The organism is Enterococcus sp. AMC1251 (assembly GCF_058216535.1).
This window is the reverse complement of record NZ_CM177098.1, coordinates 2,824,488-2,882,158: the sequence shown is the minus strand read 5'-3', so window position 1 is coordinate 2,882,158 and position 57,671 is coordinate 2,824,488. Positions and strand designations below refer to the sequence as shown.

Below are 57,671 nucleotides of genomic sequence, written 5' to 3'. Positions count from 1 at the left end.
AAAGAAATGTCGATGTTTCGAAAAAAAGAGCTGACGGCTGTATCGAGTGAGCCAAGTTCAATGAAAAAAGAGTTAAAAACAATGGATCTGATTATGCTTGGAATCGGTGCAATTGTTGGAACAGGAATTTTTGTAGTGACAGGGGTTGCGGCTGAACAATATGCAGGGCCTGCGTTGTCATTGTCATTTTTAGTTGCTGCAGGAGCAATTATTTTAGCTGGTTTATGTTATGCAGAGTTTGCATCAAGAATTCCGGCAATTGGCGGACCATACGCCTATATGTATGTTGTATTTGGCGAACTTGTTGCTTGGATGACTGGGTGGTTAGTGATTTGTGAATTCTTTCTAGCGGTATCTTCTGTGGCTTCTGGCTGGTCTGGTTATGTTCATGGATTTTTAAACAGCCTTGGGATTGATTTGCCTAGAGCTTTAAGCGGTGCGTATAATCCAGAGAAGGGTACATATGTTGATTTGATTGCTATGTTGGTTCTCTTAGCTGTTACATTTTGGGTATCATTAGAAACGAAAACTGCTTTGCGTTTGAATAATGTGATGGTTTTTGTTAAATTTGGCATTATTGCACTGTTTTTAGTGGTCGGTATTTTTTATGTGAAACCTACGAACTGGGAACCGTTTATGCCTTTTGGCTTTTCAGGTGTAGTAAGTGGAGCTGCTGTGGTTTTCTTTGCTTTTTTAGGCTTTGATGCAGTGAGTATGACAGCGGAAGAAGTGAAGAATCCGCAAAAGGATATCCCGAAAGGAATTATTGGATCGATTATCATAGCCACTGTTTTGTATGTGATCGTAACGCTGATTTTAACAGGGATTGTGCCGTTTGATGTGCTTGGCGTGAAAGATCCTGTGGCTTTTGCTATGCGTTTTGTTCATCGCGATGGTGTAGCGGCGGTGATTTCAGTTGGAGCGATTTTAACGTTATTGACTGTAACTATTTCAATGATGTACAGTTTAGCTAGAATTATCTATGCGATTAGTAAAGATGGCTTGCTGCCAAAATTTATGAGTAAAATCGATGAAAAAAATCGAACGCCGAAAAACGCAACGTATGTAGCGGGTATTTGTACAATGATTTTTGCTGGATTAGTACCGATGGAGCTTTTAGCTGAGCTGACGAATATTGTGACCTTGATGTATTTAATCGTGATGGCGATTGGCATTATCCGATTGAGAAAAGTAGCAGGGGATCCTAAACCAGGAGAATTTAAAATTCCATTTGTCCCGTTTGTTCCAATTTTACTCGTCATCGTTAGTATTGGTTTGATGCTACAATTACAGTCGGCAACTTGGAAAGCGTTCGCCATAGCATTAGTATTAGGATTTGTTATTTATTTTGCTTACGGTTATAAACATAGTAATGAAGGTAAAATTGAAAATTAAAGGGAAAAATCAGTGATCGTAAGGATTGCTGTTTTTTTATGAAAAAATTTGATTGTAAATTTTGATTGGTTTAAAGTATAGTGATAGTAAATGAAGAAAAAGTGAGGATCAAAAGAATGTCATATCGTATCGAACAAGATTCTATGGGAGAGGTTCAAGTCCCTAAAAAAGCACTTTGGGGAGCACAGACTGAACGCAGCCGAAAAAATTTCAATATCGGTATAGAAAAAATGCCTATGGCTCTGATTCAAGCACTGGCACTTGTGAAAAAGAGTGCTGCAAAAGCTAATGAAGCAACTGGGAAATTAGAAGCAACGATTAGCCAAGCGATTCAAAATGCAGCAGATAAAATCATTATGGGAGAGGTCAATGATCATTTTCCGTTGTCATTATGGCAAACAGGTAGCGGAACACAAACGAATATGAATGTTAACGAAGTCATTGCTCATTTGGCAGTTGAAATGGGTGTGATGGTTCACCCAAACGATCATGTTAATAGGTCACAAAGCTCAAATGATGTTTTCCCGACTGCCATTCATCTGGCAGCAGTACAGTTGATTGAACAGCAGTTATTTCCTGTGATAAAACAAATGATTCAAACTTTTCAAAGGCTTGAAAAAGAGAATGAGAAGATTGTGAAAGTTGGTAGAACTCATTTACAAGATGCAACACCAGTGACGTTTGCGCAAGAAATCAGCGGTTGGCGTTTTGGGTTGGAACATAATTATGAAATGTTGGAGTCGACCGTAAAAGGGTTGAAAAAATTGGCACTCGGCGGTACAGCTGTGGGAACTGGACTGAATGCTTCGAAAGAATATGTCGACTTTTTCTTTGAGTATTTGAATGAAGACTGTAATAATCAATTTTCAGAAGATCCAAATAAATTCCATGCATTAGCAAATAAAGATGCGATTGTTTTTACTTCTGGAGCGTTAAAAGCGTTAGCGGCAAATGGAATGAAAATAGCAAACGATATTCGTTGGATGGCAAGTGGTCCGCGGAGTGGTTTAGGGGAGATCACGATTCCTGCTAATGAACCGGGCAGTTCTATTATGCCAGGGAAAATAAACCCGACACAATGTGAAGCTATGACTATGATTGCTATACAGGTCATGGGAAATGATACAACAATCGGAATTGGCGCATCACAAGGAAATTTTGAATTAAATGTGTATATGCCGGTGATTGCCTATAATTTGATCCAAAGCATTGAGTTGCTGACGGATGGACTGCGTTCTTTTGATAAAAATTGTTTGAGCGGAATTAAAGCAAATCAGGAAAAAATGAAGCAATATGTTGATCAGTCATTGATGCTTGTAACAGCATTAAATCCTTATATTGGCTATGACAATGGTGCGAAGATTGCTAAAAAAGCGTTCGAAGAAAATACAACGCTAAAGCAGGCGGCTTTAACTTCAGGCTTAGTGACAGAAGAAGAATATGAGCGGTGGGTCAAACCAGAGCAAATGTTAGGGAAATAAATAAGATTAACTTGGATTGGAAAGGAATGGGAATAATATGGCAGATATTTATGAAGAAGCATTAAAAGCACACGCGCAATGGCGAGGGAAAATTGCTATTCATTCAAAAGTTGAGGTAAATACAAAAGAAGATTTGTCTTTAGCTTATACACCAGGCGTTGCGGCACCTTGTAGAAAAATCCATGAAAATCCGAATTCAGTTTACGATTATACTTGGAAGGGAAATACCGTTGCCGTTGTGACAGATGGCACAGCAGTTCTTGGTCTAGGTGATATTGGTCCAAAAGCAGCATTACCCGTTATGGAAGGTAAGGCATTATTGTTTAAAGAATTTGCTGGAATCGATGCAATACCAATTTGTTTAGATACGAAAGATCCAAAAGAAATCATTAATATCATCAAAGCGATGGCTCCCACATTTGGTGGAATCAATTTAGAAGATATTTCTGCGCCTCGCTGTGTCGAAATTGAGCGTACGTTGATTGAAGAGCTGGACATACCAGTGTTTCATGATGACCAACATGGAACAGCCATCGTCACGATTGCCGCATTGATCAATGCATTGAAAATCGTCCATAAAAAAGTCGATGAGATCAAAGTTGTTGTCTCAGGAACCGGTGCAGCAGGGAGTGCGATCTTAAAAATGCTGCATCATTTTGGTGTGAAGAACGTCATCGCATTTAACATCGATGGCGCATTATCTAAAACAATGGACAGACCAATGAATTTTTTGGAAAAAGAAATTGTAGAAATTACTAATCAAGAAAACTTCAATGGTTCTTTAGAAGAAGCAATGGTTGGGGCAGACGTTTTTATCGGTGTTTCAGCACCTAAAATCGTTTCAAAAGAAATGGTTTCATCAATGAATTCTGGAGCTATCGTGTTTCCAATGGCAAATCCTGAATCAGAAATCGACTATCAAGATGCAATCGATGCAGGTGCAGCAGTCGTTGGAACGGGTCGTTCAGATCATCCAAATCAAATCAATAATGTTTTAGCTTTTCCTGGTTTGTTTAAAGGGGCTTTTGTCGCTAGTGCAACGAAAATTACTGAGAATATGAAATTGGCTGCAGCAAAAGCAATTGCCGAAATCATTCCAGATTCTGAGCTTACAAGTGAGTATATTATTCCATCATCTTTCAACAAAAAGTTAGTGGATGTTATCATTCGAGAAGTCGCTGAAGCGGCTACACAAGATGGTGTTATCAGAGCTTAAACGAAAGGTTAATTCGAAGTTTCTACCAGTTTTTTCTAAGATGAAGCTGGTGGAATTTTGTTATATAGAGAAAATACAAGGAATTCTAGTTCAATAAAGCCAAGTATGGTATACTATTTAGGAGTAAATTCAAGAGAATGCTAGAAGGAGGATGTTTCTACATGTCAGAAAAAGAAACATTTTATATCACCACCCCGATTTATTATCCAAGCGGACAACTACATATCGGCAATTCATATACGACAATTGCCTGCGATGCGATGGCCCGTTACAAACGCTTGATGGGCTATGACGTATTTTACTTAACAGGTGTGGATGAGCATGGACAAAAAATAGAAAATAAAGCCTCAGAATTAGGCGTTACACCAAAAGAATATGTTGATAAAATGGCGGCAGATGTTCAAAAATTATGGAAAACGCTTGATATCAGCTATGATAAATTCATCCGTACAACAGATGATTACCATAAAAAAGCTGTTCAGCAAATCTTTGATCATTTGTTAGAGCAAGGCGATATCTACCTTGGTGAATACGAAGGCTGGTATTCAGTTTCAGATGAAGAGTACTTTACCGAAACGCAATTAGCAGAAGTCTACCGTGATGAAGAGGGTAAAGTAATTGGTGGTAAAGCACCAAGCGGTCATGAAGTTGAATTGGTCAAAGAAGAATCTTATTTCTTCCGCATGAGTAAATATGCAGATCGTTTATTGGATTACTACAATGAACATCCAGAATTCATTCAACCTGAATCACGTAAAAATGAAATGATCAATAATTTCATCAAACCAGGTTTGGAAGACTTAGCTGTATCACGTACGACATTTTCATGGGGCATTCCATTGTCTAATGATCCAAAACATGTGGTTTACGTTTGGATCGATGCGTTGTCAAACTATATCACAGCTCTGGGCTATGGATCAGAAGATGACAGCCTATTCCAAAAATATTGGCCAGCTGATGTTCATATGGTTGGAAAAGAAATTGTCCGTTTCCATACGATTTATTGGCCAATTATGTTGATGGCATTAGAGTTACCTTTACCGAAGAAAATTTTCGGTCATGGTTGGCTATTGATGAAAGACGGCAAAATGTCTAAATCTAAAGGAAATGTCGTTTATCCAGAAATATTAGTTGATCGCTATGGCTTAGATGCTTTGCGTTATTATTTATTGCGCGCGATTCCTTTTGGCAGTGACGGTGTCTTTACACCAGAAGATTTTGTTTCCCGTTTAAACTATGATTTGGCAAATGATTTAGGTAACTTGTTGAACCGTACAATTGCTATGATCAATAAATATTGTGAAGGTCATGTTCCGACATACGCGTCAAAAGTTACCCCCTTTGACAGCGAATTATCAACAACTGCTGCAAATGTAATTGGTAAATATCATGAAGCAATGGAAAAAATGGAATTCAACATGGCAATTGCTGAAGTTTGGACCTTGATTTCACGTGCCAATAAATATATCGATGAAACACAACCATGGGTTTTAGCCAAAGATGAAGAGAAGAAAAATGAATTAGACAGTGTGATGGTCCACTTAGCTGAAAGTTTGCGTATCGTAGCGATACTTTTACAACCTGTGATGACTGAGACACCCAAAAAAATCTTCGAACAATTAGGTTTAGATCCTGAAACAATGAATATGGAAGCTATCCATTTTGGTGAGTTTCCAACAGAAATCAAAGTTGTCGCGAAAGGAACCCCAATCTTCCCGCGTTTGGAGATTGATACAGAAGTTCTGTATATTCAAAAGAAAATGGCCCAAAATACTCAAACAACAACAGAAGAAATCAAATGGAACCCTGAAGAAACAGAACTTATTTCGACAAAAGAAAAAGAAATCAAGTATGAAGATTTTGATAAAGTAGAATTAAAAGTAGCGGAAGTCATTGATTGTAAAAAAGTCAAAGGGGCAGATAAATTACTACAATTCCGCTTAGCTGCCGGAGACGAACAAGATCGTCAAATTCTTTCAGGTGTGGCAGAATTTTATCCAGATCCAAGTGCTTTGATAGGTAAAAAAGTCGTGATCGTAGCGAATTTGAAACCAAGAAAAATGCGTGGACAGATCAGTCAAGGAATGATTCTTTCCGCTGAATCGCCAGAAGGCAAATTGCAAATCATCGATGCACCAAAAGACATGCCAAATGGAGCAGTCATTGCGTAATTGAAGCAACAAAAAAATAAGAAGTCGCCAAAGTGTTTGTCTAAGTTTGTACTAGATAAACACTTTGGTTGTTTTAAAGAAAATATGAAGATTTATGTGAAGAATATATTTTTATGTATTATTAATATTAGAACTAAAAAATGGGTTAATACCAAGGAGAATATTGTATGAAAATGAGAAAGTATCTATTGGGGATAATTACAGGAGTCGTAATTTTTTTATTAGCAGCTTGTGGGGCGGATCCAAGAAAAGATTTTACAAAGGAGTTATTTAGTTCAAAAGGCGAAGAATACAAAGCCGCAAGTTTTAAGGTGAAGATCAAAGATTTGATGTACACTGGTTATGAAGACGGTGTTTATTTAAATATGCTTGCAAGTCAATTAAAAGATATGAGCCTTGACGGAAAATATGTGATCGATGACAAAAAAGATAGAATAGAGATGGACATTACAGCGAATCTACTTGGTCAAAAATTACCATTCCAATTTGTTGGGAATAAAGATAATTATTATATGTCTACTAGCTTTGTTTCAGGGATGCTGGATTTAGCGAATGCATTTAACTATCCAGTTGAACTTAGCGAAAACGATTTGAACAGGTTAAAAGGAAAATATATTGATATTGCAGAAGCAGGTGATACGCTTACTTCTGGAGAACTTGACAAGAAGACACCTTCATTGAAGAATAAAACATTTATAAATGCCGAAAATTCTAAAATGGCTAGAGAGATAAAAAAATTAATCGAAAGCTTTAACAAAAAAACGTTTACAAAAAACAAAAATATCGTGACACACACATTTACTAAAAAAGAAATCATCCAAATGATGAAAAAAATCGATGAAGTTTCTAAAGAAGACAAAGACTATAAAAAATCAGGCAATCAAAAAGAAATGAAAGAAGCTATCAAGTCCTTAAAAAATGATCTAGATAAAATGGACATTAAAGTTAGCATCAATCAGAAAACAAAGGACTTTGACATAGAAATGTCCTTAGCTGCGACGGATGATGAAGAGGCTAAAATGAGTATTGCTATGGTAATCTCTGTTAGTCCACAAAAAGATAACGGAAAAATCAAAATGCCAAATAAAAAAGAAATCATCCCTCAAGAAGAGTTAAATGATATTTTATCGACGATTAAAGGAGATGAATCAGGAGATTCAGTTTCAGACTTAACGGATGATTCAATCGATTACAGTGACTTGAAAGGTGATCCAGAGATTCAAAAGTTGGTGAATGAGCAATTAGATGAAATGATCCAACAAATCGAAGCAAACCCAAGCGCTATAACAGAAGAGAATGTAAAAGAACTGCGTGAAGGTGCAAAAGAGGTTTTTAATGAAGAGCAAATGAAAAAATTAAATGATGCTTTAGATAAAGCGTTAAATGCTGGAATAATTTAGAAAAATAATAAGAAAGACGATTTTCTCTGTATTAGCTGAACCTTAAGTTTAACTAGTGCAAAGATCGTCGTCTTCTTTAGAGATTGGATTAAGTTAAGATCAAAAATAGATTGCCTCTTATGGAAAACGGGGGCAATCTATTTTTATTAATCAATCGACTAAAATTTAAATTTTTTATTCGCATTAAATCTGCGGAAACGAGTGGGTAAAAGCATAAGGATTATCGTATAAGGCACGCTAATGATCGACCAAGTCAAGGTTCGACTCAAACTGTTATTTTTATACAACCAATTAAGTAAAAAATGCAAGCCTAATATACTAAAAGCAACAAAAATCAAAATGACATAATTAGGCTCATCTTTAACAACAGTTCGAAGGATTCCACCGATTAAAGGCACTAGATAAAAATAAGCGCTGGTTAATGAGATACGCCAACTTTTAGCCATGGTTCCAAGGTTTATCAAGAAAAATAAAATAGATAAAACAATTCCTAATGGTGGGAAAAACGCGATTAGAACCGAGTAAATAGCTCCCCATAAAAGCATCAATGGTCCTTTCACAATCGCTGCGATAATTATAAAGATCGCTATTAGAAGAAACTGCTGTGTCATAGTACCATAAGCTAATAAACCAAAGAGGATGAGCAGCAGCCAATGCCAAATTGTATTAACCTGTGGTTTTCTTTGAATTGATACGTTTTTTTGGATCGTTGATTTTAGAAAGTCAGCTTCTTCGAAGAAATTTTTCAAAAAGCACTCACTCCTCTCAAATTGAAAATCAGACTGGAGTTAAGTTTACTGCTGAATAGGTAAAAAAACATCGGGCTAAAGTCGGTTTTTTTAGCCTAATGTTTTAAGAATTGGTTAAGATAGAGTAGATAAATTTTGCTACTCTAAGGTTTTGCGTACGTATTTATTACTTAGTCCTTGAACAAGTCAGAAAGCTCTCCAACATAAGGCAGAAACACCTGTTTCATCCCCCGAGAAATCGCTGTATAGAGAATTTTCTTCTCTCTTTCAGTTCCCCCATAACGCGCTGTAGAAGGATCGTGGATGATCACATGATCAAATTCAAGCCCTTTCGCCATATCGATCGAAAGAATTTGAGAATCAATAGCGCTATTTTTTGGTAGGAGCTGCTGTTTCAATAATTCCGCTTCTATTGCAGTTTTTGTAATCACTACAGTATCATCCCCAGGTGCTAGTGAATCCAACAGTGAAGTTAACGTATCTAAATAGACCTCTTCATCTTCGCAATAAATAAAGGCAGGCTTCTCGCCATCCTTTCGAATCGAAACAATCTTGAGTTTCTCATGATTTGTCACTAACGTTTGAAAGAGCTGAGTGATTTCTTTACTTGAGCGATAACTATTCAATAATTGATAGGAAGTAACCGAACGGCTGGAAACAGATAATAACTCTTTGAGATCAATAAAACTAATCGAGGTATTAAAGATCGCCTGATTTTCATCGCCAGCTAAAGTGAAATTCGCTTGCGGGAATAATTTAAGCAGCAAAAGAATTTGCGCTTCCGTGTAATCTTGCACTTCATCCACTAAAATAAACGCCATTTGCCGATTCGATAAATCTTCAATAAATTTATCTTTGAGCAATAACAAAATCACTACTTCATCTGCAGTGTAATCTGTGGGTATTCTTTCATACGAATCTTCTTGATAAAGCTGATATAATGCTTTGAAAAGCAACCATTGATCAAACCAAGCAAAATCAGCGATCGCATCCACTACTTTACGGTATTTTTGTTGCAATCGTTGTAGGGCAAACTCTGCTAATTGTTCCTCATCTTCTTCTGCAAATGTTATGTCAAAATAGCGCAATTGTTCGGCCTCTGTCAAGTCTTGCATTTGATCGATCATTTGTTTAGATTTTGACTGTTTGATCAAGTACCGATTCCACAAACTTGAAAGTTTTTCTTTTGTTGCTGAAATTCTGTCTCTGATCGATAAAGTCATAGGTGTTTCTTGATATAAATTAAAGATTAGTTCAGCAGAAAAAATCGGTTTCCGTTTGAATAAAATCGGTTGAAATAGACATTCTTGAATGAGAGAGGAATCTTGGAACGCTTGAATGAACGCAACAAATTCTTGTGATTGAATCACTTTTTGTTGAGCATTTACTTGTTCAGCAGTGATCCGTTTGAAATAAGCTGACTCACTTTCGATTGGCGCTTTTTCTCTAAAGGTGAATTTAAGAAATTGTAACAAGGTTAAATTCAACGGATTGCGCTCACCTAAATTTGGTAACACTTGAGAAATATAATCAATAAAGGTCGAATTAGGAGACAGCAGTAAAATATCATCAGCCGTAATCTGTGTCCGATGATTATAAAGCAAATAAGCAATTCGCTGCATGATCGCAGACGTTTTTCCGCTACCAGCAATTCCATTAACTAAAAGCAAGGGATGACGTTCGTCACGAATGATCTCATTTTGTTCTTGTTGGATCGTGGTTGTTATATCTTTCATGTACTGAGAAGAATCGGCTTCTAGTGAATGAAGTAAAATATCATCTTGAATGGCCAGACTTGTGTCAAAAAAGTTAATCAAGCGATCCTCTTCAATAATCAGTTGTCTTTTTAGGTTTAAGGTAACAGGAATCTCATTGTTATTGACCTGATAATTACTGTCGCCTAAAACATTATTGTAAAAAAGTGAGGCAATCGGTGAACGCCAGTCATAGATGCGTGATTCGCCATCTAGATTAGTAAAGTCATTCATGCCGATATAAAAAACGTCACGATCAGAGTCATCCTCTAAAAACGTCACATCAATTTTTCCAAAATACGGAACGTTAAGTAGTCGCTCGACTTTTTCTAGTTGCTTAGCCGCCGTTGCATTTTGAATGTTTAACTGATCGATTTCTCGATTTTTCATTTCCATTATGGCAAACGTTTCTAAGTTATCTGAGTAACTATCAAAATTTAGTTTAGTGTCGCCGCCAAATTGTTCAAGCACCGATTTTCCTGTAGTGTTGACGTCATCAATAGCGGTTTGATACGTGTCTTTTGCTTGGCTTAATTCTTTATAAACCTGTTGCAAATGTTGGGTTTCTTTTGTGCGGTCATTTGACATAATAGTTCCTCCTGACATAAATTGCCGTGACCGATTAGTATAAGTTATTTTTTTGAATAAAGCAACGATAAGAAGCTGATAATTTATCTGTGCTGTCCATTCAGCTTTTGGTCAAAATGTGATAAAGTATAGAAGACAAGGAAGACCTAATTGTCTGAGAGAAGTCCATTAGGAGTAGTAGCTAACGTAAATATCTATCTAGCTTCATGGGCTAGCTCTTCGGAAAAAAGATAAAAATGGAGTGAGATAAAAAGCGTCTCAATCAATTTTTCCTGTTTTTCAGTCAGAGCTAAACGAGCCCATTCAGCTTTTAATTTAAGGAGTGAATGAATATGATTTTTGATTCCCATACCCATTTAAACGCAGAACAATTTAATGATGATATTCCTGAAACAATTGAACATGCGAAAGAATTAGGTGTAACAGAGATGGCAGTGGTCGGTTTTGATATGCTGACGATCGAAAAGTCTCTAGAACTTAGCCAACAATATAAAGAAATCCAAAGTATTATCGGGTGGCATCCAACAGAAGCGGGCAGCTACACACCCGATATCGAGAAAAATCTGCAGCAATTATTAACCACACCAAAAGTCGTGGCACTTGGTGAAATCGGGTTAGATTATTATTGGATGGAAGACCCAAAAGAGGTTCAAGATCGTGTGTTTAGACGCCAAATCGCCATTGCCAAAGAAATGAATTTGCCAATCAGCATTCATACCCGAGATGCGATGGAAGATACGTATAAGATTCTAAAGGAAGAAGATATTCGTGATATTGGCGGAATCATGCACAGTTTTAGTGGAGATTCTGAGTGGATGGTGAAATTTTTAGATATGGGCATGCATATTTCTCTAAGCGGTGTGGTGACGTTCAAAAAAGCACTGGAAGTACAAGACGTAGCAAAAGCCGTTCCATTAGATCGTCTACTAGTTGAGACAGATGCACCGTATTTAGCGCCAGTACCGTATCGAGGAAAACGTAATGAACCAGGTTATACTCGCTATGTCGTAGAAAAAATCGCAGAACTACGAGAAGTTCCATTTGAAGAAATAGCAAGACAAACAACAACTAATGCACATCGCTTATTCAGGTTAGCCGAATGACAGATAAATTGAGAATTGAAGAGATTATTGTCGTTGAAGGAAAAGACGATACTAGACGAATTCAAGAAGTGGTTGATGCAGATACGATCGAGACGATTGGCTCCGCGATTAATGATGATATTTTAGAACAAATTGAGCATGCCCAAGAAACGCGTGGTGTCATCATTTTTACTGATCCAGATTTCTCAGGTGAAAAAATTCGCAAAACGATCATGCAGGTGGTTCCTGATGCCAAACATGCATTTCTTTCACGTCAGCTTGCTGCACCTAAAAAAAGAGGGAATAGTTTAGGCGTGGAACATGCCAGTGATGAAGCGATTTTAGAAGCGCTAGAAAAAATTGTGACACCTGTCAATGAATCAGATGATTACCAAGAAATCCCTAGACAAACGTTGATCGAATATGGTTTAATAGCGGGAGCTCATGCAAAAGAACGCCGTGAAAAACTAGGCGATGAATTACGTATTGGCTATACAAATAGTAAACAACTGACCAAACGCTTGAAAATGTTCCGCATTACAGAAAATGAACTGATAGAAGTTATGAATAAATTAAACGTGTTAGCTAATGAAAAATCGGAGGAATCAATTTGACAGAATATAAAGAAATAGCCACCCCCTCAAGAACCAAAGAAATTTTGAAGAAACATGGCTTTTCATTCAAAAAAAGTTTAGGCCAAAATTTTTTAACAGAACCGAATATCTTACGGAAAATCGTTGAGACTGCAGGAATCGACACTCAAACCAATGTAGTAGAAGTAGGACCAGGGATTGGTGCTTTAACAGAACAATTGGCTAAAAATGCTGCACAAGTGTTAGCATTTGAAATCGATGACCGCCTAATTCCAGTTTTGGAAGATACAATGAGTCCCTATAAAAATGTTACGGTTGTTCATAATGATGTGCTAAAAGCAAATTTAGTTGGTACAACGAATGAGATTTTCAAACAAGAGCTGCCAATCAAAGTGGTAGCAAATCTACCTTATTACATTACAACACCGATTATGATGCACTTTTTAGAATCTGATTTAGATGTACAAGAAATGATCGTCATGATGCAAAAAGAAGTCGCAGATCGCATTTCAGCCAAACCAGGAACAAAAGCTTACGGCTCTTTATCAATCGCTGTTCAATACTTTATGGAAGCAAGTATCGCGTTTATTGTACCGAAAACAGTGTTTATTCCGCAGCCAAACGTTGATTCTGCCATCATTAAACTAATCAAACGAGAGAAACCAGCAGTTGAAGTGACAAATGAAAAAGAATTTTTCAAATTAACAAAAGCTTCATTCCAATTACGCCGAAAAACTTTGTGGAACAATTTGATTCATTTTTATGGAAAAGATGACCAAACAAAAGCTTGGTTGACAGAAAGTTTAACTGAAGCTGAAATTGATCCATCGCGTCGTGGGGAGACGCTGTCTTTATTAGAGTTTGGTCGTTTAAGCAATACGCTGGAAAAAAACCGTTAAAAGTCCAAAGTAAAAAGTAAGTTGAGAAAATACAACAAATTTTCTTGACCTATTTTTTTAGGGAAACAAAAGAATAGAAGTGAAATCCATAATGAACATTTTCAAAATAAGAAAAAAATCAATTTATTTTGACCATATGTTAAATAATTGAATTAAGTTATTGACTTTTATACAAATATTAAGGATAATCAGAGTTGGAAAGCGCTTTCTTTTATTGGGGGAACAGTATGGAAAATAAGAAAACAAGAAATGTTACATGGATGCTGGTAGCCATTTTTTTAGGCTATACCTGTATTTATGTAGATAAAACAACAATTGGTATGTCACTGGTAACTATTGCAAAAGATTTAGACTTTGATCCGCAACAAAAAGGATTAGTGCTGAGTGCTTTTTTTCTAGGGTATACGATTTTTCAAATCCCGTTTGGGTATTTAACTGGTAAAATTGGAACTAGAAAAGTAATGATTGCATCCGTTTTTTTGGTAGGTATTTTTCTTTTTTTATTCGGCTTCGGTTTTTCTTTATTGTATTTGATTTTGATTCGATTTATGACAGGAGCTGTTGCTCATTCTGGTTATCCGTCTTCTGTAAGTACATTTATTTCTCAAGAATTACCTATGGAAAAACGAGGTCCTGCTCAATCTACAATGATTGCCTCTTCTGGTTTTGCTGGAATTGTAGGTCCGTTATTGATTGCACCACTTTTACTACAAGTCGGTTGGCATAAAACCTATTATTTTTTAGGAGCGGTAGTTGTATTAATCGCAGTTTTAATGTATTTTGTGATTCCAAAAGAATTTGGTGGAGTGAAGGAACAGTTAAGTAATAAACAGGCCATTTCTTTTCGAGATGTATTAAGGGATCGAAATGTCTGGATTTTGATTTTTGCTGCATTTTTTATTAATGCTGCGCTTTATGGATTGAATGGCTGGATGGCAACTTATCTGGTTGAAGCACATGGCTTGGCTCTGACTCAAACAGCTTATGTAACAGCTGTTATTGGATTTTTTACAATGATTGCGGCAGTGCTAGGTGGTGTCATGGTAAATAAATATTTTCTTGGTAAAGAAAAAAATGTGGTTTTTCTCGCAACAATCGGCGGTGGTATTTTTGCCGTTTTGGTTTCAGTTGTCGGAACATTTTTGATGAGTATGGTGGCATTAACATTTGCGGTGGCATTTGCTAGTCTAGCTTTCGCAACGTTGATGAGTATTCCAGTGAAACTATTTCCTTCCGAAGAGGTTTCTGCAAAATATGCTACCATCAATGCAATTGGTGTCTCAGGTGGTTTTGTAGCCCCAACGATTATAGGCGTTTTGATTAAATTCTCTAATGGTGCCTTCTTTAGTTCATTTTTATTTATAGGAATTTCTTTTATGGTTGCAGGAGGCATTACGTTACTGGTTCAAAAAAGTAAGTAATCATAATTCAGAGTTTTGAAAAAAATAAAAGTCTATGAGAAAATTTATACATGAATTACAGTGAGAATGGGTAGATCTATACCTCACTATTATAAATGAAAAACGAACAACAATGATATTCAATAAATATAGGCACAAAATAAATTAGATGGAAGAGAATTACGGGAGAGACTAGTGATAGCACCGAAGGAATAAATAACCAATGGCGCAAAGCATTGGTTATGAAGATCTCAGGTAAAAGGACCGTAATTGGACATCACTCTGGAAAGCGAAAGCACCGAAGGAGCAACTCTTCGAGATAAAGAAGACGAATCTCTCAGGTTTTGTACAGAGGAGCAGGCATTTTTTTAAGATGTCTGCTCCTCTGTTTTTATATCGTTATTTTAGTTTGGAGGTGTCGTAGTAAAGTAATAAAAAGACAAAGAGGCAAAGGAGTGGAAACGATGGATTTAAAAACACCTTTATACGAGGCACATCTTGAAGCTGGTGGAAAAATGGTTTCATTTGCTGGCTACACATTACCTGTTCAATATAAAAATACAGGTGTGATCAAAGAACATTTAGCTGTTCGAAATAAAGTGGGAGTATTTGATGTTTCCCATATGGGTGAAGTTGTTTACGAAGGAAAAGATGCTTTAGCAAATTTGCAGTATGTATTAACAAATGATTTTGGCAATTTAGAAGTAGGACGTGTGAGATATACATTAATGTGTAATGAAAATGGTGGTGTGATTGATGACTTATTAGTATATAAATGTAACGAGGAAAAATACTTATTAGTGGTCAATGCAGCAAATAGAGTAAAAGATATTGCATGGCTGAAACAGCATTTATTCGGTGAAGTTAAGTTTACAGATCAGTCCGATCAATATGTTCAAATTGCACTGCAAGGAGCATTTGCTAAAGAAATTATTAAACAATTAACAAAAGAAGAAGATATTCCTAAAAAATATTATAGTTTTAGAGAAAATGCCAATGTTGGCGGTGTGACCTGCATTTTATCTCGAACAGGTTATACTGGAGAATTTGGATATGAATTATATTGTCAGCCTGAAGAAGGGGTCAAATTATGGAACTTGCTACTGGAAACAGGGAAAGAGTATGGTATTATTCCATGCGGATTAGGCGCTCGTGATACATTACGTCTAGAGGCTGGAATGCCTCTTTACGGCCATGAAATGACTGAGAAAATCACTCCGTTTGAAACAGATCTAAGCTTTGCGGTCAAGTTGAAAAAAGAAGATTTTATTGGTAAAAAAGCACTTCTAGATAAAGGTGAGCCAACCATCACTCGAATTGGTTTACAATTGACAGATCGTGGAATCGTTCGTGAAGAGGCAGATATTTATTTTAATGGAAAGAAGATTGGACAAACAACCTCAGGTACAATGTGCCCGTTTATTAATAAAGCGTGTGCAATGGCCTTAGTTGAAAAAGGAATTGTAATACTGGGTTCTAATATCGAAGTTGAAGTCAGAGGGAAAAAAATCGCAGCAGAAGTTGTAACAATACCGTTTCTAAAAAAATAATAAAAAAGAAGGAGTCGTTTATTATGACAAAAAACACAGAAATGAAGTTCTCAAAATCACATGAGTGGGTACTATTTGATGGGGATAAGGTAAGGGTCGGTCTTTCTGATTTTGCACAAGAACAGTTAGGAGATATCGTTTTTATTGATTTACCAGACGTAGGTTCTGAGATAACCAAAGGTGAATCATTCGCTGATATTGAGTCTGTCAAAGCGGTGTCAGAAGCGTATTCTCCAATCACGGCTAAAGTTTCAGCTATCAATGAAGAGTTGATGGACAGTCCAGAATTAATTAATTCAGCACCATTAGAATCATGGTTAATCGAGGTGGAAGGAGTAAAAGAAAACGAAGATTTATTAAGCGTGGATGAATATAAGAAATTTTGCGAAGAATCCGAGGAGGCGTAATAGATGGGGAACTATCTTGGATCAACAGAACAACAACAACAAGAAATGTTACAAACAATCGGGTTAAAAAATATGAGCGATCTTTATCGAGAGCTTCCAGAAGAAATGATTGTAGAAAAACTTGATATTCCAGCAGGGAAGTCTGAGTTTGAAGTGCGGCGGATTTTGGAAAAAATGGGACAGAAAAATAAGGTCTTCTCAAGTATTTTTCGCGGTGCGGGTGCGTATAATCATTATATCCCAGCGATTGTTAAACAGATCTCAGCGAAAGAAGAATTTATGACATCGTACACACCTTATCAACCTGAAATCAGTCAAGGGCTACTGCAATCCATTTTTGAATACCAAACGATGATTTGTGAAATCACAGGGATGGATGCCACGAATGCGTCTGTTTATGATGGAGCAACGGCTGCTGCGGAAGCAATTAATATGTGTTTAGAGAAAAAACGCTTAAAAGTTTTAATTTCAGAAACGACTAATCCTATGACAATCCAAACTGCATGGACTTATTTTAGTTCCAGAGAAATCGAATTTGTTATGATTCCTGAAAAAGACGGATTGACTGATTTAGCTGTTTTACAGGAAAAACTAGATGATACAAGTGCTTGTTTCATCGTTCAGCAACCAAATTATTATGGCGGAATCGAGTCTGTCGAAGCTATAGCTGAAATGGTTCATGAGGCAAAAGCTAAATTTATTATGAGTGTGAATCCTGTGGCGAGTACGATCCTTAAAACCGCTGGTGAAGTGAATGCAGATATTGCAGTAGGCGATTCACAACCGTTTGGATTACCGTTAGCTTTTGGCGGACCATATATTGGTTTTATTGCGACAAAAGATAAACTAATCCGTAAATTGCCAGGTCGTATCGCAGGAGAGACAGTTGATGAAACAGGGGAGCGAGCCTTTGTGTTAACTTTACAAGCGCGTGAACAGCATATTCGTAGAGAAAAAGCTGCGTCTAATATCTGTTCGAATCAAGCACTTTGCGCTTTAACGAATGCGGTGTATATGAGTACGATGGGCGCGCGTGGTATTCAAGAAGTAGCAGAACAATGCTATAGTAAAGCACATTATTTAGCTGACCAGTTAAGTAAAATCAAAGGTGTAAATCGAAAGAGTGACAGTCCGTTTTTCCATGAGTTTGTCACGAGTTTTCCCGTTACAAATGAAATTGTGTTAGCAAAATTGGAAGAATATGATATCTTAGGCGGTTATCCTACAGAGCACGGGTTATTATGGTGTGTCACAGAAATGAACACCAAAGAACAAATAGATCAAGTCGTTAAATTGGTGAAGGAGGTATGTAGTTAATGAAATTAATTTTTGAACGTAGCGTAGAAGGATATTATAATGAAATGATTTCGCCGTGTGACGTACCGACTACGACTCTCCCAGAAGAAATGAAACGGCAAAAAGAATTACAGCTACCGTCACTCCCTCAACCAGAAATCAGCCGTCATTATACTGAATTAGCTAATGCAACCTTCGGGATCAACAATGGTTTTTACCCACTAGGTTCATGTACAATGAAATACAATCCTAAAATTAACGATGAAATGGCGGCTTATCCGACTTTTGCAAACATTCATCCGTTGCAACCAGAACATACAGTTCAAGGATCATTAGAAGTTTTCACCCTGACTGAAATGTTACTGAAAGAAATTACAGGAATGAATGCGATTACCTTTCAACCTGCAGCTGGAGCGCATGGCGAGTTTACAAGTTTATTGATGATCAAAGCTTATCATGAAAAAAATGGTCAGGGGAAAAGAAATAAAATCATCGTGCCTGATTCAGCTCACGGGACAAATCCTGCAAGTGTGGCGATGACTGGCATGACTACGGTTAATGTACCTTCTGATAAATATGGATGTGTTGATATTGAGGCCTTACAAGCCGTAGTTGGAGAAGATACGGCGGGCTTGATGTTGACAAATCCTAACACAGCAGGGATTTTTGATAAAAATATTTTAGAAATCACAAAAATCGTTCATGATGCTGGTGGATTAAATTATTATGATGGTGCGAATTTAAATGCCATTATGGGGGTTGCTCGTCCAGGAGATATGGGCTTTGATATTATTCATTTGAATTTGCACAAAACATTCTCTACGCCTCACGGGGGTGGCGGGCCAGGATCTGGCGCTGTTGGTTGTAAAATTATATTAGAACCATTTTTACCTAATTACTATCCAATCAAAGAAGGTACACAAATAACATTTACTAAGCCGGAACATTCGATTGGGATGGTTAAAGGATTTTATGGTCAATTTTCGGTATTCTTGCGAGCGTTGACGTATATTTTATATTTAGGATCAGAAGGGATTTCGTCTGCCTCTAAAAGTGCCGTGTTGAATGCTAATTATATGCTCCATGAATTAAAAGATATCTTTGAAGTGCCTTACGGCGAATCTTGTATGCATGAATTTGTTATCAGTTTAGATAAATTAAAAAAAGAAACGGGTGTTACCGCTTTAGATGTAGCGAAAGGAATTTTGGATCATAACATGTATCCGCCGACTATGTATTTCCCGCTGACTGTACCAGAAGCACTAATGGTAGAACCTCCTGAAACAGAGTCGAAAGAACGAATGGATGAAGCGATTTCGGTTTATCGTAAACTTTACGAAGTAGCTCATAAAAATCCAGAAGCCTTTCAGGAGTATCCATTGCATGCTCAAATTCATCGAGTAGACGAAGTAAGAGCAGCCAGATATCCAATCGTTCGTTATGAGTTTGAAAATAAGAGTACTTAGCAATAGGAGTAACGAGGCAAGAAAATGAGGAAAAAAGTACTTAAAAAATTAACAGAAATATGGCAAATAATCTGAAATGTTTGGTACTATAATAAGAGAAGCGTTTGATCCGTTAGTTTTGGTTATATAATTTTGGAAAAGGAGAAAAAATAATGCTGACAGAAGAACAAAAAAGAGTTGCCGATAGTTTAGAAAAAGAACTGATTCAAATTAGACGACATCTTCACCAAAATCCAGAAATTGGAATGGCGTTGCCAAATACAGTTGCGTTTGTAAAAGAAAAACTCACAGAATATGGTTATGATCCAAAATCTTGTGGAGAATCTGGTGTTACAGTAATCGCTGGTAAAAAGAGTGGAAAAACATTCCTATTGCGTGGCGATATGGATGCACTACCGATTAAAGAATTGACCAATCTACCGTTTAAATCTGAAAATGGTTATATGCATGCTTGCGGTCATGATATGCATACAACGATGTTGCTTGGAGCCGCTAAACTTTTAAAAGAATTCGAAGATGAATTAGATGGCCAAGTAAAACTATTATTTCAACCAGGGGAAGAAATTCTTTCAGGGTCAAAAGAATGTATCAAAAATCATGTATTGGAAAATCCTAAAGTCGATGCAGGTATGATGATTCATGTATTCCCTTTTGAAGGAGTTAAAGCAGGACAAATCATACCAACACCAGAAGGAACTTTTATGGCTAGCGCTGATTGGTTCGAGATCACAGTCAAAGGTCGAGGCGGGCACGGATCTCAACCAGAAACATCGATTGATCCAATCAACGCAGCGGTTCATATTTACACAGCGTTACAAGAACTTTCGGCGAGAGAAATTGGTTCAGAAGAACGCTTTGTTCTAACGATCGGGGAATTTACTGGTGGAACTCCTGGTGCTTCAAATATTATTCCTGAAACAGCAGTCATGAAAGGCACGTTACGAACATTGAAAGAAGATGTCCGTACACAGCTTAAAGAACGAATGATAGCGATAGCTGAAAACATTGCTAAAGCGTTTCGTGCGGAAGCACAAGTGATTTTTACTAACGGGTGTACAACGAATGTGAATGATCCAGAGTTGACGGCATTTACCAAAGATTCATTAACAGAAACATTTGGAGCTGATCGAATTGTTGCTATCCCTACATCAACACCATTAATGGGCAGTGAGGATTTTGGTGAAATCAGTCAACTGATTCCAACAACTACTGTTCTATTGGTTGCTACAGAAGAAAATATTAATCTTCATAACCCAGCGATTGTTTTTGATGAATCAGTATTAGTCGAAGGTGCGAAAGTCTATGCTGATACTGCAATGTCTTGGGTGAAAAAAAGGTAGATATGTTTTGTTTTTCAGTAAAAAAGATTTCATCAAATGGAGGGGAAAAAGTGGTCAAATCGGATATTGAAATCGCTCAAGAGACAGCTATGTTGCCCATCAGCACAATAGCAGAAAAAATTGGCTTAGGTGAAGACCAGTTTGAAAGATATGGAAAGTACAAAGCAAAAATCGACGTTGAAAAGATAAAAGGGAATAAAGATGGTAAAGTTATTCTAGTCACGGCAATCACGCCAACACCTGCAGGCGAAGGGAAAACAACAACAGTCGTTGGATTAGGCGATGCTTTAAATCAAATTGGAAAAGATGCGATTATTGCTTTAAGAGAACCTTCTTTAGGTCCTGTTTTCGGGATAAAAGGAGGTGCTGCTGGCGGTGGCTATGCACAAGTTGTGCCCATGGAAGATATCAATTTACACTTTACAGGTGATTTTCATGCAATAGGGGCGGCGAATAATCTATTAGCGGCAATTATTGATAATCATATTTTTCAAGGAAATGAACTAAGAATCGATAATCGTCGAATTACTTGGAAAAGAGCGGTAGATATGAACGATCGTCAATTGAGGCATATTGTAGATGGTATAGGCGCCCGAGTTAATGGAGTACCGAGGGAAGACGGTTTTGAAATCACGGTTGCATCGGAAATTATGGCTGTTTTATGTTTATCTAATGATATTGAAGACTTAAAAGAAAATTTAGCGAATATCATTATAGGCTATACGTATGACAATCAGCCAGTTACAGCTAGAGAATTGAATGCCCACGGCGCAATGACTGCTTTATTGAAGGAGGCAATCAAACCTAATTTAGTTCAAACGTTAGAAAATAATCCTGCCCTGATTCATGGTGGACCATTTGCCAATATTGCCCACGGTTGTAATAGTGTGATTGCGACAAATACTGCCAAAAAGTTAGCTGATTATGTGGTGACTGAAGGTGGTTTTGGTGCTGATTTAGGTGCCGAAAAATTTATCGATATCAAATGTCGTAAATCAGGCATTCGTCCCTCTGCTGTTGTCGTAGTAGCAACTGTTCGTGCACTGAAAATGCATGGCGGTGTGTCGAAAGATCAGCTAGATGTTGAAAATATGGCAGCTTTAACAGAAGGGTTACCGAATCTTTTAAAACATATCGAAAATACAACGACTGTTTTTGGTTTACCAACGGTTGTTGCCATCAATAAGTTTCCAACAGATACAGATGCAGAATTGAATCTTATAAAAGAAGAATGTCAAAAACGCAATGTGAATGTTGTTCTTTCAGATGTATGGGCGCATGGTGGAACGGGTGGAGAAGAATTAGCAAAAGAAGTTGTTCGCCTGGCAGAACAAGAAAATCATTTCTCTTTTGCTTATCCAGATGAGCTGCCGATCAAAGAAAAAATTCGTGCAATTGTAGAAAAGGTTTATGGTGGAAATGCTGTTCGCTATGAACCAATTGCTGAAAGAGAAATCACTAAATTTGAAACACTTGGTTTCGGACATTTGCCGATTTGTATGGCAAAGACACAGTATTCACTTTCTGACGATCAAACGAAACTGGGAAGACCAAAAGATTTTACGATAACTATTAGTAATATTAAGATTTCTGCAGGTGCAGGATTCATTGTTGTCTATACAGGAACAGTGATGACGATGCCTGGACTACCTAAAAAAGCAGCTTATGAAAAAATTGATGTTGATTCTGATGGTAAAATTATTGGCTTATTTTAAATAAAAATCAATCATTTTAACGTAAAAAAACTCAACAATTCGATTCTGTTGTTCGAATTGTTGAGTTTTTTAGGCTATTGAACTAAGAGTAGGTGGAATCTATTTTTACTAAAATAAATCCAGATGTGTCTTGACACATCGGTGTGTCTCCCTTAAAATAAATAGTGCCATATATGTCAAGACACATCGGAGGAGAGCATGAAAAAAAATTCAGTCAGACATTTAACAATTTCAGCTTTACTAGTTGCAATGGGTATCATCATTCCTATGATTATGCCGCGGATTACGATAGGGCCAGCTTCTTTTACTTTAGCTAGCCATGTTCCAGTATTTTTAGCAATGTTTTTTTCACCAGGAGTAGCAATTTCGGTAAGTTTAGGAACAGGTTTTGGTTTTTTTCTATCGGCGACACCCATTATAGCTTTAAGAGCACTTTCTCATTTACTTTTTGCAGTAATAGGGGCATTTTATTTACAGAAATACCCAACAATCGTTTTATCTAAGAATAAATTTGTCTTATTTAATGGTCGTTTTCAATTATTTAATTTTGTGATTGGCATAATACATTCCGCTGCAGAATTGGTTGTAGTTAGTGTTTTTTACACGATGGGGAATATGCCGGAAACATATTATGCTCAAGGATACATGTACTCAATCTTTTTGTTGATGGGTATTGGCGGATTAATCCATAGCCTAATCGATTATAATATTGCTTATTTTGTGGCAAATTCGTTAAGTAAACAATTTGATATTCCAGTATTTAGTCAGGCGAAAAAAATGGATCGAGTAAAAGTAGACAACCTTCCCCGAGAGACCGAACCAGTCGCATAAAAAAAGATGAGGATGGACATAATTTTTCGAGTCATATTCCTGACTCGAAAAATATTTTCTTTTTTTTGCTACCCAATGGGGGTTAAGGTAATGTAATAACTTGTTCTGTTTCAGGATCGAAGAAGTGAGCTTTATTGATATTGAATGCTAAATCAACCATTTCTTCTGGTCTATGAAAATCACGAGCATCCACTTTTGAAATAAACTCTGTGTCGCCTAATTTTGTATAAAGCATTGTTTCAGCACCTAATAATTCGGATACCACAACTTCAGAGCGTACAACAGCATTATTCATGGTATCTAAAGCAACTTGCTCACTGTGAATATCTTCTGGTCTGATACCGAAAATAATTGATTTTCCTTCATACCCTTTTTCAACCAATAATTTATTTTTTCCTTCTGGAATGATAAGCTCTAATCCATGTCCATCACGAATGACTCCGTTTTTTAATGTAACATCAAAGAAGTTCATGGCAGGCGATCCGATAAAGCCTGCGACGAAGATGTTATTTGGAGTATTGTATACTTCTTTGGGAGAACCAATTTGTTGGATAAAACCGTCTTTCATGATGACGATCCGATCAGCCATAGTCATGGCTTCTGTTTGGTCATGGGTAACGTAGACGGTTGTTGTTTCTAGACGACGATGTAACTTAGCAATTTCGGCACGCATCGCTACACGTAATTTTGCATCTAAGTTTGATAAAGGTTCGTCCATCAAGAATACTTTTGCATCACGCACGATTGCTCGACCTAAGGCGACACGTTGACGTTGTCCACCAGATAAGGCAGCTGGTTTACGGTCTAAATAGTCAGTTAGCCCTAAAATTTCACCTGCGTTTTCTACTCGTTTTTTAATTTCAGCTTTGTCATATTTACGTAATTTTAAACCAAAGGCCATATTGTCAAAGACTGTCATGTGAGGATATAAGGCATAATTCTGAAAAACCATTGCGATATCACGATCTTTTGGCGCAACATCATTCATTACTTTGTCACCAATGGAAAGTTCACCTTCCGTGATATCTTCAAGTCCTGCAATCATTCTTAGTGTAGTTGATTTACCACAACCCGAAGGTCCTACAAAAACGATAAATTCTCGGTCTGCAATTTCTAAGTTAAAATCTGTTACAGAATAATTTTCTGCATTATCATATTTTTTATAAACATGTTTTAACGCCATTTCTACCATTCTCGTCACTCTTTTCTTTTTTATTGTATCTTTAGTATAAATGAAAGCGCTATACAACCTCAACGGAAGATTGCACAAGAAAGAATCTATTTTTTCGTCAAAGTGACAAAGAAGCAAACATTCCTTTAACTCTATGATGGAAGACTTTGCTATAATGAGAAAAAGAACTGAATTGAGGGGTTATGGATGAAAATTGCAATGATAGCACATGATCGAAAAAAAGAATTAATGGTCAAATTAACCTTGGCGTATCAACCAATATTAAAAGAACACGAACTATTTGCTACGGGAACAACTGGTTTGAGAATCTCAGAAGCTACTGGCTTGGCTGTTCATCGGTTTAAGTCTGGACCATTAGGTGGTGATCAGCAGATTGGAGCAATGATTTCAGAAGATAAGTTGGATATGGTGATATTTTTACGGGATCCATTAGCTGCTCAACCTCATGAGCCAGATGTTACAGCTTTGATCCGTTTATGTGATGTTTACGAGATTCCTTTGGCAACCAATATAGGTACGGCTGAAATTTTATTAAGGGGCTTGCAAGCGGGGTTTGCCGACTTTAGAAATGTTGTTCACGAAGCCGATAATAAGCCATTATCGTTTTCACCATTTTAGTCAAAGTTTGTTGCAGCAATGTAGGGAATATGCTATATTTCACTTAGGCTTAGGCCTAAATAAATCAGAGTAGGAAACAAAGCGTTAAGTGCTGAAAGGATGGGATGTTGCCTTTCGGACGAAGAATACATGAGAACAGTAATCTGGCTGTACGAACTAGCTCTTCGGAAAAAAGATGAATAATGTTAGTGGCGAAAAGCGCCACAATCAGTATTCCCTATTTTTCTGTCAGAGCTGGACGAGTTCGTTCCACTTTCTATGATCTAGTTGCACGAACTAGCTCTTCGGAAAAAAGATGAATAATGCTAGTGGCAAAAAGCGCCAAAATCAGTATTCCCTATTTTTCTGTCAGAGCTGGACGAGTTCGTTCCACTTTTCTATGATCTAGTTGCACGAACTAGCTCTTCGGAAAAAAGATGAATAATGCTAGTGGCAAAAAGCGCCAAAATCAGTATTCCCTATTTTTCTGTCAGAGCTGGACGAGTTCGTTCCACTTTTCTATGATCTAGTTGCACGAACTAGCTCTTCGGAAAAAAGATGAATAATGCTAGTGGCAAAAAGCGCCAAAATCAGTATTCCCTATTTTTCTGTCAGAGCTGGACGAGTTCGTTCCACTTTTCTATATTCGCGGTTTTGTTTTCGCATTCGCTGCATATTTTGTGTAGCAGCTCTTAGAGGAGATGCTAGAAATGAAAAAAAGAAAGATTGATACGCGAACCATTACGCTGATGAGTTTATTGATTGCGTTAATGGTGGTTTTCACACGGTTTATTTCGTTTGAGACCCAGTTTTTACGAGTTAGTTTGACCTTTATACCAGAGTCATTGATGGGTATTCTTTTTGGTCCATTCTTGACAGGAATTGGCAGTGCTGTGGCTGATACAGTGGGCATGTTGTTATTTCCTAAAGGTCCTTATTTTCCTGGTTTTACATTGAATGCTTTTATCGCAGGTGCAATTTATGGATTCTTCTATTATAGAAAGGAATTAACCTGGAAACGAGTAATCATGGCGACATTATCTGTTACGTTGATTATTCATATGTTCCTAACACCATTGTGGTTGGGATTGATGTATGGTGTGAATATTTCCAACCTCGCTTGGTGGGCGCCTAGAATCGTGAAGAACATTATCTTTTTCCCAATACAAGTAGTTGCTACTTACTATTTGGGAAATAAAGTACCTTATCAGCAATTTTTGAGTAAATCATTAACGAATTTAAAATAAAAAAGAACCCTCAACTTTCCAACATCCCAAGGAAGTTTGAGGGCTTTTTCGTATTCTTTGATTAATTATAATTGATTTTTAAATTGAGCTTCATACAATGCATGGTAATAACCATCTTTTTTATTAATCAGTTCATCATGACTGCCGATTTCAACCACAGAACCTTGGTCCATCACTAAGATTTTATCCGCATTTTTGATTGTAGAAAGTCGATGAGCGATTACGAAACTAGTGCGACCATCCATCATTTGCAAGAATGCATCTTGAATATTTTTCTCAGTCAACGTATCAACAGAGCTAGTTGCTTCATCTAAAATTAGCATAGGCGGATCACTGATCATTGTTCTGGCGATCGTCATCAGTTGCCGTTGACCTTCGGAAATTTTAATCCCGCTGGCGCCGATCAATGTATCTAAACCTTCAGGCAAGCGAGTAACAAAATCAAAAATATAGGCCTTTTTCATCGCAGCTTCAATCTGTTCCTCTGTTGCCTCGGTATTTCCGTAAGTCAAATTATCCCGGATCGTGCTATCAAATAACCATGTATCTTGCAAAACCATCCCAAAACTTTTTCGTAAGCTGTCTCTTGTGACCTGCGTGATGTTATGATCGTCGATAGAAATTTGTCCGCTATCTACCTCATAAAAGCGCATTAATAAATTGACTAAAGTAGATTTACCCGCACCAGTTTTTCCGACAATGGCGATTGTTTCACCGGGAAAGGCAATTAAATTAAAGTCTTGAATCAATGGTTTTGATGGAGTATAAGCAAAATCTACATGTTCAAATAGAACTTTTCCGGTAACGTCATTTAGAGCAAAAGCATGTTCACCATCTGGTTTTTCTTCAGTTTGACCGATGATTTCAAATGTACGATCTAATCCAGCTAGAGCAGTTTGAATTTGAGTGGTGATTCCTGACAACTCAATAAAAGGCTTAGAAAATTGACTGGAATAAATAGTAAAACTCGAGATCACTCCAATCGTGATTGCTTGATTACCGCTTAACAACAGCAATCCACCTACAAGACCAATCGATAAATAAGCTAAATGATCGATAAAACGAGAGAGCGGATTTGTGAGTGAAGAAGAAAACTGTGCTTTTTGTCCACGTACATATAAGTCTTGATTTAATGATTCAAAATGTTGCTGAGAAACATTTTCTTGTTGAAAGGCTTTGACGATTTTTTGATTGCCAACCATTTCAGAAACATAGCCGGAAATTTCACCGACGAGTTTTTGCTGAGCAGAAAAATTTTTCTGAGACGATTTTGCAACGATCCAATTGACTAGAAAAATAATCGGTGTAGTGATCAAAACAACTGCTGTAAGGAGAGGACTTAATTTAAACATAAAGAAAAAGGCAATAATTACTACGGACAGTCCAGAAAATAGTTGATTAAAAACTGCAGAGCAAGCCACAGAAATGTTATCCATATCATTTGTAAAACGACTGACGATATTTCCGTGAGATGTCTGATCATAGTAATTTAAAGATAGCCGATTTAAATGAGCGAAAGCATTTTTTCTAAGTTCTGCCACAGAGAGATATGAAACACGATTACCTAGACGCTGAATCAGCCATTGACTGATCACAGTAATGATCAAAATACCAGTTAAAGTGGTAATAAATCGCAAGAGAATCGTAAAATCAACATCGCCTTTTCCAATCATCGTATCTACAGATTTCCCTATATAGTAGGTCATCAAAACGGTGGTTAATCCGCTGAGAATACCCAGAATAACCGCCGCAGTTATTTCCTTTGGATAGCGAAGCAAATAGGGCATGAAACGATTAAATGAATTGGCTGCTGTTTTTTTCGTTGCCATGGGTTATTTTACCTCCTCTTGTGAAGCGACGATTTCTTGGTACTCTTTAGAAAGATGTAATAATTCTTCGTGAGTTCCTAAACCCACTTGTTTTCCACTAGCTAAAACTAAAATTTGGTCAGCTTGTTGAATTGAACTAATCCGTTGAGAAATAATGATGAGTGTCGTTCCTTTTAAATCTTGTTTTAAAGCTGTTCGCAAATTCAGATCCGTTTGATAGTCTAAGGCACTTAACGAGTCATCTAAAATCAAAACGTCAGGTTGATGAATCAAGGCACGTGCAATCGTCAATCGCTGTTTTTGACCACCAGAAAAGTTTTTTCCACCTTCGTATACTTGTGTGTCTAAACCATTACTAAGATTTTTAACAAAATCTTTGCATTGAGCAGTTTCTAAAGCTTGCCAACAATCTTGGTCGGTTGCATTTTCTTTACCCCATTGAAGATTTTCCCGAATCGTACCTGTAAATAAAACAGCAGTTTGAGGTGCAATTGCGATTCTTTTGCGTAGTTTATCTATAGACCAGTCACGAACATTGATACCATCAAAGAATATATTGCCTTCGCTGGTATCATAAAACCGTGGAATCAATTGCGTCAACGTACTTTTTCCACCACCAGTTGGTCCTGTAATGCCCAAAATTGAGTGTTTAGGAATTTTTAAGGAAATATCTTTCAGAGCTAATCCAGCAGTTGGTTGGTAACGGAAAGATACACGATCAAAGACAATTTCTTTTGTTTGACCATCAGAAGTGACACTATTTTCTTTTGATTGAATGCTAGGTTCTACAGACAGCACCTCCTGAACTCTTGTGGCTGATGCTGCAGCGCGTGTAAAAATGATCACTAGATTTGAAACAACGATCAATGCAAGCAGCATTTGATTCATATAATTGATCAAAGCCAACACTTCACCTTGTTGTAATCCGCCAATCTCGACTTTGATTCCTCCAAGATAAAGCAAGGCTAAAATGCCAAGGTTCATCACTAACGTGGTAGCAGGAGTCAATAAAGCTGAAATATTCGAAACACGAATATAGATAGAAGAAAGATCATCCGTTACTTCATTGACTTGTTTTTCTTCTGTCTGTTTTCTAGCAAAGGCCCGAATAACCCTTACGCCACTCAAATTTTGACTAATTTGCCGATTTAACAGGTCCAGCTTTTCTTGAACTTTTTTATATAAAGGAACTGTCGTTTTTATTATGAAATAAAGAATAAGACAAAAAATCGGTAGCATCAGCAGAAAAATCAGGCCCATCTGTACATTGATATAAAAAGCCATAATAACGGAACCGATGCTTAAAAAAGGGGCACGAATCACGAGGCGGATCAGCATCGCCAAAGCTAACTGTAACTGGTTGATATCGTTCGTCATACGTGTGATCAATGTGTCTGTCCCAAAACTATTTAATTCAGCATGAGACAGTTGGTTGATTTTTTTCATCAATTGATTTCTTAATTCAGTTCCAAAACCTTGGGAAGCAATGGAAGAATAATATTGACAGATCATCACACAGATCAGTCCAATAAATGACATCAAAAGCATCCAACCTGCCATTTGAATCACATAGGACCGATCATTATTTCTAATTCCCTGATCAACTAAACGAGCCATAAATAACGGTAAAACTAGCTCAAAACAAGCTTCTAAAAACTTAAAAAAAGGTCCAAGAATAATTTGCTTGCGGTATTTCTTAGCATATGTTAATAAATTGAACATGGGGTTCCTCCTAAAATTTAAAAGCGCAGCGGGTTTGTCTAGGGTCGTAGAAAAATAAGGCAATTGCTTGAGACGTTTTCTGCCTCACTCCATTTTCCCCTTTTTTCTACGAGATTAGCCCACATAGCTAGATATAATGAAAAACTGAACGAGTTGGTTCAGCTTTGACAGGAAATAAGGGGAAATTAACGAAGGCCTTTTTTCCTCGTTCATAATTTATCTTTTTTCGAGAACCTAGCCCGCGTAGTCAGATACAGTATGGGCTCATCTAGCTTTGAGAGCTGATAAAGACAGAATGTTTGTACAAAAAACTTCATGTCTATTGTATATCAATTTTTAATGAGAATAAAGTTGCTCGCTTAAAAGTATAGTTATTTGTTACAATAACTAGTAAAAGCTATTTTGAAGGAGAAAATATATGAATGAATTTATTAAAATCGTATTATTATTTTTTATCTACTCATTTATCGGTTGGCTGTGGGAGACAATTTATTGCTCCGTGAAAGCCAAAAAATTTGTGTATCGAGGATTTCTAATAGGACCCTATTGTCCAATCTATGGTTTTGGTATTTTAGGGGTTCTGTATTTTTTAGAGCCACTTAAACAAAATATCATTGTTTTGTATTTTTTATCAACAATTCTAGTCACTATTTTAGAGTATGTAACGAGTTATGGTTTAGAAAAGTTGTTTCACGCTTCTTGGTGGGATTATAAAGACGTACCGCTGAATATCAATGGTCGGGTTGCATTACCTGTATCTCTATTTTGGGGGATTGGTTGTGTGTTGATCGTACGTGTTATTCATCCAAAAGTCTTGCATTTTGAGGGGATGCTATCTGAAAATTTTGGTCTAATTCTACCAATTATTTTACTGCTTCTCATTATTACTGATATAATTTACACACTCATTAATATGCAATCATTCAAAAAAGTTACAGCGCAACTCAATACGGCTGTAGAAGAACATAAACAAAATCTGACTACTGCATTGACTGAAAAACGGGATGAATTCTCAGTGAATTTCTTAGAATTAAAAGCAACTGTAACAGAAGAAATCAATGAACGGAAACAAGAGAAAGCGATAGAACGAAATTCTTGGTTGGAAGAGTTTAAAGAAACCTCAGCAATAAAAAAATTATTAACCCATATGAATTTCAACCAAAAACGTTGGGTAAGAAATTATCCTAATTTGAAGTTGAAAAACATGAAAAATCCTTCCGAAGTACAACAAATCATTAATAAAAGCAAAAAAAAAGTCTAAGTAATTTCTATTGAGTATAACAGTATAATTTTGTGTCTTATACTAGTGAAAAACGTTGATAAATATAGAAATTCAAAACTAACTTAAGAAGAATAAAAGTAAGGAATGTTACAGAAAAAAGGCTGTTTTCGTTGAAACGTAATAAATTGTAACGCTATTGAAATAAAAAAAGCTCTATAGATTAGTATAATGGATAGAGTTGGATTTAGTTAGGAAAGGTGTTGGATTCAGTGAAAGTAAAAAAATTGATACCATTTTTAGCTGCTATCATGCTAGTAAATGTCGCTCTTCCAATCAGTGCAGCAGCAGAGTCATTAGATGAGCTGAGGAATAAAGAAGCGCAAGCTACTCAAACGGGAGCGTCACTTAGTGAAGATATCAATACAACTTTGAATGATGTTAATGAAAAATATGCTGAAATTGAAAAACTCAAAGTAGATATTTCAAAAGCTGAAGAAACAATTAAGAACTCTGAAGCTGAAATTACTGTAACAGAGCAAAGTATTGCACGTCGTAAAAAAGTTGTTGGAAATCGTATGAAAGATGTCCAACTAAGTGGGGAACAGCGTACTTGGCAAGTATTATTAGATGCTGAAAATGTATCAGATTTCTTTAATAAAGCGTATGCGATGACTATTTTACAAAATGCAGAAAAAGAAAAAATTGATCGTCTATCTGAAGATAAAGAAAAATTGTCTGAACTTCAAGAAACTGTAAAAACGAAACAAGAAGAATTACAAACCAACGAAACAAAATTACAGGATGAAGCTTCAGCAATGGATGAACAAGTAGTAACGTTAAAACAACAATTATCCGATAATCAAGCTGCGTTACAACAAATTGCCAACCAAAAACAGACAGAAGAGAAACGCATCACAGATGAGAAAAAAGCTGCGGAAGCTCGTAAAAAGCAAGCCGTATTAGAAGAAGCTCAAAGAAAAGCTGATGCTAGTGCACAATCAAGCTCAAGCACTAGTTCGTCATCATCAAGCAGTGATTCAGGTAGCAGTAGTTCAAGCTCAAGTAGCGAAGAACAACCAGTGATTGCGCCACCATCAAAACCAGAAGAAACACCAAACACTGGTGGTGAAACTGGTAGCAGTGGAGCAAATGGGCGTATACTTTACATGCAATCAACAGCTTATTCATGGAGAGAAGCTGGTTCAGGCTACATCACTGCAACTGGGATTGATCTTCGTTCACAAAGTAATGTGATTGCTGTTGACCCAAGTGTAATCCCTCTAGGATCATTTGTTGAAGTAGAAGGGTACGGATTTGCTGTGGCTGGAGATACAGGTGGTGCAATTAATGGAAACATCATTGATGTGCATTTTCCTTCTGTTGACCAATGTCTAACTTGGGGTCGCAGAAATAATGTTAAAGTTACAATTCAATAGAAAAAATGAAGGCACTCATTGAGTGTCTTTTTTATGCAACTATTTACATTCCTCCAGCATCATGATCTAGAAAGGTAACTTAAACAAATGACCTCCTTTTTAAACATTAAAATGAATAAAAAACAAGTGAATATAATGCATGGATAGGCAATAAATGTTACACTTCAATAAAGAAAGTGAGGAATAATAATGATTCGTTTTGCAACAAAAGAAGACGGTGAGGCTATTGCTCCGCTGATATTAGTTATTTTAAAAGATATGGAATTGCCTTTGCTAGAAATTATCCCAGAAGAAACAATTTTAGCCGTTTTAGCTGAAGCCGTATCAGATCCCACTTACCGCTATGGCTATGAGCGAGGGTTGGTTTATGAAGAAGATGGGCGTGTGGCAGGAATTGCTTTTGGTTATCCAAATGAAGATGAGCCGATAATTGATGAACCATTAAAAAAAGTATTACGCAAATACAATTTGGATGAAGAAATAAGAATATTTATTGATCCAGAGACATTACCAGATGAATGGTATTTGGATTCGATTTCTGTTGATGAAAAGTATCGTGGGCTAGGAATTGGTTCAAAACTATTAGATGCTTTGCCTCAAATGGCTAAAAGAGATGGTAAAGATATTATTGGATTAAGTGTGGATAAAGGAAATCCTGAGGCTAAAAAATTATATAGACGCAAAGGATTTAAAGATGTAGCTGAGATGATGATCAGTGGGCATTTGTACGATCATATGCAGAAAAAAATAAGCGAATAAACGATGGTAAAAAAACAGCTCCGTTAGAAATAAGCTGAAACTCACCAAAAATGTGAAGAATAATTTTTGGGAATACCTTCTTATTTCTCGGAGCTGAATGTTTTTGATCCAACCTTTTTCTAACAAGCTCCCCAACCAATAATTGGCTTATTATTTGAATTCTTTTTTTTATTATACAGCCAATAATCTAACACTGCAGCAACGCATATACATAACGGAGCATCTTCATCGTTTGTAACATCCAAACTAAAATAATCGCCTGAAAAAAGTGTCGCTTTATTCATCTCCATAATTTTATGATTGACTTGGTAAATGGAATAACGGTGATTTTTAATGTCGCCTAAAACGTTCCAATGTAAATGGTGGATATAGTAAAAATCAGCATTTAAATTTAAGATTTTTCGTAACACGCCGACTTTTTCAAATCCTTTATATAGTTCAAATCGTGATCCAAAAGCAAACGATGTTTGTCTGATGCTAGCAACTAATTCGCCGCTCATTGCATATAAAGAAAGCGCATCGCCACGTGTTCCCCAACGTCCAACAAGTAGGAAGAGAGACTTGCCATCTTCATTTTTGACAATGGTTCTTGTGACATTGCTTAATTGTTGTTCTTGAATAAAAAACTCTGACACCATATCTCACCTCTTTTCTACATTGTTTAGCCGTTTAAGTCCTTATAAATTTTCTCGAATAGCTCGTAAAATAGCTTCGCCCACACCATTTTCTAAGTTGGAAGATGTGATATATTCAGCATGGCTCTTGACCTCTAATTCAGCATTTTCCATTGCAAAACTAACATCAGCCCATTGCAACATGCTAACATCATTGAAATTATCACCGATTGTCATAACCTCTTTTTTTGAAAGTCCTCGTTCTTTTGCAACGTGGGCTACAGCAATGCCTTTTTGCGCATTTTTATGATTGACTTCAATGTTGTTTTGAGCAGATGAAGTGACTGCTAAATCGTTTAATTGTCTAATTTGAGCACTTGCAGGACCTAATACTTTTGGGCCATCCATACTGAAACCAATGATTTTTAGCACTTCGATATCCTTTTGCTCAATCAATGCCCGCATATCGTCTACGTAAGTGATATCGAGTAAAGATAAGTGAGCAGCAGCCATTGCAATTGCTACTTTATAAGTTAGGTGCGGCATTGTTGTTGCAATATGAGCAGCAAAGTTTTCAATTCTTTTTTCTTGTTGCTCAGAATAAATTCCTTTATTTGTAGAGACTTCAAAATATACATTATGCGTATCCAAAATATCTAGGATTTCACTTGTTGTTTTTTTGTCAATTCCCGCAGTGAAAAGAGAGTTACCAGCTTTATCAAATACTTTGGCACCATTTAAAGTAATCATCGCACATTTGATTCCAGCTTCGTCTAAAGCAGGTTTGGCTTCTGTATATGCTCGTCCCGTAGCAACCATAAACTCAATACCTAGACGTTCCGCTTCTCTAATAGCAGATGCATTGTCCTTTGAAATGCTCATTTTTGAATCAAGTAGAGTTCCATCCATGTCTGAAGCAATCAATTTAATCATAAAGTTTCTACACCTCGTTTATTTATCGTATCTATAGTTTACCATGTTTTTTCAATTTCAGTGCAGAAAAATTCTCTTGTCACTTTTAAAAAAATCAGATATGCTAAATGTGTAAAAGAAAATAGTCAGAATAGAAGTTTTAATTATTAAAATTTCAAAATAGTTAAACTAATAAAATTATAGGGAGGATACTAATGAAAGAAATCATTCATAATAGTTGGCAAGAAATTTTAGAGGAAGAATTTACAAAGGAATATTATCTACATTTACGAGATTTTTTAAAGGAAGAGTATAGCCAGCAAACCATTTACCCTGATATGTATCATATTTATTCTGCGTTAGAATTAACGCCATATGAAGAAGTAAAAGTTGTGATATTAGGGCAAGATCCTTATCATGGACCAAATCAGGCACATGGACTAAGTTTTTCTGTGCAACCTGGGGTTAAAACGCCGCCATCTTTGATGAATATCTATAAAGAATTACAAGAAGATTTGGGGTACCCGCCTGTTTCTCATGGCTTTTTAGAAAGTTGGGCAAAACAAGGTGTCCTTTTATTAAACACTGTTTTAACCGTTCGTAATGGGCAAGCGTATTCACATCGAAATCAAGGGTGGGAAATATTGACGGATGCAATTATTCAAAAATTAAATGAGCGCGATAAGCCAATTGTATTTATATTATGGGGCAAACCAGCACAGGAAAAAATTAAAATGATTGATACGAACAAACATATTATTATCAGTTCACCCCATCCAAGTCCATTAGCTGCTCATCGCGGTTTTTTCGGGTCGAAACCATTTTCAAAAGCCAACCGAACTTTGGAACAATTGGGAGAGGCGCCGATCAATTGGCAATTACCTGATACAGTTTCCTGAAACAGAGCAGTCTGTTATAGTGCAGTTTCCTTAGTTTGTGAAAATAATATCAAAATCAACATTTTTTACACTAATACAGCTAGAAATAACTGTTATTTTCTTAGAAAATAGTGTATGATTAGATAGTATAAATAATCAGTTGGAGGGTATATCGTGGAATTATTCGATAGCTTAAAATTTAAAGTCATTCGCCGTAACATCAAAATTGTTTTCCCTGAAGCAACAGATCCTCGTATTTTAGGAGCCGCTGCCCGTTTGAAAGCAGAAGAATTAATGGAACCAATCTTGATTGGAAAACAAGAAAAAATTGTAGAAGCAGCCCACGCTCGCGGAATCAAAACATCTAGCTTTACAATTATCGATCCTGACAATTATGACGGATGGGAAGAAATGGTCACAGCGTTTGTTGAACGCCGTAATGGAAAAGTCACAGATGAAGATGCACGTAAAATTTTAAAAGATGTAAATTACTTTGGCACTATGCTTACTTACATGGGTCTTGCTGATGGTATGGTTAGTGGTGCAATCCACTCAACTGGCGACACTGTTCGTCCAGCTTTACAAATCATCAAAACAAAACCAGGCGTAAGCCGTACGAGTGGTGCAATGATCATGGTTCGTGGTCGTGACCAAGAAAAATATATCTTTGCGGATTGTGCAATCAACGTGAATCCAACCGCACAAGAGTTAGCTGAGATTGCAGTTGATAGTGCAAAAACAGCTGAATTATTCGATATCGAGCCAAAAGTAGCAATGATGAGCTTTTCAACAAAGGGGTCTGCTAAAGCACCTGAAGTCGATAAAGTTGTTGAGGCAACAAAAATTGCTAAAAGTTTAGCGCCTGAACTTGAGATCGATGGTGAATTACAATTTGATGCTTCGTACGTTGCATCAGTTGCACAATTAAAAGCACCAAATTCATCTGTAGCTGGACAAGCCACAGTCTTTGTTTTCCCAGAACTACAATCAGGAAATATTGGCTACAAGATTGCACAACGTTTAGGTAACTTTGAAGCGATTGGTCCAATCTTGCAAGGATTGAACAAACCAGTTTCTGATTTATCTCGTGGAGCAAACGAAGAAGATATTTACAAATTATCAATTATTACAGCGGCTCAAACATTAATGAGCTAATAAAAAGTTACTAGGGAATCTGACCAAAGCGTTTAGCGTTTTGCTTTGACTCCCTAGTTTTTTTTTCAATAATTCGGTATACTACACTACATAGAAATATGGAAAATTTAAGTAGGTGAAAAAATGAATATCACAATCAATAATGCCAAAGAAATGGAATCACTAGCAAAAATTATCGGGTTAGTCGCTGTTCCTGGAGATAACATCATTCTTTCTGGAGAGTTAGGCGCTGGAAAAACCACGATGACGAAAGGAATTGCCTTAGGTTTAGGAATCGATCAAATGATCAAAAGCCCCACTTATACGATTATTCGTGAGTATCAGCAAGGACGCTTGCCGTTGTATCATATGGATGTATACCGCATTGAAAATGGTGCGGATGATCTTGGATTAGATGAATACTTTGAAGGTGATGGATTATCCGTCGTTGAGTGGGGAAAATTATTGGGTGAATTTTTACCGACAGATTATTTAGAGATTACGATTGCAAAAGATTCTGAAGATATGGAAAAAAGAGTGGTTTCGATTCAAACAATTGGAACACAGGCAGAAAAGTATTTGGCTCGTATTCAGAAAAAAATGGAGGAACGTGTATGACAGAGGTTGAATTTACGATTCGGGAGGCAATTCCAGATGATGCAGCAGAGATTTTACATGCGTTAAAAATGGCTGGCAGTGAAACACCTTATTTAGTAATGGATGAAAAAGGTATGGAAATGACGACTGATGAGATGAGTGAGAATTTAGCAAATCTTTATGAATCGCCAAATAACGTATTGATGGTTGCTTTGGCTGATGGAAAAGTTATAGGAACGGCTTCTGTAAAAGCATCATCGAAAAGGCGTATTGAACATATTGGTGAAATCGGGATCAGTATTTTAAAGGATTATTGGGGCTTTGGTTTAGGGAGTTTAATGATGGAAGAACTAATTTCATGGGCGCAAGAAAGTGAAGTGATTCGTCGCTTGGAATTAACTGTTCAACATCGAAATCAACGTGCAGTCCATGTTTATGAAAAAATTGGTTTTACGACAGAAGCAATCATGCCTCGAGGTGCGAAAACGGATGATGGGGACTTCTTAGATGTCCGTTTGATGAGTATGATGATTGATTAAACCCAAAAGAGAGTAAATAGGAGGCATCCTTGTTTATTCTCTTTTTTTGTAACATGTTGTTACTCGAATGTCACAGGTTACATCTTCTTTCGTCTGTAACCACTTTCTTCTTTTCTATATATTCTCTCTCGGTAAAAGGCTATACTAAAATCAGATAAAACGCTTAAGGAGCTGAACGAGATGTCAAAAGGAATTAAAATCGTTACGATCGGTGGAGGATCAAGTTACACACCAGAATTAGTTGAAGGATTTATTAAACGATACGATGAATTGCCTGTACGTGAGTTGTGGCTAGTTGATATTGAAGCAGGAAAAGAAAAACTAGAAATCGTGGGCGCAATGGCGAAACGTATGGTTAAAGCGGCAGGTGTTGACTGTGAAGTACATTTAACGTTGGATCGTCGTGAAGCATTGAAAGATGCTGATTTCGTTACAACACAATTACGTGTGGGACTTTTAGATGCCCGTATTTTAGATGAACGTATCCCGTTAAGTCATGGCTTGATTGGTCAAGAAACCAATGGAGCCGGTGGAATTTTCAAAGCGTTGCGAACGGTTCCAGTCATTTTAGATATTGTAGAAGATATGAAAGAACTTTGTCCAAATGCTTGGTTGATCAACTTTACTAACCCAGCAGGTATGGTAACAGAAGCTGTTTTACGCTATGGTAATTGGGATAAAGTGGTTGGTCTATGTAATATCCCAGTCAACGCAGTGTTTGAAGAAGCAGAATTATTAGGTGAAAACAATCGTGATCTCTTCTTCCAGTTTGCAGGAATCAATCATTTACACTGGCATACAATTACAGATAAAAACGGAAAAGACCGTACTGATGAATTAATCAAAGTAATGTATGGTCAAGACGATGCCAAATCAATTGTTGCTAACATTAAAGACAACAATTTGATCTGGGAACAAGTTGAAAATCTACACATGGTTCCTTGTCCATATCATAATTATTACTATTACACAGATAAAATGTTAGCCGAAGAATTAGAAGACTTCGAAAACAATGGCACACGTGCTGAAAAAGTCAAAGAGATTGAACATGAATTATTTGAACTATACAAAGATCCTAATTTAGACTATAAACCAAAACAATTAGCAGAACGTGGCGGTGCTCGTTACAGTGATGCAGCCTGTGAAATCATCAATTCTATCCATAATGATAAACGCACGACGATGACTGTCAGCACTCGAAACAATGGTACAATCACAGATCTACCAGCTGAAAGTGCAGTAGAAGTAACCTGTACAATTACTGCAAAAGGTCCAGTTCCTTATAACTTTGGTAGCTTTAAACCGCAAGAACGCGGTTTATTACAAGTGATGAAATCAATGGAAGAGTTAACAATCGAAGCGGCTGTTACAGGTGATTATGGCACATTATTACAAGCCTTTACAATGAATCCACTGATTACAAGTGGTGATGTTGCTAAAGAATTGATGGATGAATTATTGGAAGCACATAAACAATATTTACCAGCTTTCTTTAAATAAGAGAAGAAGCAAGACAACTCGTTTTTATAAGTTGACTTGCTTTTGTTTTTGCACTTCCTTCGCTAAATATTCTACTGTATAAAGTGCAGGCACCTGAGACGTAATATCACTATCCCCAATTCTTTCTGTTGAAATATAATAAGGGATATTTACATCAGAAAGAGCTGCAATCGGTGATTTTTCACTATTAGTAATCGAAATAATCGAACTATCATTTGTAATAAAATGATTTAGATAATTGATGATGGCCTCATTTTCACCACTAACAGAAAGAGCAATCACGCACACATTTTTTGCCATCGCTTTATTGAAAAAATTGACTGGATGATTGATTGGGTCTTCGATATGAAACGCCATACTAAAAATAGAAGAAAAATACAGTGCACCATATTCAGCAATAATATTTGATGAGCCGGTTCCGATAAACAATACAAGATCTTTTTCGGACAATAATTTTGCTGCAGCCTGAATCCGTTCTTGATAAAAAGCTTCAGTAGAGCGCTGGATAAAATTAGTAAAAGATGTTTCATCCACGGCATGTGTGGTGACAGGTTCAGTCAATGATTTTCGATATAAATTCAATTTGATTTTAAATTCAGAAAAACCTTCACAATCAAACTTTCGACAAAAACGTAAAATACTGGCAGTGCTGCTGTGGGTTTCTTTGGCTAGCTCACGAATTCGCATATAAACCACTTCATCTAGATGAGACGCAATATATTTATAAATTTCTAAATCGATAGGACTTAAATCTGGACTGTGATCTAAGAATAACAAGATATCCACTACTTTCTTTGTTGAATAATTAATAGTTGTTTAGTGTAGAAAAAAATCAGTTACCAGTTGCTCAACTAATTCTGGACATTCTAAGTTAGCTAAATGAGCAGCATTAGGAATAATTACTTTTTCAGCATGAGTAATTTTTTGATGTAAAAAAGCAGAAATTTTTTGAAAATCATCAACATCATGATCACCAATAATAATCAACACTGGACATGTGAATTGATCTAATTTTGTAGATAGTGGCTGAGCTGTTTGAATTTCTTTAATGGGTGATCGTGGTTCTGACTTAGTAAAAGCTGTCATTTGCATATCAAGTATTAGCTTTTTTATGTTAGAATCGAAATATTTGGGATCACGGTCTCTAAGAACCCATGTGTGATAATTTAAATCGGCTGCTTGTTCGTACTGATTTAGTGCTAATAATTGTTCCTCTTTTTCATCATATTGTTGCAATTCTTCAGAAAAATCCCATTCTCCAATAGCGGAAGATTCTAATGCTAAACGTAAACAGCGCTTAGGATTTTCAAGTACAAAATCTAATGCTATTTTTCCACCAAAAGAGGCTGCGAAGACCCCTGTTTGTTCGATTTTTAAATGATTTAAAAGCTCATTAATAATCATTGTATAAGAAAATGAGCCACCTGTAAATGAACTTTGACCGAAGCCAGGAAGATCAAATCGAGTGACTTGAAACTGCTGATCCAAAGAATGAAATTCATGATCCCACATTCGTGAATCAGCGATTCCAGCGTGAATTAATAAAATATGACTTCCTTGACCTTTCGATTCAAAATAAATAGTAGCACCAGAAACGTTTAAAAAAGGCATTTGATCCCTCCAATATTGTTAGTTTAGATCAAGACTATAAACAAAATGTCTGACTGGTCGTCCAGAATAATCTTTATCAAATTGTTTGATGATGGTCATACTATTTTTTTCTGCAACTTTTCGAGAGGACAGATTTGTATCTCGAATGATTGAACAAATTTTTTCAGCTTTTAATTTATCTTTAGCATAAGCCATGCATAGTTGGCTGGCGGAACTTGCATAGCCTTGATTCCAATAGCGCTTGTTGACTAAATAGCCTATTTCTAATAGGGATTCATCTTCAACATCAGAATAGACGATTCCGCATTGACCAATAAATTTATTATTCTTTTGATCGACAATTGCCCACAAACCAAAGCCGTTTTCTTGATAGCTTTTCAAATTCCAATTTAGCCAATCTTTTACTTTTTCTTCTGAAAATACTGATTCATAGGCATACATCGTTTCTTTATCTTGTAAAATTAAACATAAATCATCAAAATCATCAAGTGTAAATTCTCTCAAATAGAGTTGTCCATTTTCGATTACTTTTTTAGTCATTATTAATTCCCTTCTTTTATTTATTGTAAGAATTATTTCAGTTACTTTAGCTTAGTACTTTTTAATTGCGTTCAATTAGTGGGGAAGAATCTTGACTAAAGCACTCGTTCATTTATTTTACCATGATCAAGTAAAATAATTTTATTAAAAGAGTTAATCAAAACATGCTTGACCTTCATACCTCTCTTATCGTAACATAGTTAGGAACCGAACTATTGGCTAAGGAGGTAAATCATGGATAAAAAAATCGGTCTAAAAATTAGAATTTTAGCTAATGAACTAAACCGAAAGGCGGCAGAAATTTTGAAAGAAGATGGCGAAGCTTCATCAAGCATTCAAATGCGCATTCTCAATTTTATCCATCGTCGTAATGGTCAACAAGTACCAGTCTATCAAAAAGATATAGAACAAGAATTTGATATTCGGCGTTCCACTGCAACAGGTGTGCTACAAACGATGGAAAAACGCTTATTTATCGAGCGAAGAAGTTGTCAAAAAGATAACCGCTTCAAAACGATTGTCTTAACTAAATTAGGACAACAGAAAGTTAAAGAAAATATTGTTAAGCTACATAAATTCGATGAACTACTCGTTCAAGGGATTTCTGAAGAGGAGTTGACAATCTTTTTTAAATTGTTGGATAAACTATCTGAGAATAGCAAAAAAGTAAATAAGGAAGGCGAGCTGATTACGTGATAAAAAAACTCATCGCCAATATAGGCGTATATAAAAAAGAAAGTATTATAACTCCGATTTTTGTAACTGGTGAAGTGATTTTAGACATCATTATTCCTTTAGTGATGGCCATGATGATTGATAATGGTATTGAAAAAGGTGACACGAAAGCCATTTTGATGTATGGAGCAATTTTATTTATTTGCGCGATTATTGCTTTATTTTTCGGTGCAATGTCTGGTCGTTATGCCGCGGTTGCCTCAGCTGGTTTTGCAAAAAATTTACGAGATCAATTATTTGTCAGAATCCAAGGGTTCTCTTTTTCAAACATCGATCGCTTTTCCACTTCAAGTTTGATTACACGGATGACAACTGACGTGACCAATGTGCAAAATGCTTATCAAATGGTGATTCGAATTTTAGTGCGCAGTCCATTGATTTTAATTTTTTCGCTAGCGATGGCGTTTAGTATCAATAAAGATCTGTCTTTGATTTATTTAGGCGTCGTTCCATTTCTGATGATTGGTTTAGCGGCAGTGATTTATTTTGCTCATCCTAATTTCAATAAAGTTTTTCGTATTTACGATAAATTAAATAATGTTGTACAGGAAAATTTGCAAGGGATTCGTGTAGTTAAGTCATATGTAAGAGAAGACCATGAGGATGAGAAATTCAAAACGGTTTCTAAAGATATCTACAAAACATTCTCGAAAGCACAAAGTATCGTTGCGTTTAATAATCCTATTCTGCAGTTTGCGGTATATACTTGTATGTTGCTGATATCTTGGTTAGGGGCAAAATTTGTGGTCGGTGGCACATTGACTACTGGTGAATTAGTCAGCATGTTTACGTATACAATGCAAATTTTGATGAGTTTGAATATGTTATCAATGGTTTTTGTAATAGTTCTTATTGCACGGACTTCTGCTGAGCGGATAACAGAGGTTTTATCAGAAGAAAGTGATTTAAAAAACAATGCCGATCCGCTTTATGAAATTCCAGACGGCTCAGTTCGCTTTAAAGATGCGTGTTTCAGCTATGCCAATGATCTCGAAAAATTGGCATTAATGCACGCGGATATGGAAATTAAATCTGGAGAAGTAATTGGGGTCGTCGGAGGAACAGGTAGTTCAAAATCAACGTTAGTTCAGTTAATTCCAAGATTATATGATGTGACACAAGGATCGGTCGAAGTTGGCGGACACGATGTGCGCAAGTATGATTTAAAATCATTGCGTGATCAAGTTAGTATGGTTTTACAAAACAATGTACTATTTACAGGGACGATCAAAGAGAATTTGCGCTGGGGAAATGAAGATGCGACGGATGAGGATTTGATCAGAGTGTGTAAAATTGCTCAGGCAAATAGTTTTATTGAAGAGTTTCCAGATAAATATGACACAATGCTTTCTCAAGGCGGAAATAATGTTTCGGGTGGTCAAAAACAACGTTTGTGTATTGCTCGTGCCCTGTTAAAGAAACCTAAAATTTTAATTTTAGATGATTCAACAAGTGCTGTAGACACAAAAACAGATCGCCTGATTAGAGAAGGAATGCGGCAAGAAATTCCTGGAACGACGACGTTCATTATCGGACAACGCGTTTCTTCTGTTCAAGATTCTGATCGTATTATTGTGATGGATAAAGGGTTGATCGACGCTATCGGAACCCATGATGAATTATTGGCTAATAATCAGATTTATCAAGAAGTTTATGAGTCTCAAGAGAAAGGATTTGGTGAAGAGAATGCGTGATGAACAAACAAAAGGAATTCGCAAAAGTCAAGATTCTTTGAAAACGTTGACGCGTTTGTTTTCATATATGGCTAAAAAATATACGTTTCGTCTTGTGCTAGTAATGATTCTCATCTTACTAAGTACCTTTGCTAATGTCCGAGGTTCTTTATTCTTACAAGTAGTGATCGATGATTATATCACCCCGTTACTTGGAAAAAGCAATCCTAATTTTTCTGGACTATTAAAGGCAATTACAACGATGGCGCTGATTTACGGCGTTGGGATCATTTCAAATTTAGGCTTTAATCTTATTATGGTTCGTATTAGTGAAGGAACACAAAAAACGATTCGAGATGAAATGTTTACCCATCTAGAAACCTTACCGATTCGCTACTTTGATTCAAATTCTGATGGGGATATCATGAGTCATTTTACGAATGATACGGACACTCTGCGGCAGATGATTTCTCAAAGTATTCCTAATCTGATTGCAGCTGTAGTCAGTTTTGTCAGCGTGTTTATCGCTATGTTTACAATCAGTGTTCCACTGACTCTAGTTGTGATGGTCTCTGTTTCTATAATGATTGTTACGATCCGAATGATTGCTGGGCGCAGTAGCCGTTATTTTGGGAAACAACAACGGGATTTAGGGCGTGTAAATGGTTTTATTGAAGAAACGATGCATGGACAAAAAGTAGTGAAAATATTTAACCACGAGCCGCAAACAATTAGACAATTCAAAGGAATCAACGAAGAATTGCGTCAAAGTGCGACTCAAGCTAATAAATATGCGAATAGTTTAATGCCAATCATGATGAATTTGTTAAATATCCAATATGTACTCTTAGCAGTAATTGGAGGACTTTTTTCCGTTTACGGTATTTCGGGTTTAACTATCGGGATGATTGCTTCTTTTCTTCAATTAAGTCGTTCGTTGAATATGCCAATTAGCCAGGTTTCTCAGCAAATTAATTTTGTCATTATGGCCTTAGCCGGAGCAGATCGAATCTTTAATTTGATTGATGAAAAACAGGAAGTAGATGAAGGGTACGTGACCTTAGTTCATGTGAAGCGACAGGGAGATACGTTTGTTGAAAGTAAAACTAGAACAGGTATTTGGGCATGGAGACACCCGCACAACGATGGTACAGTGACTTATACGGAATTAACTGGAGATGTTCGTTTTGAAGATGTATCTTTTGGTTATACAGATAGAAATCGAGTTCTAAAAGATATCAATCTTTACGCAGAACCAGGTCAAAAAGTTGCGTTTGTCGGAGCAACAGGTGCTGGGAAAACAACGATCACAAACTTGATCAATCGTTTTTACGATATTCAAGAAGGAAAAATTCGTTATGATGGAATTAATGTGAAGAAAATTAAAAAAAGTTCTTTGAGAAGATCATTAGGAATTGTATTACAGGATACTCATTTGTTTACAGGAACGATTCGTGAAAATATTCGTTATGGAAAATTGAATGCATCAGATGAAGATGTGCTTTATGCGGCTCAATTAGCAAATGCAGAGGATTTTATCAATAACCTACCGAATAAATATGACACAGTGATTACAGGTGATGGTGAAGGTTTATCTCAAGGACAACGTCAATTATTGTCGATCGCTCGGGCTGCTATTGCTGATCCTCCAGTAATGATTTTAGATGAAGCGACTTCCAGTATTGATACAAGAACAGAAAAATATGTGCAAGCTGGAATGGATCGTTTGATGAGAGGTAGGACAGTTTTTGTGATTGCTCACCGTTTATCGACGATTCAAAATTCTGATGCGATTATGGTGATGGATCATGGACGCATTATCGAACGAGGCAGTCATGAGGCTCTACTTGAAGAAAAAGGAATCTATCATCAATTATATACTGGAAAAGTAGAACTTTCATAAGATAAATAAAAATTAAGATCAATAAAAAAACACTGACCAGTTAATGGTCAGTGTTTTTTTTGTATAAACGTTTAAAAGAATACGCCAAGAGAGATTCGAACTCCCGACCGCTCGCTTAGAAGGCGAGTGCTCTATCCAGCTGAGCTATTGGCGCAAATTGTTAACGCAACAGAGTTTATTATAATGAACATAGAAAACAAAGTCAATCATAAATTTGAAATAACACAATTTTTTTTCGAAAAGAGGTTTATATAGTTAAATGATTAAGTTTTTATTGACTCTGTTTCTTTACTTTGATACAATGTTAATGTTGTAATTGTGGACTCCACAGCTACAACCGCGCAGAACAAGTTTTATGAGTATGGCAATAGTCATCACTTGGGATGGCGAGTCTAAGTCTAGAAGAAGGAGGTGCTGTATAGCATGTACGCAATTATCAAAACTGGTGGTAAACAAGTAAAAGTTGAGGTAGGTCAAGCAATTTACGTTGAAAAATTAGACGTAGAAGCTGGCGAAAAAGTTGTTTTTGACGAAGTTATCTTAGTGGGTGGCGAATCTACGAAAGTAGGAGCTCCAACTGTCGCAGGTGCAACTGTCGAAGGAACTGTAGAAAAACACGGCAAACAAAAGAAAGTCGTGACTTTCAAATACAAACCTAAAAAACACACTCACCGCAAACAAGGTCACCGTCAACCATATACAAAAGTTGTAATCAACGCAATCAACGCATAATTCTTTTAAGTTGCATAGGAAAGAAGGCCTATCAATGATTAAAAGTTCTTTTAAACGAAATGACTCAGGTCAAATTGTTTCTTTTGAAGTCTCAGGGCATGCGGAATCAGGTCCCTATGGCAGTGACATCGTTTGTGCAGCTGTATCTGCTTTAGCGATTAGCACGGTCAATGGTATTGATGCGCTAGCTGGTTTCGAACCGATTGTCGAAACTAACGAAGATGAAGGTGGTTACCTTTATGTTGAAGTGATTTCAAATGCCAATCAGGAACAAACCAACATTGCCCAAATTCTCTTGGAAAACCTTCTATTAGGTTTACAAGCAGTTGAGCAAGAAAATCTTGAATTTATTCAAGTCAAAACCATAAACGAAAAATAGGAGGTGCAGACGATGTTATTAAACATGAATTTACAATTATTCGCCCACAAAAAAGGTGGAGGTTCTACTTCCAACGGACGTGATTCAGAATCTAAACGCCTAGGCGCTAAAAGTGCTGATGGACAAGCAGTAACTGGTGGATCAATTTTGTACCGTCAACGCGGAACTAAAATTTATCCAGGAGCTAACGTAGGTATTGGTGGAGATGATACTTTATTTGCTAAAGTAGATGGCGTAGTACGTTTCGAACGTAAAGGCCGTGACAAAAAACAAGTGTCTGTTTATCCAGTGGCTCAATAATTTTTGAACTGATCGGCTCTATTCCTTGTGTAGTAAGGGATAGGGTTTTTTATTTGAGGTACACAGATATTTAAATCGGCTCTTTGTCAACGAATATTGGTAAAGAAAATCCAAAGAATTAAATCAATTAGTATGAGGAGCGTGGGACAAAACGAAAGATCAGTTTTGTTTCACGCTCTAAATCTGAATAAACGGCGAGCAAAAAGCAGCTGCTATGCTTCACTCCGATCACATCCAATTCTAAGTGCTAAAGCACTAAGTTTTGAAGGCTTCGGAAATAAGCTGAAATTGCTGTGAAACACAGCGAGGTACGAGCTGATGTAGAATAGTACCTACTTGGTCACAAAAATTTGACAAGCAATTTTCGTGAATGCCCTCTTATTTCTCGGAGCTAAACGCTTTTGTCTTGGTCTCTTTGATTTAAATCAGCAAATGACTACAGGAAATTTTGATTATTTCCAGTCGTTATATGGCTTTGCTCAGTCAGGAAGAATAGTAAATGCGATGTATGGGATGGATTTTGCTATAGTTCAAGCCATTATATTAACTTTATTTGGAACTTGGGTTAAGTTTCAAATCGTTTCATCTTTCTTATGTTTTTTTGTCAGTGGCTTTTCAATGTATATATTGTGTAGATATGCAATGGTCAAAAATTCATATTCCATAATAGCATCTACTTTTTATATGTCTACTTCAACTATTGCATATTATGCATTAGTCACAAACTATTCTGGTTGGGGCGCAGCCTTTTTACCGCTGGCATTTCTTCCAGCAATTCGTAGGGTACAAAATGAAGAGAGACCGATTAAACCATTATTACTAGGTGTTCCAATTGCTTTACTAATATCTGTTCACATGTTTTCTACAGTGTTAGCCGTATTAGGATTGATTCCCTTCTATTATCTATGATAAAGGAGACGCTTTTTGCAATATTGATTGCTGTAGCACTTTCAGCTAATACATTTGGAAGTATAATAGATTTGTCCCGAGATACTTTAATTGGACCGTATCCTGTACAAGATATGTTTTCAAACAGTCCCTCTTTTTCAATGGGTACACCAGGATGGGCAACTTTTGTATTGATATTTTCCTTTCTTTTTATTTCTCAATCAGTAACTACTTTTGTATTTTGGAGACAACTCACAAATTTAGAAAAAATGATTAATTCTGTGGGGATTTTCTTTTTACTTCTTTCTTCAAAATTGCTTCCTTGGAATGCTATTGCAGCGAGAGTTACATTTATCCAAGGTATGCAGTTTCCACAAAAATTCGCTTGTGTTGCATGTATTTTGTTATTGTTAGGGTGGCAATTAGACTACAAATAGTACTTGAGGTCGATGCTAAAAAAACTCAATCCATTAGACGACCGATTTTAATTTTCTTTGCCACTATGGCAATTCTTAGCTGTAATAATATTAATCTGCAGATGACTTCAAGTTCAGATGTTTGGAAGTCGAATCAACCGATAAAAGATAAGGGAGCATCAGAGATAGTTGAAAGTGATCCTGAAAAGATAAGGCAAGCTTTCGGCGGACGCAACCAGCTTGGAAAAGGATTTTCAATTGCCGTAAAACCGACTTCCGATTATTTACCTAACTACAGCAAGGAGAAATTTGATACTTATGGAACATACTCAGCAGAAATTATCCATAATGAAAATAACGTGCTTAAAAAGGTTACATCAGATAATCAGATTGGATTAAATTGGGAGAATAAACAAGGTAAGAATGGTACGTTGCTTCCAATAATAATTTATAATCGTAGTACTGTAGAATTGAATGGTAAAAAAATATCTAAGTCTGATTATAAAGTTTCGAAGATGGGTAGTTTGATTATTGAGGTGCCGAAAGGTCAGAATAGGCTTGTTGTAGGTTATCAACCAAGTATACTCTTTAAACTAGCAATAGTTATTAAGCTATTTTCGATGGCTACTTTAACAATTTATGGAATAAGGTATTTTTTGAGTAGCAAACTGAACAAAGATGTATAGGATAAAAGAGGTATTGTCAGTTTGATATAGTGAAAGAAATTTTTTTAAACTTGCTTTTTGGAAACAACATCTATTTATACTACCTTTTTATAATTTTAACTTACGAAAATTTTTTTTTTATGGTAGCATAAACTCTGTTATCGAAAAAAGAGGAGTGTATGTATGCCACAAAACAAAAAAGAAGGAATATTTTTCACAACGATTGTCTGCTTTTTAATGGTGATTTCAATGAGTGCCTATAATCTTTTATTGCACGGACAATTTTCAGTAAGCAATTTATTAGGCGGGTTGGTGCCAGGATTTATTGTAGCGTTTCTATTTGACGTCTTAATTGTTTCATCTCCAGCTAAAAAAATCGCTTTTGCTTTGCCTATTAATAAAGAGAAGAAAATCCAGCTGATCATTGCGGTTTCGAGCTGCATGGTTTTAGGAATGGTCTTTTTTATGTCGATGTATGGCGTTCTCATGCAATTTGGTTTTACTGAAAATTTTTTGAATTACTACATGGATGCTTTTGCTAAAAATTTGATTATGGCATTGCCACTGCAATTATTGCTTGTTGGTCCGATCTGTAGAATGATTTTAAGTATGAGCCGACAAGGTAGTTGGTTAAAAGAAAATAGCTAACCGTTTATTCGGATTCCTTGAGGTTGGGATGTGACTCGAAGAGTTATGTTCTAGCCTCATTACCTTTTTAAGAAAAAATCGATTTAAAAGAGGAACTAGCGTTTTAAAACAAATGTAAAATTGTTACAATTAGTAAAATATTAATTAATGGAGGCCTTCAATAATGGAAATACATGAGCGAATTATCTGGTTATTAAATTCAAGTACCGTATTCTTGATTTCAACAATTGATAAACGTGATTTTCCAACGGTTATTGCTGTTTCTGAATCATTGTGGAGAGAAGGGTTATTAAAATTGCAGTTTTATTTAGATGGGAACGGTGAGACGATTAAGAATATTCAGGAGAATCCAAAGGGGGCAATTTGTTGCTATGAAGTGACTAAACATGAAAGTCTACTATTAAAAGGGAAGTTTACAGTCGAACAAATTGAGTCACTTGAAACAGTTGAATCTCAATTGTCAAGTTATCAAAAAGAATTAAATCACTTAGAGCCTGTATTGGTCACTTTTGAAACTTGGACAGCTAGAATACATATGGATAGAAAAACAAAAGATATTATTGTTTAGTAATGAAAGAAAGCTTCTGTTACTTTTGTAAACTACGATATAAGGAGTTAAAAGGATATTGATTTCTACTCTTTTTATTTTTTCCAGTACAACAAACATTCTTAATGAACGTTAATTAACCTTCATTTTTTCTTAATGAGTGTTTATCATTTATTTGAAGTTTTTTATGTTTCAGTTAAGTTCTTTTGGTTATAGTTAATCATCAGCAATGGATGAAGATAGGTTCTATAAGCTTCTATCCATGAAAAAGAAAGGAGGAATGATGATGTACGCTGTAAAAGTATTGCATGGGTATATTGGTAAAGATGGGCAACGTACAAGAGATAAAAATCGTGCTCGAATTTTTCCAACTAAAAATTATGCAGAAAAATTCGCTGATAAAATTGGCGGTCGTGTTAAAGTGCTAGAATAAATTTATCATAAACTAACAGGAAGAACCCGGAACAAAACTAAATATCCGTTTTGTTTCGGGTTTTAAATTTGAATAAAAGGCAGGATTAGAAGCAATTTTTTTTAAAATGAGCGTCTGTCCCGATTTTTCTAAAAAAATTTACACATAAAGATCAAAAACAGCAATTTCTGGTGGAACGCTAAAACGTGCTGGGATTTTTGTTGTACCTAAGCCTGTATTGACATATAAAGTTGGCCCATTTTCTAAATGATAAAACCCTTCAAAATAGTTTTCAGCCATTCTATTTTTAATTATAATAAAAGGGAGTTTGATTTGGCCTCCATGGCTGTGACCTGATAAAATCAGTTGGATATTGTGATCAAGTACTTCATCCGCCTTGTCCGGTTCGTGGCTTAATAAAATAGTGTAGTCACTTTGTCGATCAATCAATGTGTCATTGATTGAAGAAGTACCTAATAATGAATCATCTAAACCGCCGATATAGACAGATTTTCCATTAGTTAGTGGAATGTTAACGCCAGAATTTTCCAGTAATTGAAAGTCGGCAGCTGCCAAAATTTCAGGATAAACACGAGCCGCTCCACCCCCGTAATCATGATTGCCCCAAACAGCGTATTTTCCTAAAGGAGCTGTTAATCGACTCAAAGCTGTAACTACTTCTTCAGTTGGTCCATATTTTGCGTAGTTATCAAATAAATCACCTGTAAATAAAATAATATCTGGTTTTTCTTTATTGACTGTTGTGACGATTTTTTCTAATTGTGCTACAGGATATTTTTCTTGGATATGAATATCTGAAAGTTGTACGATTTTGACTGGTTTTTGACCTTTATTTGTTCCTACTGAGTAATTATGTGTGACAATTTTTTTCGGTTCTATAAAAAAAGCATAAAGAGTCATGCCGACAATAGCTAATAGAAATAAATAGATAAAGTATCGCTTTTTCATTACTAACCTCACTTTCAAACTTTACTATAACGAAAAAAAATTAAAAAGTGATAAAATATAACTTGTAGTATAGAAACTTTAGAATAATTTAGTGGTTGTAGGTCTGCGGTGTTTTTAAAAATCATTATTTGTTATAATAGAGAAGAACTGATTAGGAAAGAAGGATAAAAAATGATGATAAGAGTCAATAAATTAAGAGAATTAATGAAAAGAAATGATCTTTCAGGATTTTTGGTTACAAGTCCGTACAATTTACGTTATTTGACAAATTTTACAGGAACAACTGGACTCGCAGTGATTACCTTAGACAAAGCCTTTTTTGTCACTGATTTTCGTTACACAGAGCAAGCAGGAGAGCAAGCATACGGGTTTGAAATTATTCAAAATTCCGGACTGATTTATGATGAAGTTGTAGCAATTGCAGAAAAAGAACAGTTGACCAATATAGCTTTTGAAGAGACGTTTGTCAGTTTTGCGGAATATAGTTTGTTAGAAGAACTCATGCCTTGTGATCTAATTCCAGTGGCAGGTCTGATCGAAGAATTACGTGAAGTTAAAGATGAAGAAGAAATTGCGATCATTGAAAAAGCCTGTAGTATTGCTGATCTTGGGTTTAAGCATATTTTGACAGTCATTAAACCTGGTATGACAGAAATCGAAATTGCCAATCAATTAGATTTTTTTATGCGTTCTTTAGGCGCAAGTGGTGTATCTTTTGAAACAATCGTAGCAAGTGGTGTTCGCTCTGCGATGCCACACGGTGTTGCTAGTGAAAAAGTTATTGAAAAAGGTGATCTGATCACGTTGGATTTTGGGTGTTATTATGAAGGATACGTTTCAGATATGACCCGGACATTTGCGATTGGCGAGCCAGATAGTAAACTGAAAGACATTTATCAAATCGTTTTAGAAGCACAATTAAAGGTATTAGACGAAGCAAGACCAGGCTTAACTGGTATTCAACTGGATGCGATTGCTCGTGATCATATTGCTTCTTACGGATACGGCGAAGCATTTGGACATAGTACAGGTCATGGGATTGGTTTAGAGATTCATGAAGGACCAAATGTTTCCTTTAGAGCGGATAAACAATTTGTTGCTGGAAATGTGATCACGGATGAACCAGGAATCTATTTACCTGGTCTTGGTGGTGTTAGGATCGAGGATGATCTATTGATTACGAAAGAAGGTAACCGAGTTTTGACACACTCACCTAAAGAATTGATAATACTATAAAAATATTTTCGACTCATTTTCTCATAGTTTTTTTGGTAGCGAAACGAATGGATTAATGATAAACTAAGGAAGAATGAAAACATAGATAGGTAAATGAATTGTGACGAAAAACGGCGTTCTCTTGATATTCCTATTTTCCTGTCGAGACAGGATGAGTCTGCTGCGCTTTTTCTTTGAAACACAGTGAGTGAAATGAACTGATATTGAAAAGTACAAGATGTAGAGAAGCGGAACGTTGTTACTATGTATTATCTAGCTTCGCAGGATTGTCTCTCGGAAAAAAGATAAAAACTGAATGAGACAAAAAGAGCCTCAGTCAGTTCTTCCTATTTTTCTGTCGAGACAGGACGAGCCTGCTACGCTTTTATTATAAGGAGGATTAAAATGACTGAAGAAAAAAATCTAGTAATCAATACAAAAGATTCTTTAGGTGAGATCGTTATCGCACCAGAAGTAATTGAAGTCATTATTGGTATTGCAGCGTCTAAAATAGATGGTGTCTATGGTATGCGTGGAACATTTGCTAATAATGTAACAGAATTTCTTGGCCGTGCTGCTCACGGTAAAGGTGTTTATTTAAGAGAAGAAGAAGGGCTAAAAGTTGATATTTACTGTTACTTAAATTATGGTATTTCAGTACCTAAAGTAGCTTTAGAGATGCAAGACCGTGTGAAACAACAAGTGTTGTTTATGACAGATATCGATTTAGTTGAAGTCAATATTCATGTAGTAGCTGTAGTTCCAGAAAAATTACCAGAACCAGATTTTGATGAATTTTTCCCAGAAGATGAGGGAGAAAATGAGTAAGCCAAGTTTTACTCGTCACGAGATTCGTGAAAAGGCGCTTCAAGCGTTGTTTCCTTTAGATTTTAATGTTGACTTAACAAAACAAGATGCGATTTCTTATGCATTGGAGTTAGATAATCAAGAAATCATTAGTGAAGACGGGGAAGAATTTATCCCAACTTACTTAGACTTATTGGTAGGCGGCGTTTGCGATCGAAAAGCAGAACTTGACGAGATCATCAAAAGACATTTAGGAAATAACTGGTCGATTACGCGTATTGCTAAGATGGATTTGATCATTTTGCGTATGGCTATTTTTGAGATGCTTTATGTTGGGGATGTTCCCAATACCGTTGCTTTAGATGAAGCAATTGAGCTTGCAAAAAAATATAGCGATGACCGTTCTAGAAAGTTTGTTAACGGTGTTTTAGCGAATGTGATGAAAGAGATTGATTCAAAGTAGAGATACTTTGAATCTTTTTTCATTTGGAAAATATAAGAAATCATAGAGTGTTAAGACTAACCGAATTATGCTAAAATAAAACAATATAGATAAAAACGAGGAGTGAGCTTATGGGAGAGTTAATCAACGGCCGCGAACTAGCAGATAAAATGCAGGCGCAAATCAAAGAAGAAGTGCAAGAACTTGAAAAAAAAGGCATTCGTCCAGGTTTAGTTGTTTTATTAGTTGGTGAAAATCAAGCAAGTCAAACGTATGTAAAAAATAAAGACATAGCAGCAGCTAAAATCGGTATCCGCTCAAAAATCGAACGTTTGCCTGAAACCATTTCAGAAGCAGAACTGCTTGCTGTAATCGGACAATACAATCAAGATCAAGACTATCACGGCATATTAGTTCAGTTGCCGTTACCAAAGCACATTGATGAAGAAAAAGTGTTGTTAGCTGTAGATCCTAAAAAAGATGTCGATGGTTTCCATCCAATGAATATGGGGCAACTGTTTATTGGGGAACCAACGATGATTCCTTGTACACCATACGGCATCATGAAAATGTTTGAAGCTTATAATATTGACTTAGAAGGCAAACGAGCAGTTGTGATCGGACGAAGTAATATAGTTGGAAAACCAATGGCACAACTGCTGATGATGAAAAATGCTACGGTTACGATCGCGCATTCTAGAACCGTTGATTTACCTGCTATGGCTAGAGAAGCAGATATTCTAGTTGTGGCGATTGGTCGTGGGCATTTTGTGACAAAAGAATTTATAAAACCTGGTGCAGTTGTGATAGATGTTGGTATGAATCGAGACGAGAATGGAAAATTGATCGGCGATGTAAAATTCGATGAAGTGTCCCCTATTGCAAGCTTTATTACGCCAGTACCAAAAGGCGTTGGACCAATGACGATCACAATGTTGATGTATCAAACGGTAGAGGCCGCTAAAAAACAAAAGTAAGGTGAGAAGATGGAGCAGCAATATTTAACAGTTACAGCCTTAACAAAATATTTAAAACGTAAATTTGATGCTGATCCATATTTGGAACGGGTTTATTTAACTGGGGAAATGTCCAATTTTCGCTTGCGTCCTAATGCTCATCAGTATTTTAGTTTAAAAGATGATGGGGCGAAGATTTCCGCAATCATGTTTAAATCGGCGTTTCAAAAGTTGAAATTTCAACCAAAAGAAGGAATGAAAGTTCTTTTAGTTGGTCGTATTTCATTGTATGAAAGTGGCGGATCTTATCAAATCTATGTAGAGCATATGGAGCCAGATGGCGTGGGGGCTTTGTATCAAGCTTTGGCAGAGTTGCGTGAGAAATTAGGTAAAGAAGGTTTATTTGAAGGGCCTAAAAAAATGTTGCCAAGATATCCTAAACGGATTGCCGTTGTTACAAGTCCTAGCGGAGCCGTTATTCGAGATATCATTACAACAGTAAAACGAAGATACCCGATTGCCCAGCTTGTTTTATTTCCCACGTTAGTGCAAGGAGATCAGGCTGCTGATGATATTGCCCGCAATATTCACCGCATTGAAGAATTAGGGACTTTTGACACGATGATTCTTGGTCGTGGCGGCGGTTCTATCGAGGACTTATGGCCGTTTAATGAAGAACGAGTGGCTAGAGCGATTTATGAGGCAAAGACACCAGTTATTTCTTCAGTAGGACATGAGACAGATGTAACGATTGCTGACATGGTAGCTGATGTGAGAGCTGCAACGCCGACTGCAGCAGCAGAATTAGCCGTTCCGGTATTGAATGAAGAACTACTAAAAATCAACGATCGGCAAACTCGCTTAGAGCAAAGTTTTCTCTATCAATTACAACAAAAAAATGAACGATATCAACGGTTGAAAAATTCATATGTATTCAAACAACCAGACCGTTTATATGAAGCACAAACAATTAAATTAGATCGAATGACACAACGTTTGATTCAATCGATGGAAACTGTTTATCATCAAAAACAACGCACAGCGCAAGAAATTATTGCCCAGTTTAGGCAACAAACGCCCCAAGGTCAAATCAGAGAAGGACAGCAGAAACTCAAGTATTTAAACCAATCGCTTCATGATCGTATGGAACAATACATGAAAGATAAAGAAAAACAATTCACTTCTGCTGTTCAACAACTGGATTTGTTAAGTCCATTAAAAATCATGGGCCGAGGATATAGCTACACGACCAAAGAACAGCAAGTGATCAAATCAGTCAATGAACTGCAACCGAAAGAAAATATTCAAATCCATTATGTAGATGGTGTAGTAGATACGGTGATTGAAAAAATAACATCCGCTGAAGAGGAGTAAAAAAATGGCTAAAGAAAAAGCAGTCGAAAAAACATTTGAAGAATCGTTAATCGAATTAGAAGAAATCGTCCAACGTTTAGAGCGTGGAGATGTTCCTTTAGAAGAAGCGCTAGTCGCTTTTCAAGAAGGGATGGCTTTAAGTAAGCAGTGTCAGGATACGTTAGAAAAGGCTGAAAAGACACTGACAAAAGTCATGACAGAACAAAATGAAGAAGTCTCATTTGAAGAGAGTGAGGATAATTGATGGAAGCTTTCGATGATTTTCGTAAGCAAAGTTTACCGCTTATTGAAAAAGAAATGGAAAATTTTATCAATGACTATACTACAAATGAGCAGTTAAAAGAAGCAATGTTGTATTCAATCCATGCTGGGGGAAAACGGTTTCGCCCGCTTTTAGTGTTAGCAGCGATTCGTTCATTCAATAAAAACGTACAGACACAGGATTATCAAGTTGCAGCAGCTTTAGAAATGATTCATACCTATTCGTTGATCCATGATGATCTGCCAGCGATGGATGATGATGATTTACGTCGTGGGAAACCAACAAATCATAAAGTCTTTGGTGAAGCCCATGCAATTTTAGCAGGCGATGGTCTGCTTACTGCTGCTTTTCAATTAGTAGCGCTCAGTCAAATCGAGTCAAATCAAAAAATATTGTTGATTCAGCTATTAAGCAAGGCGGCTGGTACACAAGGGATGGTCGCAGGGCAAGCTGGGGATTTACAAGGAGAAAAACGATCATTGTTGTTAGCTGAACTAGTGGATGTTCACGAAAAGAAAACAGGGGCTTTGATTGAGTTTGCTCTTTTAGCCGGTGGCATTTTAGCTGAGCAACCAGAAGAAGTGGTTGATTTATTAGGCATTTTTGCCAAACATTTAGGTTTAGCTTTTCAGATCAAAGATGACTTGCTGGATGCAACGAGTTCAAAAGAAGAATTAGGCAAGCAA

At 36.5% G+C, this 57,671-nt stretch carries 56 protein-coding genes, 1 tRNA gene, 2 riboswitches and 1 other annotated feature (1 of these 60 only partly in view); of the genes, 45 read left to right on the top strand and 12 right to left on the bottom strand.

Going from position 1 to position 57,671, the window contains the following annotated elements:
- The first annotated feature begins 6 nt into the window (after positions 1-6).
- From AC4BBR_RS13600 to AC4BBR_RS13580, 5 genes are all read left to right on the top strand, one after another.
- A complete protein-coding gene (locus tag AC4BBR_RS13600) occupies positions 7-1,395 on the top strand; it encodes an amino acid permease (RefSeq protein WP_490460044.1) in 1,389 nt (462 codons plus the stop codon).
- A 116-nt stretch (positions 1,396-1,511) separates the two neighbouring features.
- Entirely contained in the window at positions 1,512-2,876 is a 1,365-nt protein-coding gene (gene fumC / locus AC4BBR_RS13595; RefSeq protein ID WP_490460043.1) for a class II fumarate hydratase, read from the top strand.
- A gap of 37 nt (positions 2,877-2,913) precedes the next feature.
- Positions 2,914-4,092 carry an NAD(P)-dependent malic enzyme gene (locus tag AC4BBR_RS13590; RefSeq protein WP_490460042.1) on the top strand — a complete coding sequence of 393 codons (1,179 nt, stop codon included), beginning with the start codon at positions 2,914-2,916 and terminating at the stop codon, positions 4,090-4,092.
- Between the two features lie 161 nt (positions 4,093-4,253).
- Positions 4,254-6,263: a methionine--tRNA ligase gene (gene metG / locus AC4BBR_RS13585; RefSeq protein ID WP_490460041.1), complete on the top strand. Its 2,010-nt coding sequence runs from the start codon at positions 4,254-4,256 to the stop codon at positions 6,261-6,263.
- A gap of 167 nt (positions 6,264-6,430) precedes the next feature.
- Entirely contained in the window at positions 6,431-7,663 is a 1,233-nt protein-coding gene (locus AC4BBR_RS13580) for a hypothetical protein (protein ID WP_490460040.1), read from the top strand.
- A gap of 158 nt (positions 7,664-7,821) precedes the next feature.
- On the opposite strand, the gene AC4BBR_RS13575 is transcribed toward AC4BBR_RS13580, so the two are convergent.
- Positions 7,822-8,412: a hypothetical protein gene (locus AC4BBR_RS13575; protein WP_490460039.1), complete on the bottom strand. Its 591-nt coding sequence runs from the start codon at positions 8,410-8,412 to the stop codon at positions 7,822-7,824.
- Positions 8,413-8,582: 170 nt separating this feature from the next.
- Entirely contained in the window at positions 8,583-10,754 is a 2,172-nt protein-coding gene (locus tag AC4BBR_RS13570; protein ID WP_490460038.1) for a HelD family protein, read from the bottom strand.
- A 332-nt stretch (positions 10,755-11,086) separates the two neighbouring features.
- Between AC4BBR_RS13570 and AC4BBR_RS13565 the strand changes: the two genes are divergently transcribed.
- From AC4BBR_RS13565 to AC4BBR_RS13515, 11 genes are all read left to right on the top strand, one after another.
- A complete protein-coding gene (locus AC4BBR_RS13565) occupies positions 11,087-11,857 on the top strand; it encodes a TatD family hydrolase (RefSeq protein WP_490460037.1) in 771 nt (256 codons plus the stop codon).
- Positions 11,854-12,450, top strand: a complete 597-nt coding sequence (gene rnmV, locus AC4BBR_RS13560) for a ribonuclease M5 (RefSeq protein WP_490460036.1) — start codon at positions 11,854-11,856, stop codon at positions 12,448-12,450. The genes AC4BBR_RS13565 and rnmV overlap by 4 nt, the downstream gene beginning before the upstream one ends.
- A complete protein-coding gene (gene rsmA / locus AC4BBR_RS13555) occupies positions 12,447-13,328 on the top strand; it encodes a 16S rRNA (adenine(1518)-N(6)/adenine(1519)-N(6))-dimethyltransferase RsmA (protein ID WP_490460035.1) in 882 nt (293 codons plus the stop codon). Before rnmV ends, rsmA begins: the two co-directional genes overlap by 4 nt.
- Before the next feature lie 227 nt (positions 13,329-13,555).
- Positions 13,556-14,749: an MFS transporter gene (locus AC4BBR_RS13550; RefSeq protein ID WP_490460034.1), complete on the top strand. Its 1,194-nt coding sequence runs from the start codon at positions 13,556-13,558 to the stop codon at positions 14,747-14,749.
- Between the two features lie 152 nt (positions 14,750-14,901).
- Positions 14,902-15,005, top strand: a riboswitch (glycine riboswitch).
- Positions 15,006-15,192: 187 nt separating this feature from the next.
- A complete protein-coding gene (gene gcvT, locus AC4BBR_RS13545; RefSeq protein WP_490460033.1) occupies positions 15,193-16,278 on the top strand; it encodes a glycine cleavage system aminomethyltransferase GcvT in 1,086 nt (361 codons plus the stop codon).
- 23 nt (positions 16,279-16,301) lie between these two features.
- Positions 16,302-16,685: a glycine cleavage system protein GcvH gene (gcvH, locus tag AC4BBR_RS13540; RefSeq protein ID WP_490460032.1), complete on the top strand. Its 384-nt coding sequence runs from the start codon at positions 16,302-16,304 to the stop codon at positions 16,683-16,685.
- Between the two features lie 3 nt (positions 16,686-16,688).
- Positions 16,689-18,002 carry an aminomethyl-transferring glycine dehydrogenase subunit GcvPA gene (gcvPA, locus tag AC4BBR_RS13535; protein ID WP_490460031.1) on the top strand — a complete coding sequence of 438 codons (1,314 nt, stop codon included), beginning with the start codon at positions 16,689-16,691 and terminating at the stop codon, positions 18,000-18,002.
- Positions 18,002-19,447, top strand: coding sequence for an aminomethyl-transferring glycine dehydrogenase subunit GcvPB (gene gcvPB, locus AC4BBR_RS13530; protein ID WP_490460030.1), 1,446 nt, complete (start codon positions 18,002-18,004; stop codon positions 19,445-19,447). Before gcvPA ends, gcvPB begins: the two co-directional genes overlap by 1 nt.
- Before the next feature lie 152 nt (positions 19,448-19,599).
- A complete protein-coding gene (locus AC4BBR_RS13525; protein ID WP_490460029.1) occupies positions 19,600-20,787 on the top strand; it encodes a M20 metallopeptidase family protein in 1,188 nt (395 codons plus the stop codon).
- A gap of 50 nt (positions 20,788-20,837) precedes the next feature.
- Positions 20,838-22,502 (top strand): formate--tetrahydrofolate ligase, encoded by a 1,665-nt coding sequence (locus tag AC4BBR_RS13520; RefSeq protein WP_490460028.1) that lies wholly within the window; start codon positions 20,838-20,840, stop codon positions 22,500-22,502.
- A gap of 198 nt (positions 22,503-22,700) precedes the next feature.
- On the top strand, positions 22,701-23,333 hold the full coding sequence (locus tag AC4BBR_RS13515) for a hypothetical protein (protein ID WP_490460027.1): 633 nt from the start codon (positions 22,701-22,703) through the stop codon (positions 23,331-23,333).
- Between the two features lie 82 nt (positions 23,334-23,415).
- On the opposite strand, the gene AC4BBR_RS13510 is transcribed toward AC4BBR_RS13515, so the two are convergent.
- On the bottom strand, positions 23,416-24,525 hold the full coding sequence (locus AC4BBR_RS13510) for an ABC transporter ATP-binding protein (RefSeq protein ID WP_490460026.1): 1,110 nt from the start codon (positions 24,523-24,525) through the stop codon (positions 23,416-23,418).
- A 186-nt stretch (positions 24,526-24,711) separates the two neighbouring features.
- On the opposite strand from AC4BBR_RS13510, the gene mgsA reads away from it, so the two are divergent.
- Positions 24,712-25,143 carry a methylglyoxal synthase gene (mgsA, locus tag AC4BBR_RS13505; protein ID WP_490460025.1) on the top strand — a complete coding sequence of 144 codons (432 nt, stop codon included), beginning with the start codon at positions 24,712-24,714 and terminating at the stop codon, positions 25,141-25,143.
- Between the two features lie 63 nt (positions 25,144-25,206).
- A riboswitch (THF riboswitch) is annotated at positions 25,207-25,304 on the top strand.
- A 528-nt stretch (positions 25,305-25,832) separates the two neighbouring features.
- Positions 25,833-26,369, top strand: a complete 537-nt coding sequence (locus AC4BBR_RS13500; RefSeq protein WP_490460024.1) for a folate family ECF transporter S component — start codon at positions 25,833-25,835, stop codon at positions 26,367-26,369.
- Between the two features lie 65 nt (positions 26,370-26,434).
- Here the strand turns inward: AC4BBR_RS13500 and AC4BBR_RS13495 are convergent, their stop codons facing one another.
- Together AC4BBR_RS13495 and AC4BBR_RS13490 are read right to left on the bottom strand one after the other, a co-directional pair.
- Positions 26,435-28,198, bottom strand: coding sequence for an ABC transporter ATP-binding protein (locus AC4BBR_RS13495; RefSeq protein WP_490460023.1), 1,764 nt, complete (start codon positions 28,196-28,198; stop codon positions 26,435-26,437).
- A 3-nt stretch (positions 28,199-28,201) separates the two neighbouring features.
- Positions 28,202-29,920: an ABC transporter ATP-binding protein gene (locus AC4BBR_RS13490; RefSeq protein WP_490460022.1), complete on the bottom strand. Its 1,719-nt coding sequence runs from the start codon at positions 29,918-29,920 to the stop codon at positions 28,202-28,204.
- Between the two features lie 418 nt (positions 29,921-30,338).
- Between AC4BBR_RS13490 and AC4BBR_RS13485 the strand changes: the two genes are divergently transcribed.
- The 3 genes from AC4BBR_RS13485 (at position 30,339) to AC4BBR_RS13475 (ending at position 33,337) form a co-directional block, all read left to right on the top strand.
- Positions 30,339-31,181 carry a putative ABC transporter permease gene (locus tag AC4BBR_RS13485; protein WP_490460021.1) on the top strand — a complete coding sequence of 281 codons (843 nt, stop codon included), beginning with the start codon at positions 30,339-30,341 and terminating at the stop codon, positions 31,179-31,181.
- Between the two features lie 221 nt (positions 31,182-31,402).
- Positions 31,403-32,578, top strand: coding sequence for a 3D domain-containing protein (locus tag AC4BBR_RS13480; RefSeq protein WP_490460020.1), 1,176 nt, complete (start codon positions 31,403-31,405; stop codon positions 32,576-32,578).
- A gap of 189 nt (positions 32,579-32,767) precedes the next feature.
- On the top strand, positions 32,768-33,337 hold the full coding sequence (locus AC4BBR_RS13475) for a GNAT family N-acetyltransferase (protein ID WP_490460019.1): 570 nt from the start codon (positions 32,768-32,770) through the stop codon (positions 33,335-33,337).
- A 119-nt stretch (positions 33,338-33,456) separates the two neighbouring features.
- Here the strand turns inward: AC4BBR_RS13475 and AC4BBR_RS13470 are convergent, their stop codons facing one another.
- Together AC4BBR_RS13470 and AC4BBR_RS13465 are read right to left on the bottom strand one after the other, a co-directional pair.
- Positions 33,457-33,972, bottom strand: a complete 516-nt coding sequence (locus AC4BBR_RS13470; protein WP_490462127.1) for an LURP-one-related/scramblase family protein — start codon at positions 33,970-33,972, stop codon at positions 33,457-33,459.
- A gap of 42 nt (positions 33,973-34,014) precedes the next feature.
- The gene (locus tag AC4BBR_RS13465; protein ID WP_490460018.1) at positions 34,015-34,884 is read right to left on the bottom strand and encodes a Cof-type HAD-IIB family hydrolase; all 870 of its coding nucleotides are present in this window, start codon (positions 34,882-34,884) and stop codon (positions 34,015-34,017) included.
- A 194-nt stretch (positions 34,885-35,078) separates the two neighbouring features.
- Between AC4BBR_RS13465 and AC4BBR_RS13460 the strand changes: the two genes are divergently transcribed.
- The 5 genes from AC4BBR_RS13460 (at position 35,079) to AC4BBR_RS13440 (ending at position 39,511) form a co-directional block, all read left to right on the top strand.
- Positions 35,079-35,762, top strand: coding sequence for a uracil-DNA glycosylase (locus tag AC4BBR_RS13460; RefSeq protein ID WP_490460017.1), 684 nt, complete (start codon positions 35,079-35,081; stop codon positions 35,760-35,762).
- Positions 35,763-35,915: 153 nt separating this feature from the next.
- On the top strand, positions 35,916-36,896 hold the full coding sequence (gene pta, locus AC4BBR_RS13455; RefSeq protein WP_490460016.1) for a phosphate acetyltransferase: 981 nt from the start codon (positions 35,916-35,918) through the stop codon (positions 36,894-36,896).
- Between the two features lie 123 nt (positions 36,897-37,019).
- Positions 37,020-37,493 (top strand): tRNA (adenosine(37)-N6)-threonylcarbamoyltransferase complex ATPase subunit type 1 TsaE, encoded by a 474-nt coding sequence (gene tsaE, locus AC4BBR_RS13450; protein ID WP_490460015.1) that lies wholly within the window; start codon positions 37,020-37,022, stop codon positions 37,491-37,493.
- Entirely contained in the window at positions 37,490-38,011 is a 522-nt protein-coding gene (locus AC4BBR_RS13445; protein ID WP_490460014.1) for a GNAT family N-acetyltransferase, read from the top strand. The genes tsaE and AC4BBR_RS13445 overlap by 4 nt, the downstream gene beginning before the upstream one ends.
- A gap of 180 nt (positions 38,012-38,191) precedes the next feature.
- Positions 38,192-39,511: a 6-phospho-beta-glucosidase gene (locus AC4BBR_RS13440; protein WP_490460013.1), complete on the top strand. Its 1,320-nt coding sequence runs from the start codon at positions 38,192-38,194 to the stop codon at positions 39,509-39,511.
- A gap of 24 nt (positions 39,512-39,535) precedes the next feature.
- Here the strand turns inward: AC4BBR_RS13440 and AC4BBR_RS13435 are convergent, their stop codons facing one another.
- The 3 genes from AC4BBR_RS13435 to AC4BBR_RS13425 are packed head-to-tail and all read right to left on the bottom strand — an operon-like array spanning position 39,536 to position 41,662.
- Positions 39,536-40,288, bottom strand: coding sequence for a MurR/RpiR family transcriptional regulator (locus AC4BBR_RS13435; RefSeq protein ID WP_490462126.1), 753 nt, complete (start codon positions 40,286-40,288; stop codon positions 39,536-39,538).
- Positions 40,289-40,327: 39 nt separating this feature from the next.
- Positions 40,328-41,122 carry an alpha/beta fold hydrolase gene (locus tag AC4BBR_RS13430; protein WP_490460012.1) on the bottom strand — a complete coding sequence of 265 codons (795 nt, stop codon included), beginning with the start codon at positions 41,120-41,122 and terminating at the stop codon, positions 40,328-40,330.
- 18 nt (positions 41,123-41,140) lie between these two features.
- On the bottom strand, positions 41,141-41,662 hold the full coding sequence (locus AC4BBR_RS13425) for a GNAT family N-acetyltransferase (protein WP_490460011.1): 522 nt from the start codon (positions 41,660-41,662) through the stop codon (positions 41,141-41,143).
- A gap of 234 nt (positions 41,663-41,896) precedes the next feature.
- Here AC4BBR_RS13425 and AC4BBR_RS13420 point away from each other — a divergent pair, with 234 nt between their 5' ends.
- The 3 genes from AC4BBR_RS13420 to AC4BBR_RS13410 are packed head-to-tail and all read left to right on the top strand — an operon-like array spanning position 41,897 to position 45,973.
- The gene (locus tag AC4BBR_RS13420) at positions 41,897-42,358 is read left to right on the top strand and encodes a MarR family winged helix-turn-helix transcriptional regulator (RefSeq protein ID WP_490460010.1); all 462 of its coding nucleotides are present in this window, start codon (positions 41,897-41,899) and stop codon (positions 42,356-42,358) included.
- Positions 42,355-44,091, top strand: coding sequence for an ABC transporter ATP-binding protein (locus AC4BBR_RS13415; protein WP_490460009.1), 1,737 nt, complete (start codon positions 42,355-42,357; stop codon positions 44,089-44,091). The genes AC4BBR_RS13420 and AC4BBR_RS13415 overlap by 4 nt, the downstream gene beginning before the upstream one ends.
- Positions 44,084-45,973 (top strand): ABC transporter ATP-binding protein, encoded by a 1,890-nt coding sequence (locus tag AC4BBR_RS13410; RefSeq protein ID WP_490460008.1) that lies wholly within the window; start codon positions 44,084-44,086, stop codon positions 45,971-45,973. Before AC4BBR_RS13415 ends, AC4BBR_RS13410 begins: the two co-directional genes overlap by 8 nt.
- Positions 45,974-46,053: 80 nt before the next feature.
- Here the strand turns inward: AC4BBR_RS13410 and AC4BBR_RS13405 are convergent.
- Positions 46,054-46,127: transfer RNA gene (locus tag AC4BBR_RS13405), tRNA-Arg, on the bottom strand.
- Between the two features lie 171 nt (positions 46,128-46,298).
- Positions 46,299-46,377: a sequence feature (ribosomal protein L21 leader region), on the top strand.
- 19 nt (positions 46,378-46,396) lie between these two features.
- Here AC4BBR_RS13405 and rplU point away from each other — a divergent pair.
- The 9 genes from rplU to AC4BBR_RS13360 all read left to right on the top strand — a co-directional run bounded on the left by rplU (position 46,397) and on the right by AC4BBR_RS13360 (position 50,981).
- Positions 46,397-46,705 (top strand): 50S ribosomal protein L21, encoded by a 309-nt coding sequence (rplU, locus tag AC4BBR_RS13400; protein WP_010762829.1) that lies wholly within the window; start codon positions 46,397-46,399, stop codon positions 46,703-46,705.
- Between the two features lie 34 nt (positions 46,706-46,739).
- Positions 46,740-47,084 carry a ribosomal-processing cysteine protease Prp gene (locus AC4BBR_RS13395; RefSeq protein ID WP_490460007.1) on the top strand — a complete coding sequence of 115 codons (345 nt, stop codon included), beginning with the start codon at positions 46,740-46,742 and terminating at the stop codon, positions 47,082-47,084.
- 12 nt (positions 47,085-47,096) lie between these two features.
- Positions 47,097-47,384, top strand: a complete 288-nt coding sequence (gene rpmA, locus AC4BBR_RS13390; RefSeq protein ID WP_490460006.1) for a 50S ribosomal protein L27 — start codon at positions 47,097-47,099, stop codon at positions 47,382-47,384.
- Between the two features lie 432 nt (positions 47,385-47,816).
- The gene (locus AC4BBR_RS13385; protein ID WP_490460005.1) at positions 47,817-48,293 is read left to right on the top strand and encodes a hypothetical protein; all 477 of its coding nucleotides are present in this window, start codon (positions 47,817-47,819) and stop codon (positions 48,291-48,293) included.
- Between the two features lie 23 nt (positions 48,294-48,316).
- Positions 48,317-48,709, top strand: coding sequence for a hypothetical protein (locus tag AC4BBR_RS13380; protein ID WP_490460004.1), 393 nt, complete (start codon positions 48,317-48,319; stop codon positions 48,707-48,709).
- The gene (locus AC4BBR_RS13375) at positions 48,688-49,374 is read left to right on the top strand and encodes a hypothetical protein (protein WP_490460003.1); all 687 of its coding nucleotides are present in this window, start codon (positions 48,688-48,690) and stop codon (positions 49,372-49,374) included. The genes AC4BBR_RS13380 and AC4BBR_RS13375 overlap by 22 nt, the downstream gene beginning before the upstream one ends.
- Before the next feature lie 162 nt (positions 49,375-49,536).
- Positions 49,537-50,001 (top strand): DUF2798 domain-containing protein, encoded by a 465-nt coding sequence (locus tag AC4BBR_RS13370; RefSeq protein WP_490460002.1) that lies wholly within the window; start codon positions 49,537-49,539, stop codon positions 49,999-50,001.
- A 163-nt stretch (positions 50,002-50,164) separates the two neighbouring features.
- Positions 50,165-50,569, top strand: a complete 405-nt coding sequence (locus tag AC4BBR_RS13365) for a pyridoxamine 5'-phosphate oxidase family protein (RefSeq protein ID WP_490460001.1) — start codon at positions 50,165-50,167, stop codon at positions 50,567-50,569.
- A 265-nt stretch (positions 50,570-50,834) separates the two neighbouring features.
- Positions 50,835-50,981 (top strand): hypothetical protein, encoded by a 147-nt coding sequence (locus tag AC4BBR_RS13360; protein WP_490460000.1) that lies wholly within the window; start codon positions 50,835-50,837, stop codon positions 50,979-50,981.
- 138 nt (positions 50,982-51,119) lie between these two features.
- On the opposite strand, the gene AC4BBR_RS13355 is transcribed toward AC4BBR_RS13360, so the two are convergent.
- Complete coding sequence (locus AC4BBR_RS13355; protein WP_490459999.1) at positions 51,120-51,929, bottom strand: metallophosphoesterase; 810 nt, start codon at positions 51,927-51,929, stop codon at positions 51,120-51,122.
- Between the two features lie 171 nt (positions 51,930-52,100).
- On the opposite strand from AC4BBR_RS13355, the gene AC4BBR_RS13350 reads away from it, so the two are divergent.
- From AC4BBR_RS13350 to AC4BBR_RS13320, 7 genes are all read left to right on the top strand, one after another.
- Positions 52,101-53,165 carry a M24 family metallopeptidase gene (locus AC4BBR_RS13350; RefSeq protein ID WP_490459998.1) on the top strand — a complete coding sequence of 355 codons (1,065 nt, stop codon included), beginning with the start codon at positions 52,101-52,103 and terminating at the stop codon, positions 53,163-53,165.
- 384 nt (positions 53,166-53,549) lie between these two features.
- Positions 53,550-53,972: an Asp23/Gls24 family envelope stress response protein gene (locus tag AC4BBR_RS13345; protein WP_490459997.1), complete on the top strand. Its 423-nt coding sequence runs from the start codon at positions 53,550-53,552 to the stop codon at positions 53,970-53,972.
- Positions 53,965-54,414, top strand: a complete 450-nt coding sequence (nusB, locus tag AC4BBR_RS13340; protein ID WP_069646251.1) for a transcription antitermination factor NusB — start codon at positions 53,965-53,967, stop codon at positions 54,412-54,414. The genes AC4BBR_RS13345 and nusB overlap by 8 nt, the downstream gene beginning before the upstream one ends.
- 110 nt (positions 54,415-54,524) lie before the next feature.
- A complete protein-coding gene (locus AC4BBR_RS13335; RefSeq protein ID WP_490459996.1) occupies positions 54,525-55,370 on the top strand; it encodes a bifunctional methylenetetrahydrofolate dehydrogenase/methenyltetrahydrofolate cyclohydrolase in 846 nt (281 codons plus the stop codon).
- Positions 55,371-55,379: 9 nt separating this feature from the next.
- Entirely contained in the window at positions 55,380-56,723 is a 1,344-nt protein-coding gene (gene xseA, locus AC4BBR_RS13330; protein ID WP_490459995.1) for an exodeoxyribonuclease VII large subunit, read from the top strand.
- Between the two features lie 4 nt (positions 56,724-56,727).
- Positions 56,728-56,967, top strand: a complete 240-nt coding sequence (locus AC4BBR_RS13325) for an exodeoxyribonuclease VII small subunit (RefSeq protein ID WP_490459994.1) — start codon at positions 56,728-56,730, stop codon at positions 56,965-56,967.
- Positions 56,967-57,671: the 5' portion of a polyprenyl synthetase family protein gene (locus AC4BBR_RS13320; protein WP_490459993.1), read on the top strand. It continues 186 nt past the right edge of the window; 705 of the gene's 891 nt are visible here — the first part of the coding sequence; its start codon is at positions 56,967-56,969; the stop codon falls past the right edge of the window. The genes AC4BBR_RS13325 and AC4BBR_RS13320 overlap by 1 nt, the downstream gene beginning before the upstream one ends.

Coding starts and splice junctions, on each gene's coding strand:
- AC4BBR_RS13425 (WP_490460011.1), bottom strand. CDS start 41,662: ATGACTAAAAAAGTAATCGAAAATGGACAACTCTATTTGAGAGAATTT.
- AC4BBR_RS13420 (WP_490460010.1), top strand. CDS start 41,897: ATGGATAAAAAAATCGGTCTAAAAATTAGAATTTTAGCTAATGAACTA.
- AC4BBR_RS13345 (WP_490459997.1), top strand. CDS start 53,550: ATGACTGAAGAAAAAAATCTAGTAATCAATACAAAAGATTCTTTAGGT.
- AC4BBR_RS13565 (WP_490460037.1), top strand. CDS start 11,087: ATGATTTTTGATTCCCATACCCATTTAAACGCAGAACAATTTAATGAT.
- AC4BBR_RS13440 (WP_490460013.1), top strand. CDS start 38,192: ATGTCAAAAGGAATTAAAATCGTTACGATCGGTGGAGGATCAAGTTAC.
- tsaE (WP_490460015.1), top strand. CDS start 37,020: ATGAATATCACAATCAATAATGCCAAAGAAATGGAATCACTAGCAAAA.
- AC4BBR_RS13525 (WP_490460029.1), top strand. CDS start 19,600: ATGCTGACAGAAGAACAAAAAAGAGTTGCCGATAGTTTAGAAAAAGAA.
- AC4BBR_RS13325 (WP_490459994.1), top strand. CDS start 56,728: ATGGCTAAAGAAAAAGCAGTCGAAAAAACATTTGAAGAATCGTTAATC.
- AC4BBR_RS13590 (WP_490460042.1), top strand. CDS start 2,914: ATGGCAGATATTTATGAAGAAGCATTAAAAGCACACGCGCAATGGCGA.
- rpmA (WP_490460006.1), top strand. CDS start 47,097: ATGTTATTAAACATGAATTTACAATTATTCGCCCACAAAAAAGGTGGA.
- AC4BBR_RS13410 (WP_490460008.1), top strand. CDS start 44,084: ATGCGTGATGAACAAACAAAAGGAATTCGCAAAAGTCAAGATTCTTTG.
- AC4BBR_RS13350 (WP_490459998.1), top strand. CDS start 52,101: ATGATGATAAGAGTCAATAAATTAAGAGAATTAATGAAAAGAAATGAT.
- AC4BBR_RS13495 (WP_490460023.1), bottom strand. CDS start 28,198: ATGGCAACGAAAAAAACAGCAGCCAATTCATTTAATCGTTTCATGCCC.
- AC4BBR_RS13360 (WP_490460000.1), top strand. CDS start 50,835: ATGTACGCTGTAAAAGTATTGCATGGGTATATTGGTAAAGATGGGCAA.
- AC4BBR_RS13510 (WP_490460026.1), bottom strand. CDS start 24,525: ATGGTAGAAATGGCGTTAAAACATGTTTATAAAAAATATGATAATGCA.
- AC4BBR_RS13460 (WP_490460017.1), top strand. CDS start 35,079: ATGAAAGAAATCATTCATAATAGTTGGCAAGAAATTTTAGAGGAAGAA.
- gcvPA (WP_490460031.1), top strand. CDS start 16,689: ATGGGGAACTATCTTGGATCAACAGAACAACAACAACAAGAAATGTTA.
- AC4BBR_RS13580 (WP_490460040.1), top strand. CDS start 6,431: ATGAAAATGAGAAAGTATCTATTGGGGATAATTACAGGAGTCGTAATT.
- AC4BBR_RS13485 (WP_490460021.1), top strand. CDS start 30,339: ATGAATGAATTTATTAAAATCGTATTATTATTTTTTATCTACTCATTT.
- AC4BBR_RS13445 (WP_490460014.1), top strand. CDS start 37,490: ATGACAGAGGTTGAATTTACGATTCGGGAGGCAATTCCAGATGATGCA.
- rplU (WP_010762829.1), top strand. CDS start 46,397: ATGTACGCAATTATCAAAACTGGTGGTAAACAAGTAAAAGTTGAGGTA.
- AC4BBR_RS13385 (WP_490460005.1), top strand. CDS start 47,817: ATGACTACAGGAAATTTTGATTATTTCCAGTCGTTATATGGCTTTGCT.
- gcvPB (WP_490460030.1), top strand. CDS start 18,002: ATGAAATTAATTTTTGAACGTAGCGTAGAAGGATATTATAATGAAATG.
- AC4BBR_RS13600 (WP_490460044.1), top strand. CDS start 7: ATGTCGATGTTTCGAAAAAAAGAGCTGACGGCTGTATCGAGTGAGCCA.
- gcvT (WP_490460033.1), top strand. CDS start 15,193: ATGGATTTAAAAACACCTTTATACGAGGCACATCTTGAAGCTGGTGGA.
- AC4BBR_RS13430 (WP_490460012.1), bottom strand. CDS start 41,122: ATGCCTTTTTTAAACGTTTCTGGTGCTACTATTTATTTTGAATCGAAA.
- fumC (WP_490460043.1), top strand. CDS start 1,512: ATGTCATATCGTATCGAACAAGATTCTATGGGAGAGGTTCAAGTCCCT.
- mgsA (WP_490460025.1), top strand. CDS start 24,712: ATGAAAATTGCAATGATAGCACATGATCGAAAAAAAGAATTAATGGTC.
- AC4BBR_RS13335 (WP_490459996.1), top strand. CDS start 54,525: ATGGGAGAGTTAATCAACGGCCGCGAACTAGCAGATAAAATGCAGGCG.
- AC4BBR_RS13550 (WP_490460034.1), top strand. CDS start 13,556: ATGGAAAATAAGAAAACAAGAAATGTTACATGGATGCTGGTAGCCATT.
- AC4BBR_RS13475 (WP_490460019.1), top strand. CDS start 32,768: ATGATTCGTTTTGCAACAAAAGAAGACGGTGAGGCTATTGCTCCGCTG.
- AC4BBR_RS13500 (WP_490460024.1), top strand. CDS start 25,833: ATGAAAAAAAGAAAGATTGATACGCGAACCATTACGCTGATGAGTTTA.
- AC4BBR_RS13395 (WP_490460007.1), top strand. CDS start 46,740: ATGATTAAAAGTTCTTTTAAACGAAATGACTCAGGTCAAATTGTTTCT.
- AC4BBR_RS13490 (WP_490460022.1), bottom strand. CDS start 29,920: ATGTTCAATTTATTAACATATGCTAAGAAATACCGCAAGCAAATTATT.
- rnmV (WP_490460036.1), top strand. CDS start 11,854: ATGACAGATAAATTGAGAATTGAAGAGATTATTGTCGTTGAAGGAAAA.
- AC4BBR_RS13465 (WP_490460018.1), bottom strand. CDS start 34,884: ATGATTAAATTGATTGCTTCAGACATGGATGGAACTCTACTTGATTCA.
- gcvH (WP_490460032.1), top strand. CDS start 16,302: ATGACAAAAAACACAGAAATGAAGTTCTCAAAATCACATGAGTGGGTA.
- AC4BBR_RS13355 (WP_490459999.1), bottom strand. CDS start 51,929: ATGAAAAAGCGATACTTTATCTATTTATTTCTATTAGCTATTGTCGGC.
- AC4BBR_RS13365 (WP_490460001.1), top strand. CDS start 50,165: ATGGAAATACATGAGCGAATTATCTGGTTATTAAATTCAAGTACCGTA.
- AC4BBR_RS13515 (WP_490460027.1), top strand. CDS start 22,701: ATGAAAAAAAATTCAGTCAGACATTTAACAATTTCAGCTTTACTAGTT.
- nusB (WP_069646251.1), top strand. CDS start 53,965: ATGAGTAAGCCAAGTTTTACTCGTCACGAGATTCGTGAAAAGGCGCTT.
- AC4BBR_RS13570 (WP_490460038.1), bottom strand. CDS start 10,754: ATGTCAAATGACCGCACAAAAGAAACCCAACATTTGCAACAGGTTTAT.
- AC4BBR_RS13370 (WP_490460002.1), top strand. CDS start 49,537: ATGCCACAAAACAAAAAAGAAGGAATATTTTTCACAACGATTGTCTGC.
- metG (WP_490460041.1), top strand. CDS start 4,254: ATGTCAGAAAAAGAAACATTTTATATCACCACCCCGATTTATTATCCA.
- xseA (WP_490459995.1), top strand. CDS start 55,380: ATGGAGCAGCAATATTTAACAGTTACAGCCTTAACAAAATATTTAAAA.